Genomic DNA, 57,671 nt, shown 5'->3' with positions numbered 1-57,671 from the left:
ACGGCAAGGAGACGGTTGCCTTTGCCGATGCGGGTTATGTGGGCATCGGCAAGCGGGGCGAAACAGGTGCGGTTGAGTGGCACGTCGCGATGAGGCTGAGCAAGCGGCGAAAGCTGGACAGAAGCCAGCGGCTCGACAGGATTTACGACGAGATCGAGCGGCTCAAGGCGGGCGTGAGAGCGAAGGTGGAGCACCCGTTCCGGGTACTGAAATGTCAGTTTGGATATGTGAAGGCGCGGTATCGGGGACTGGCGAAAAACACGGCGCAAATCGAAACGCAGTTCGCGCTGGTCAATCTCTGGATGGCGCGCAGGAAGCTGACAGCACAATGAACGACGGCAACTCGGCATAGGGGCCAGCAAGCGCGCGGTCGGTAGCGCATCAACCAAGTGTGAAGGATGACGCGATCTTCACGCTGAGCGCACCGGTTAGAAATCCGAAGCAAAAACGGGTTATTCAGACCTTCCTAGGCAAAAGAAAGCGCGTTTACCTCGCGCTCCGTAGCGAGTGGCGTCTATCAATTTTCGGGTAGTGGACCGCGCACGTTTGGAGCGACCGGTCGGTTTGGCGTGGTGGCCCGCATCCGCACATCCCGCCCGCTGCGCGGCGGTAGCCCACTTCAAAACCCCATCTGCGCCTCGTCATTCGCCCGCTTTTTCGACGGCTCCAGCCTCGGCTCAAAACCCGGTTTGGGCCACTCGATTTGCCCGGCCCCACGACGATTCCGGCGTGGGATCAAAGCTCGGTTTCGCCTCTCGAATTGCCCCCCCACGACGGTTCCAGCGTCGGCTCGAAGCCCGGTTTCGCCTCTCGAATTGCCAGCTCTCACGACGGTTCCAGCGTCGGCTCGAAGCCCGGTTTGCGCCACGGCATTCGCCCGCCTTCACGATGGTTTCGACGTTCGAATTGGCTTGGGATTTTGCGCGCGCGACCAGCCCGGCGCATGCCAGAAAAATGGGTTTTGTGACCGACAGAGTGCAGCGCGCGAATGACGCCGAGAGATAAAGACGGGGCTGTGCCCGTCGGCTGTCGCGGAGCGAACAGCCGGAACGAATGACTGCCTTGTCACCAAGGCAAACGCTGCGGCAACTCAAATCGTGCGCGGTCCACTACCCGTTCTGGAAGGACGCCACTCGCTACGGAGTGGCGGTGTAAACGCGCTTTCTTTTGCCTACTTTTCTTTGCGCGAGTGTACAGACTGGAGACATAGCTGACAGGTGTACAGGGACATGGTTGACACTTTCGGGCAATCGAACGCCCGGATCCAACCATGCCCTGGAACGTAAAAGACACCATGAGTCTCCGACAGGAATTCGTTTGCCTCGCTATCCAGCATTCGTTGCCGTTCAGCGAGTTATGCCGGCGCTTCAACATCAGCCGCCAGACCGGCTACAAGTGGCTGGAGCGCCATCGGGCTGAAGGCGGCGACGGTCTTGCCGATCGCTCCCGACGCCCGCATCACAGTCCCTGCGCTTCGCCCGATCAGGCGGTTCAGGCCGTGCTGGCATTGCGCCGTGAGCACGGCTGGGGCGGACGCAAGATCGCGCGACGCCTGCTTGATCTGGGCATGACCGGCGTTCCCGCGGCGGCCACGATCACCGAGATCCTTCGCCGTCACGGGATGATCCATCCACACGCGTCCGCGCAGCGCCAGCACTGGCAGCGCTTCGAACATGCGTATCCGAATTCGCTCTGGCAGATGGATTTCAAGGGCGATTTCGCGACGCTGGAGACGGGGCGCTGCTCCCCGCTCACGGTGCTGGACGATCACTCGCGGTTCAACATCGTGCTGGCGGCCTGTTCGCGAACCACCACCGAGGTCGTGCGCACGGAGCTGGAGCGGGCGTTCCGCTGCTACGGTCTGCCCGTGCGTATCAATACGGACAATGGCGCGCCCTGGGGGGCGCCCAGCGCCCCACGGCAGCTCACCGAGCTCGCGGTATGGCTGATCAGGCTGGGAATCCGCGTGAGCTACAGCCGGCCGTATCACCCGCAGACCAATGGCAAGGATGAGCGGTTTCATCGCACGCTGAAGGCCGAAGTGCTCGAGCGTCATGCGTTCACCACGCACGCCCATGTGCAACGGGAGCTCGAGCGCTGGCGCGGTGTACAACACCGAGCGTCCGCACGAGGCGCTCGATATGGCCACTCCGCTCACGCGTTACAGGCCCAGCGAGCGGGCCATGCCCGAGCGGCTGCTGGAGCCTGAGTACAGCCCCGACGATGAAGTGTTACGGGTCAATGCAAGCGGCGTGGTGCGCTTCCGGGATCGGGTGCTGCGCCTGTCGGTTGCGCTCAAGGGACTGCGCGTGGCTGTGCGCCCGAAGCCCGATACGGACGGCGTGTATGAGTTCTGGTATGCCCATCACCGCGTCGCCAGACTTGACCTGAAGACCACAAAACCGTAACCATCAGGTGTCAACGATGTCCCCGTACATGTGTCAACCATGTCTCCAGTCTGTACACGCGAGCAAAGAAAAGTAGGTGCGGTCCCGCACAGGGACGATCCAGGCAGACCGACGCGAAACCGGGACAAGCGAGCGAAACCGGGACAAGCGAGCAAAACCAGGACAACCACAACAAACCAAAACCAAAAACCTCAAACCACTACAACCCCCTTCCGATGCGCCCGCAACACCAACCCCCTCCCCGCGAGACACAAAACACCCGCCCCCCCCACCACCACCCCCATCCCAAACGGCGACCCATCGGTCCAGATCCCAACCGCCATACTCGACACCGCCCCCAACGACAACTGCACCGCCCCAAACACCGCAGCAGCGGCACCGGCATTCATCGGATACCGATGCATCAACTCAGTCGTGCAATTCGCCGACAACACACCCACAACACCGACCACGAAAAACAGCCCGAAAACGATCGACCACAACCCACCCCACCCGGTCAAACTCACGAGACAAACAAACGCCGACGCCCCAAAACTCACCAGCGAAGCAAACGAAATAATCGGCACGGCCCCAACTCGCCCCACCAGTCGCGTGTTGATGAAATTCCATCCCATGATGCCGATGATATTCAGCGCAAACAGAAACCCGTAATGCTGCGCGGAAACATGGAAGTACTCGATATAGACGAACGGCGTCGCGGTGATATACGCAAACATCGACGCAAATGCCATCCCGCCGCAGAGCAGATGTCCCCACACCACCGGATCGCGCAGCAACGTTCCATACGCGCCGAACGATCGCAGCACCGCGGATTCCGCCCGCTTCTCCTTCGGCCACGTTTCCGGCACCTTCAGATACGCGGTCACCGCACACACCACGCCAAACACGGTCAGCACCGAGAACACCACGCGCCAGCCGCCCAGCAATAACAACTGACCGCCGATCAACGGCGCGAGCAACGGCCCGATCGACGTGACGATCGCCAGCATCGACAACACCTTCGCGGCATCGGACGGTGCATGCGCGTCGCGCGCAATCGCCCGCGCCAGCACCGATGCGGCACCCGCGCCCAACGCCTGCACGAAACGGAACATCACCAGCGAGTCGATCGAGAACGACAGCGCACACGCCACGCTCGCCACCGCATACATCGCAATCCCGCCCAGCAACACCGGACGCCGCCCGAACGAGTCCGACAACGGCCCGTACAGCAACATCCCGATCGAAAAACCAAACATGAAACTGGTCAGCGTCGATTGGGCCGCGCCCGAGGTCACGGCGAACGCCTGCATGATCGACGGCAGACTCGGCAGATACATGTCGATCGAGATCGGGCCGCACGCGGCGAGCGCGCCGAGCAACAGGATCAGCCGGCCATCGGGCCGGCGGGATGTGGCTTGAGACATGGAAATCCAGAAGAGAGACAGCCCAACCGGTCCAGATGCACCGGACGGGGACAGCAGAAACGAAGGGATTCACGCTATTTTTCGCACGAATCCCGCATACTTTGAATTGATTGTACGCGACAGCAGAAAGATCGGCCGGTCGTTTCCGCCCTGTCGGCGCAATCCAATCGCTCTGTCGCAAGCGCCCGCCGCCGCTGCGACCGCGCCTTTCTTTCACCGTTGCATCACCCATCCGACCTGTCACGATGACCGCTTTCCTGCTGATCTGGAGCCCCAAAAAATCGCCCTGGCCGGCGTTGCCCGAGGTCGCGAAGCGCGTCGCGGCGGGCGAAGCGGTCGCCGATGTCTGGGGCTGCGGCTTCGCGCGCAGCATCCTGCCGGGCGACCGCGTGTTTCTGCATCGGGTCGCGAAAGAGCCGAAAGGCGTGTTCGGCTCCGGCTACGTGACCCGCGCGCCGTACGAGGTGCCGGATGCGACAAAAAAACGCGGTTTCCGGCTGTGCATCGACTTCGTCTACGACTGGCTGGTCGATGCGAACGAGGTCGTCACGATCGACCGCGACACGCTGCGCACTTACCCGTTTTCCGTGCAGACCTGGGACGCGCAGACCTCCGGCATCTCGATCAAACCGATCGCCGAGGGCGCACTGGAAAAGCGCTGGAAAGCGTTGACCGGCCCGCGCAAACCGCTCGCACCGCCGTCGATAGCGCCGCTGGCAACGCAGTCGGCGCCTGATTCCGCACCGATCCCGGCCGCTCGACGCAGCCGCGCGCCGCGCGTGCAATCCGGCGAATCCTGACGCGTGCCCGCTGCCCGGCGCGCGGCCGTTGCGAGCCGACTCCGGTACAATTTCGGCAACCCATCCGCTGCTGAAAGCACCGCTGAAATTCCGGCTCGCCGCACGGCAAATCCCCGTCGCGACAGGTCTTGCGGCCCGGCGCGGAACAGGCCGGGACACATCGGCACCCACCCGGCCCCCGATCTACCGACACCCTCAGACAGGTTCAACGTCCATGTCCACCAATCAAGCTCTCTTCGAACGCGCCCAGAAAACCATCCCCGGCGGCGTGAACTCGCCGGTCCGCGCTTTCCGCTCGGTGGGCGGCACGCCGCGCTTTATCGAACGTGCTGAAGGCGCGTATTTCTGGGACGCCGAAGGCAAGCGCTATATCGACTACATCGGCTCGTGGGGACCGATGATCGTCGGTCACGTCCATCCGGAAGTGCTCGAAGCGGTTCAGCGCGTGCTGTCGAAGGGCTTCTCGTTCGGCGCGCCGACCGAATCCGAAATCGAGATCGCCGAGGAAATCTGCAAGCTGGTGCCGTCCATCGAACAGGTACGGATGGTGTCGAGCGGCACCGAAGCCACCATGAGCGCGCTGCGTCTGGCGCGCGGCTTCACGAACCGCAGCCGCATCGTCAAGTTCGAAGGCTGCTATCACGGTCACGCGGACAGCCTGCTCGTCAAGGCCGGTTCCGGTCTGCTGACGTTCGGCAATCCGACGTCGGCGGGCGTCCCGGTGGACATCGCGAAGCACACCACGGTCCTCGAATACAACAACGTCACCGAACTCGAAGAAGCGTTCAAGGCGTTCGGCAACGAGATCGCGTCGGTGATCGTCGAGCCGGTCGCGGGCAATATGAATCTCGTGCGCGCAACGCCTGAATTCCTGAACGCGCTGCGCCGCCTCTGTACCGAATACGGCGCAGTGCTGATTTTCGACGAAGTGATGTGCGGCTTTCGCGTCGCGCTCGGTGGCGCGCAGCAGGTCTACGGCATCTCGCCCGACCTGACGTGCCTGGGCAAGGTGATCGGCGGCGGAATGCCGGCGGCCGCGTTCGGCGGACGGCGCGACATCATGGCGCATCTCGCCCCGCTCGGCGGGGTCTATCAGGCCGGCACGCTGTCGGGCAATCCGATCGCGGTCGCGGCGGGCCTGAAAACGCTGCAACTGATTCAGGCGCCGGGTTTCTACGAAGCGCTCACCGCCCAGACCAAACGTCTCGCGGACGGGCTCGCGAACGCGGCGAAGGAAGCCAAAGTGCCGTTCGCGGCGGATGCGATCGGCGGCATGTTCGGCCTGTATTTCACCGACGCCGTGCCGGGCAGCTTCGCCGAAGTCACGAAGAGCGACGTGCCGCGCTTCAACGCGTTCTTTCACAAGATGCTCGACGCGGGCGTGTATTTCGCGCCGTCGGCGTACGAAGCGGGCTTCGTGTCGAGCATGCACGACGACGCGATCGTCGATGCGACGATCGACGCGGCGCGCGGCGCATTCGCGTCGCTGGCCGCCTGAGCATCGACGCGCCCCGCACACGCCACGGAACAATCAAGGGACCGCCCACGCCGATGTTCTCGCAACCCGATTTCGTCCATATGGAACGCGCGCTCGCTCTGGCGAAGCGCGGCCTGTTCACCACCGATCCCAATCCGCGCGTCGGCTGCGTGCTGGTCAACAGCCACGGCGAGGTGATCGGCGAAGGCTTCACGCAACCGGCCGGTCAGGATCACGCGGAAATCCGCGCGATGAAAGACGCGCGCTCGCGCGGTCACGATCTGCGCGGCGCCACGGCTTACGTGACGCTCGAACCGTGCAGCCATTTCGGCCGCACGCCGCCGTGCGCGAACGCGCTGATCGACGCGCAGGTGTCACGCGTGGTCGCGGCGATGGAAGACCCGAATCCGCAGGTCTCCGGGCGCGGTCTGCGAATCCTGCGCGACGCGGGCATCGAAGTGCGGTGCGGCCTGCTTGCAAACGAGGCGCAAGAGTTGAACATCGGTTTCGTGTCGCGGATGACGCGCGGCCGACCGTGGGTCCGGATGAAAGTGGCGGCGTCGCTCGACGGTCGCACCGGTTTGCCGGACGGCACCAGCCAGTGGATCACCGGCGAACTCGCTCGCGCGGACGGTCACGCATGGCGCGCGCGCGCGTCGGCGATTCTCACCGGCATCGGCACCGTGAAGGAAGACAACCCGCGCATGACCGTGCGCGCCGTCGATACGCCGCGCCAGCCGTTGCGCGTGCTGATCGACAGCCGGCTCGACGTGCCGCCCGAGGCGAACATTCTGGCGGGTGCGCCCACGTTGATCTTCTGCGGCGATCTCGACCAGCGCCATACCGAGCGCGCCGCCGCGTTGCGCGATCGCGGCGCGGAGATCGTGCAGATGGCCAATCCGGCCGGCAAGGTCGATCTGCCGGGCGTGCTGAAAGCGCTCGGCGAGCGCGGCGTCAACGAATTGCATGTCGAGGCAGGCTACAAACTGAATGGCTCGATGCTGCGCGAAGGCTGCGTCGACGAACTGCTGGTGTATCTCGCGCCCAGTTTGCTCGGCACGGATTCGATGGGCATGTTCAATCTCGTCGCGCCCCACACGCTCGACGCCCGCGTGCGTCTGAACTTCCACGCGGTAGACCGTTTCGGCGACGATCTGCGGATTCTGGCGCGGCTCGCGCCGGTCGCCGACGCGCCGTCGAATGCAACGCCCACGCCCGCACCGTCGCAATAACGTGCAACGTGAGCGCAGCGAACTAACCTAGTTTTCAAGGAATCAGCACGATGTTTACCGGAATCGTCGCGGCGGTCGGCCGCATTGCATCAGTGAAGCCGCTCGGCACCGAAGCGGACGCGGGCGTTCGCCTCGACGTCGAAGCCGGCGGCCTCGATCTCGAAGACGTTCAGCTTGGCGACAGCATCACCATCCAGGGCGCCTGCATGACGGTCGTCGCGAAAACCGCGAATTCGTTCGAAGTGGACGTGTCGCGCGAAAGCCTGAACCGCACTGCCGGTCTCGCCGACAAAGGCGAAGTCAATCTGGAAAAGGCGTTGCGCGCGCACGACCGGCTCGGCGGCCATATCGTGTCGGGCCACGTCGATGGGCTCGGCACCGTCACGCGCTTTGCGCCGGTTGGGGAGTCGCATGAATTGCGCGTGCTCGCGCCGCGCGAGATCGGCCGCTTCCTCGCGTACAAAGGCTCGATCACGGTCAACGGCGTGAGCCTGACGGTGAACACGGTCGAAGATCGCGACGACGGCTGCGAATTCTCGATCAACCTGATCCCGCATACGGTCGATGTCACGGCGCTCAAGCATCTGCGCGACGGCACGAAGGTCAATCTCGAAGTCGATCTGATTGCGCGCTACGTCGAACGGATGCTGTCGACGTCCGGTCAACCGGGTTTGAACCTCAAGTAAGTGTCATCGAAGCGCGCTGCCCGCTTCGATTTGCCCCGCTGTTTCCGAACCGCATCCGGTTGCGTCCATCGACGTAACCGGATCGCGTCACCTTCCGCGTCATCTCCGCTTTATCTCCCGTTCAGGTTGGATATTTTGTCGCAGCGTCTTTGATCGACATCAAAGCCTTGATAGATGTCAAAGCGATTCCGTACGCGTGCCGCTACATTCGCTTCGTCTCGAAAATAGGCCGTGAGCATGTCAGATCATTCGCTGGACGTCGAAATTGGAAGCCTGGTTTCCGGGCCAATGCTCGAATGCGCGCCGGACACACCCGTTCGGGTCGCCGCGCAACGGATGGCGCAGCGCCGTTGCAGCGCCATCGTCGTAATGGAACACGGCGTGGCGCTCGGCATCTGGACCGAACGCGACGCGCTGTCCGTCGGTGAGGGTCCGGCCGTGCTCGCCGGACCGATCGACGCGGTGATGAGCCGCCCCGTGGTCGCGCTTCCCGAACGCACCCGGCTCGGCGACGCCGCCGTGCATTTCAAGGAACGCGGGATTCGCCATTGCCTCGTGATCGACGACACCGGGCATTCGGTTGGCATCCTCACGCAAACCGACCTCGTGATGTGCCAGGGGCCGGAATTCTTTTTACGGATGAAGACGATCGAGTCGGTGCGCGCGGCGATGCCGGTGATCGTCGATGCGGCCACGCCGATGCGCGAGGTGCGCCAGTCGATGCGCGAACATCGTGCGAGCGCGATCGCGGTTCGCGATCCGTCGGGCCGCGCCGACGCGTTCGGCATCCTGACCGAGCGGGATATGGTCCGGCTCGTCGCGGCCGGTGCGCTCGACGGCGCGGCGGGCGATCACGCCAGCTTCCCGCTGCGCTCGCTCGCGCAGACGCGCAGCCTGTATGCGGCGCGGCAATCGCTGGTCGAGCATCGAATCCGGCATATCGGTGTCATCGACGATCACGGTCGTCTGACGGGCATGCTCGGACTATCCGACATTCTCAGCAATATCGAATACGAATACGTCCACGAGTTGCGCGCCGCGCTGCGTCAGCGCGACGAAGCGCTGATCACGTCGCGCTATAACCTGCGGCTCGCCGACCGGATCTTCGAATCGACGCTCGACGGCGTGATGGTCACCAATCTCGACGGCACGATCGAGCGCGTCAATCCGGCCTTCACGCGACTGACCGGCTACACCCAGGCCGACGTGCTCGGCCGCAATGCCAGCGTGCTGAGTTCGGGACGGCAATCGCCGGTGTTTTATCGCGAGTTATGGCGCACGCTGACCGATAAAGGTCACTGGCAAGGCGAGATCTGGAATCGCAAGAAAAGCGGCGAACTGTTCCTCGAATATCTGTCGATTTCCGGCATCTACGATCACGACGAGCGCTGCACGCACTACGCCGCACTGTTCTCCGACATCACCCAGCGACGCATCGCCGAAGAAAAGCTGAATCATCTGGCGACGCACGATGCGTTGACCGCGCTGCCGAACCGCGTGCTGTTCATCGAGCGGCTGAACCGTGCGATCGCGCGGGCGCGGCGCGAATCGAAACGCGTCGCGGTGATGTTTATCGACCTCGACCGCTTCAAGCTGATCAACGACACGCTCGGCCACGGTATCGGCGACGAAACGCTGAAGGTGATCGCCGGGCGGCTGAAACGCTCGGTGCGCGAGACCGATACGGTCGCGCGGCTCGGCGGCGACGAATTCACGATCGTGCTCGAAGAGATCGACGATATTCGCCATGTCGGCCAGGTCGCACAGACCTTGCTGACGCTCGCCGCGCAGCCGATCGAGCTGGGCGGCCAGCCGGTCTTCGTCACGCCGAGTATCGGCATCAGCATGTATCCCGACGACGGCATCGATCCGCAACAACTGCTGATGCAAGCCGACCGCGCGATGTACGAGGCGAAAGACGCGGGCAAGAACAATTTCCAGTTTTTCACCGCGCCGATGACCTCGACGGCGATGGAGCGGATCGTCGTCGAAAGCGAGCTGCACCAAGCGCTGGTAGCCGGCGAATTCCGGCTGCACTACCAGCCCGAGTTCGATTTGCGGACCGGCGCGATGTCGGGGGTCGAAGCGCTGATCCGCTGGCAGCATCCGACTCGCGGGCTGATTCCGCCGGATCTTTTTATCCCGCTCGCGGAAGAATCGGCGCTGATCGTGCCGATCGGCGCGTGGGTGTTGCGCGAGGCGGCCCGCCAGGCGCGCACGTGGCTCGACGAAGGCGTCGAATTCGGCCGGATCGCCGTGAATCTGTCAGGGCGGCAATGTCGGCACGACGCGTTCTTACAGGATTTGGCGAATATCCTGAGCGAAACCGGGTTGCCCGCGCATCGCCTGCAATTCGAACTGGTCGAAAGCATGGCGATGACGAACGGCCACGGCGCGATCGAAGACCTGCTCAACGAGCTGGCGCAACGCGGCATCAGTCTCGCCGTCGACGATTTCGGTACCGGTTATTCGTCGTTCCGCTATCTGCAGACGCTGCCGGTGGATACGCTAAAGGTGGACCGCTCGTTTCTGGCGGGCGTCGGCGTTGCTCGCACCGACGAGCCGAACCGCAACGCGGACCGGCCGCCCAGGCCCGATATCAGCGACGGCACGATCGTCCGCGCGATCGTCGCGATGGCGAAATCGCTGGGCATGACGGTGGTGGCCGAAGGCGTCGAACGGATCTCGCAGCTGGATTTCTTGCGGGAGATTGGCTGCGACCGCGCGCAGGGCTTTCTGCTCGGGCGTCCGGCGCCGGGCGCGCTGATGCAGCGCACGCCGCTGCAGTTCTGACGCGCGTTTCGGGCGTCGGGCGACGCGACGAGACCCGCGCCGGCGCTCGCTCGGCCCGTTCCGGCATGCGCCGCGAGACAAGTGCAATGCCGGTGGAAACGCCTATACCGTTCGGCCGAGGGGGACTTGGGCAGCGGCGTGGCGTAAAATACGCGCTTTCCCGAAAATCACGCCACCCGCCACCATGACGCTCGCCTCCACCCTTGAGATCATCGCCGAACTGAAAGCCGGCCGGATGGTGATCCTCGTCGACGAAGAAGACCGTGAAAACGAGGGTGATCTCGTCATCGCCGCCGAATTCGTCACCCCGGAGGCAATCAACTTCATGGCGCGCTACGGTCGTGGCCTGATCTGCCTGACGCTGACGCAGGAACGCTGCAAGCTGCTGAACCTGCCGTTGATGACGTACCGCAACGGCACGCAGTACGGCACGGCGTTCACGGTCAGCATCGAAGCGGCCGAAGGCGTGACCACGGGCATTTCGGCGGCGGATCGCGCGCGCACCATCGCGGCGGCGGTCGCGCCGGACGCGCGTGCCGACCACATCGTGCAGCCGGGCCACGTGTTCCCGATCATGGCCCAGCCGGGCGGTGTGCTGGTGCGTGCCGGCCATACCGAAGCCGGCTGCGACCTGACGGCGCTCGGCGGCCTGCAACCGGCGGCCGTGATCTGCGAAGTGATCAAGGACGACGGCACGATGGCGCGTCTGCCCGATCTGATGGAGTTCGCGGCGGAACACGGCCTGAAAATCGGCACGATCGCCGATCTGATCCACTATCGCAGCCGCACCGAGTCGATCGTCGAACGGATCTGCGAACGCACCATGCAGACCGCACACGGCGCGTTCCGCGCGGTCATGTATCTGGATCAGCCGAGCAACCAGCCGCATATCGCGCTGGTGCGCGGCACGCCCACGCCGGATACCGACACGCTGGTGCGCGTGCACGAGCCGCTGTCGGTGCTGGATCTGCTGGAAACCGGCGTGTCCACGCACTCATGGACGCTCGACGCCGCCATGAAGGAAATCGCCGCGCGCGACAACGGCGTGATCGTGCTGCTCAATTGCGGCGACACGAAAGATCATCTGGTGGACGTCTTCAAGGCGTTCGACTCGAAAGAGAAAGCCGACGCGCTCAAGCGCCGTCCGGTCGATTTCAAGACGTACGGCATCGGCGCGCAGATTCTGCGCGAACTGGGTGTCGGCAAGATGCAGGTGCTGTCGAATCCGCGCAAGCTGGGCAGCATGTCGGGATACGGTCTCGAAGTCACTGGCTTCGTCCCGATGCCCGGCAGCCCGGCGGCGCAAACCAAGGCCTGATCCAGTCACACGCGTATCCAAAAGCACACCCACGCTTCGCGCTCAACCAAACACTACGGACCTCATATGGAAATCGGACAATATCAACCGAACCTCGACGGCGACGGCCTGCGCATCGGCATCGTTCAGTCGCGCTTTAACGAACCGGTCTGCAACGGCCTCGTCGATGCCTGCATCGAAGAACTCGAACGCCTCGGCGTCGTCGGTGAAGACGTGCTGCTCGTCACCGTGCCGGGCGCGCTGGAAATCCCGCTGGCGCTGCAAAAGCTCGCGGAAAGCTCGCATTTCGACGCACTGATCGCGCTGGGCGCCGTGGTGCGCGGCGAAACGTATCACTTCGAACTGGTGTCGAACGAAAGCGGCGCGGGCATCACCCGCATCGGTCTGGACTTCGGCATTCCGGTCGCGAACGCCGTGCTGACCACGGAAAACGACGAGCAGGCCGTCGCTCGCATGACCGAAAAGGGTCGTGATGCAGCGCGCGTCGCGGTCGAAATGGCGAATCTGTCGGTGGCGCTGGACCAGTTGTCCGGCGACGACGAAGAAGACGAAGAGGAAGAGGCATGAAGAGCGCACGCCGACGTTCCCGCGAACTGGCCACGCAGGGTCTGTATCAGTGGCTGCTGTCCGGTGCGCCCGGCGGTGAGATCGACGCGCAACTGCGTGGCGCGCAGGGCTACGACAAGGCCGACCTCGAGCATCTGGAAGCGCTGCTGCACGGCGTGATCCGCGATTCGGCAACGCTGTCCGCCGACCTCACGCCCTGCCTCGACCGCCCGATCGAGCAACTGTCGCCGGTCGAACGCGCGGTGTTGCTGGTCGCCGCGTACGAGCTGAAGAACCACGTCGATATCCCGTATCGCGTCGTCATCAACGAAGCGGTCGAACTGACGAAAACCTTCGGCGGCTCCGACGGCTACAAGTATGTCAACGGCGTACTCGACAAGCTGTCGGCGCAACTGCGCGTCGCTGAAACGCAGGCGGCTCGCAAGCCTTAACACGGTTGTCGGGCGTCCCGGTCTACACGCGTCGCAACGCGCGTTCGCCGCCCGCCGCCCAACCGCCCGCTCACGGACGGCCGCCCTGCCCGCATATCGCCGGCAGAGCGCGCCGTCCGTTTGTTTTTTGACTGGAACATTGCAATGAACACCGTGACCGATCCGATGGTGCGGCTGGCCGCCCGCGTCGATGCCATTCAGCCCTTCTATGTGATGGAACTCGCCAAGCAGGCCGCGCTGCTGGAGCGCGACGGGCGCGACATCATTCACATGGGAATCGGCGAGCCCGACTTTACCGCGCCCGAGCCGGTCATCGAAGCCGCGAGCGCGGCGCTGCGTCGCGGCGTCACCCAATACACCAGCGCGCTCGGTCTGCAACCGCTGCGCGAAGCGATCTCGGCGCACTACGCGAGCGCGTACGGCCTTCAGGTCGATCCGGCGCGGATCGTCGTCACAGCGGGCGCGTCGGCGGCGCTGTTGCTGGCGTGCGCGGCGCTGGTCGATCGCGACGACGAAGTGCTGATGCCCGACCCGTGCTATCCGTGCAACCGCCATTTCGTGGTCGCCGCCGAAGGCAAGCCGGTGCTGGTGCCGAGCGGCCCGGCCGAACGCTTCCAGCTGACCGCGGCGGATGTCGAGCTTCTGTGGAACGAGCGCACGCGCGGCGTGCTGCTGGCGTCGCCGTCGAATCCGACCGGCACGTCGATCGATCCGGACGAGCTGAAACGCATCGTTCAGGCCGTGCGGGCGCGCGGCGGCTTCACCATCGTCGATGAGATCTATCAGGGCTTGAGCTACGACGCGGCGCCGGTGTCGGCGCTGTCGTTCGGCGACGACGTGATCACCGTGAACAGTTTTTCGAAGTACTTCAACATGACCGGCTGGCGACTGGGCTGGCTGGTCGTGCCGCCGTCGATGACCGGCGCGTTCGAGAAACTCGCGCAAAACCTGTTCATCTGCGCGTCGGCGCTCGCGCAGCACGCGGCGCTCGCGTGCTTCGAGCCGGACACGCTGGCGATCTACGAAGCGCGGCGGCTGGAGTTCAAGCGTCGTCGCGATTTCATCGCGCCCGCGCTGGAAACGCTCGGTTTCAAGGTGCCGGTAATGCCCGACGGCGCGTTCTACGTGTACGCCGACTGCAGCAATGTGTCGCACGTCGCAGCGGGCAATAGTGCCGCGCTGACATCGTCGATGCTGCACGATGCGGGCGTCGTGCTGGTGCCGGGCATGGATTTCGGCTCGCATGCGCCGCGTGAATACGTGCGTCTGTCGTACGCGACCGCTTATCCGAAACTCGAAGAAGCGGTCGATCGTCTCGCCAGGTTGTTTGGGCGCTAACGAAAGCGCTAAGAACCGACGAATCACGCCGATTTATTCCGACGGAACAGATCGGCGTTTCAGTTTCAAACAGGCGTTCGGTTGATCGCAAACCGCGTAGAACTTCTGCGTTGCAACAAAAAAAGGGCACCTTGCGGTGCCCTTTTCATTTGCGGCGCGCTTCATCCAAAGCGTGGATGAAGCGGTTTAGCTCACGTCCTGCGCCAGACTTACGCGCCCAGTTCCGGCGTGGCTACGTGCTTGGTCGGCGTCGCGGCCGCGTCGTCCTGTGTCGGCGACTTGACCGTGGTGGCCGCAGCCAGCGGGTGTGCGCCTTCCAGCGTTACCTGCACACGCTTCGGCGTGGTTTGCACGGTCGTGACCGGTGCCGTGGTCGTTGCAGGTGCTTGCGGTGCGTTGATCGGCACCTTGCGGCCCCGTGCGACATCGCGCAGGCGACCGCGCTCGGCCATCACCTTCGCACCGTAACCGCCGTCGTCAGGCGCCGTGGAGCCCACGTACAGACGCAAACCGCCCGGCAGCGAGCCGCCGCGCGCGATGCAATCCTTCAGCACGAGTGCGCCCACCTTGATGTTGGCGACCGGTTCGAGCGCTGCGCTCTGACCACCGAAGTACTGGAACTTGTCCGAGTGAACCTTCGACATCACCTGCATCAGGCCCTGCGCGCCGACGCCGCTTTCCGCGTACGGATTGAAACCCGACTCGATCGCCATCACGGCGAGCAGCAACAGCGGATCGAGACCGACTTCGCGGCCCGTGTCGAAAGCCGCCTTGACGAGTTCGCCGACCGGTTCCTGCGCAACGCGGTAGCGCCGTGCAAGGTAGCTTGCGACGAGCGCCTGCTCACGTGCCGACACCAGCACGCGGTCGTCGCGTGCATCGGCGGCCACGCGTTGTGCGGGGATCAGTCGTGCCAGCGCGCTGACGCTTTGCAGCGTGCGCGGGTCGAGGCCGTTCAGCGCGGCGATGCCCATGCCGGCGTTGCCGCTGCCGTCGAAGGCGCCGTCGTAGCTGGTATTGGCGACCGTCGCAGTGGCGACGGGGGTCGTGCTCGTGATCGTGTCGTTGCCGGAAACGGCATTCGACGAAACCGTATCATCCGACGCAGCGCCGCTGGACGGCGCGAACGAAGGTAGCGGATTGCCCTGTAGCAGACGGGCTGGACCCGCTTGCACCGCAGCCGAGATGACCGGCATCAGCCTGGCGGCCAAAGTGCCGCGCCAGCCGGGCATCAGCCACAGCGTCAGTGCCAGCACCACGGCGAGGCCGCCGACGATGCTGAACAGGTGATGACTCATACGCGTCCCGCGACGTACTGCAGCGCGTAAAACAGGCGCAAGTCGCTGATCGGGACGCCACGATAACCAGGCGTTCATTCAGATCTCCCATGTTGCATGATCCGCGAACTTCGCTGGACGAGCCGGCGTTTAAAACGTCAACGTTCGCAGATCAAGACGCCGCTTGCTCTGGTCAAGGCAGCAGCGACGTCGGGAAACGGCATAAAAACCGTCTGTGGGGAGCCAAAATCTCAAAAAGCGGGGGCGTCATGCCAAAAAAGCATGCACGCAATGGCTCCCACGCGAAAAACCAGCGTCGGAACAACGCTGGCGAGGACTGCAAATAAGGCCGTAAGAAACCGTGCAGGGGTCGGTAAACGGTGACGCGTTGCGTCGATAGGACCGGGGGCAGTGGTAAGAAGTTTCAAGCCCTGCAACCAATGTGACCGGATTCTACCAAGAGTTTATAGATCGTCAACACTATGAACAGGCAAAACTATAACTAATTGTAATAATGAACAGTGTTCAGCGGCCGAAGAACCGCGCACCATGCGCGTCTTCACAAAGTTGACTTTCCCCCAGCGAACGTGCGCTAACCAACACAGGTAAAATCGACAACCGGTTTTGCGCGCCGCCCGCCTGCTGCGCCCCCATTTTTCGCCGCGTTTTGCGGCCCGATCCGCACCGATGAAATACAAAGACCTGCGCGACTTCGCCGCCCGTCTCGAATCCATGGGCGAGCTGCGCCGTATCTCGCAAAAAGTCTCGCCCATCCTGGAAATGACCGAACTGTGCGATCGCGTGTTGCGCGCGAGCGGTCCGGCACTGCTGTTCGAGGACAAAAGCGAGCATGCGTTCCCCGTGCTCGCCAACCTGTTCGGCACGCCGCGACGGGTTGCGCTCGGCATGGGTATCGATGCCGGGAAGGAAGATGGCGACCAGGCCGCGCTCGAATCGCTGCGCGACGTCGGACGGTTGCTGTCCGCGCTGAAAGAGCCGGAGCCGCCGAAGGGTTTGAAGGACGCGGGCAAGCTGTTCACGCTCGCCAAAGCCGTGTGGGACATGGCGCCGAAAACCGTTAGCAGTCCGCCGTGTCAGGAGATCGTCTGGGAAGGCAACGATGTCGATCTCGCGAAGCTGCCCATCCAGACCTGCTGGCCCGGCGACGCCGGTCCGTTGATCACGTGGGGATTGACCGTCACGCGTGGACCGAACAAGACGCGCCAGAATCTCGGCATCTACCGGCAACAGCTGATCGGCCGGAACAAGCTGATCATGCGATGGCTCGCGCATCGCGGCGGCGCGCTCGATTTCCGCGAATTCGCGCTGCAAAACCCCGGCAAGCCGTACCCGGTCGCGGTCGTGCTCGGCGCCGATCCGGCCACCGTGCTCGGCGCAGTCACGCCGGTGCCCGACACCTTGTCCGAGTATCAATTCGCGGGTCTTTTGCGCGGCGGCCGCACCGAACTCGCCAGGTGCATCACGCCCGGCGTCGATACGCTGCAAGTCCCGGCGCGCGCGGAAATTGTCCTCGAAGGCTTTATCTATCCGCAAAGCGGCACGCCCGAACCCGCACCGGCCGGCGCGCCGCCGCGTCCCACCAAAGGCGCGAGCGCAGGCTACGAACACGCGCTCGAAGGCCCGTACGGCGACCACACCGGCTACTACAACGAGCAGGAGTGGTTCCCCGTGTTCACCGTCGAGCGGATCACGATGCGCCGCGACGCGATCTATCACTCCACGTACACCGGCAAACCGCCCGACGAACCGGCCGTGCTCGGCGTCGCGTTAAACGAAGTGTTCGTGCCGCTGTTACAGAAGCAGTTCACCGAGATCACCGACTTCTATCTGCCGCCCGAAGGATGCAGTTACCGGATGGCGATCGTGCAGATGAAGAAGAGCTATCCCGGCCACGCGAAGCGCGTGATGTTCGGCGTGTGGAGCTTCCTGCGGCAGTTCATGTACACGAAGTTCATCATCGTGGTCGATGAAGACGTGAACATCCGCGACTGGAAGGAAGTGATCTGGGCCATCACGACGCGCATCGATCCGTCGCGCGATACGGTGATGGTCGATCGCACGCCGATCGACTACCTCGATTTCGCGTCGCCGGTTGCGGGGCTCGGCTCGAAAATGGGCCTCGACGCGACCAACAAATGGCCCGGCGAAACCGATCGCGAATGGGGCACGCCAATCACAATGGACGATGCGGTCAAAGCGCGTGTGGATCGCTTGTGGGACGAACTCGGTTTGTGACCGCCGCTGCGTTTCGAGCCTGAAAACAGGCTCTTTTTATCTCACTCCCCTTCTTCTGAACGGCCGCGCGGATGCACCCCTTGTCGATGTTGTCGGATGGTTTTTTTCTGTCGCTGTCGTTGTGTCTGGATATCGGCCTGGTCAATGTCGCGATCATTTCGCTAACCTTATCGCATGGCTTCCGTCCGGGTTTCTGGCTCGGACTCGGATCGTGTTTCGGCGATCTGATTTACGCGGCGCTCGCGTTGGCGGGCATGGCCGCGCTGCTGCAATTCGATGCCGTGCGCTGGGTCGTGTGGATCGGCGGCGCGGTGATTCTGCTTTTCCTCACGTGGAAGATGGCGCGCGAGGCGTTGTTCCCCGCGTCCGCGCCGCCCGTCGAAGGTGAAGCGGATGCGTCGACGCCGCATCTGAATCCGTGGCGCGGCTTCTTGCGCGGCGTGTTGCTGGCGGTGTCGTCGCCGTCCGCGATTTTGTGGTTTGCGGCGGTCGGCGGCGCGCTGATTGCAAAAGCCGGCGCCACGTCGATCAGCACCGCGCCGATCTTTCTGGGCGGTTTTTTTCTCGGCGGACTGGTGTGGACGCTCGGCATCTGCAGCCTCGCCAGTCATGGCCGCAAGCGTGCCGGAACCGGCTTGCTGCGGGCGTGTCACGTGATGTCGGCGGTGTTGTTCGCGTACTTTTCGTACAGCGTGATCGTCAACGGATACCGCGATCTGATCGTCGGCGCGGCGCACGCCGCAACGTGAAACACGTGTAAAAACGCAAATACAAAAGCAGAAACGGCGTGACGCGGAAAACTCCGCATCACGCCGTTTTCATTTGATCGGTTATAGACCGCTTTGCGATTCTTTATGAACCGCTTATCCGCCTGACGACACTCGCTTAACGACGTCGCTTAACGACGGTAATAGCCATGGTTGTAATAGCCATGATGACGGTAATAAGGACGGCCATAACCGCCGTAATAGCCGCCAACCACAACCGGCGGCGGACCGTAGATCACCGGTGGCGGCGCATACACGACAGGCGGCGGCGGTGCGTAATACACCGGCGGAGGCGGCGCTGCATAGACCGGATAGGCCGGCACGCCGATGCCGATCCCGACCGACACGTGCGCCTCGGCAGCGGTGGTGAGCCCCGCGGCAAGCGCGGCGGCAACGACGAACGGTACGATCTTTCTCACTTCTTTTCTCCTGGTGCCTCGCCGACTGGCTGGCGCGTATTGCATGGCGACCATGCTGTCATTTCAATGTATCGAAAAAGGATGTGAACGGCTGTGCGCATTTGTTAGCAATTGCAATGCACATTCCGGTAGCCCTTTTTCGTCATTCGTGACACGTATTAAGCAGATGTGGGCATGTGCCTGAAACGCAAGGATTTCAACGGCGTGATTCCCGTGGACGGTCGAACTTACCGTTCAGATCGCTCGACCGGTCAGTCCGGTCGGAAATCTTTGATTACAAATTCGATTCGATCCTGACACGGCGAGTTCCCGTCCTACGCCGATGCACACGTGCACAAAGCAAAATGCCCGACACGGAGGTCGGGCATTTCTCACAGCACAGCGGAATTTACGCCGCCGTCGTGTCGTCGCGACACGCGCGTGAAACGGTCAGGCTACCTTGACGTAGGCGAATTCGCGCGACACGTTGGGCGGCACATACGCGCCACTGATACGCACCCTTGGCGACAGCCGCTTTTTCTGCTCCCACCAACGACGGCGTTGCGAGTGCGTCAGAAACCGCAAATGCTTTCGGTAAGAAAAGATGCTCATCATGACCTCCCCGAATATCGACTGCGAGAACATTAACGTGGCCGACGGTTGCCGGCTGAGCCTACGAATAAATTGTGAGCAGTTTTCGGGCCCGCGAGCATCGCCGATTCAAATGACGGCCGCGTCGGCCTATAAGCGCCGGACACTGGACGCGGACGCCGCTCGAGGTTAGCGCAATCGCGCTGCGATCCTCGGCCGGATGGCCAATCGGCGGGTCGCGGACGCAAGCCGCAAGTAAGGCATGATAATGTGACGACCGGCGCGGCGTGCACGCCACCGCGCGAGCGTACCGCGCTCCGAGACCAACCGACGAGAACGCACAATGATCAAGGTCAGCATCCTTTATCCGTACCGGGAAAACGGCCACTTCGACGTGGATTACTACTGTGACAAGCACATGCCGCTCGCGGCGCAGCGCTTCGGCGCGGCGTTGAAGGGCTGGTCGGTGGACGTCGGCATCAACGCGGGGCCGCCGGGGTCGCCGCCGCCGTATCGGGTGGCCGGGCATTTCCTGTTCGACTCGACCGAAGCCTTCTACGAAGTCTTCATGCCGGCCATGGACGAACTGACCGCCGACATTCCGAACTACACCGACGGCGGCAACGGCGCGATCCTGATCAGCGAGATCAGGATGAGCGTTTAACTGCGCGTGTAGCCGTCGGAGCCGTCGCGCGGCGAGTGCGAGATCGCGGTTTTCTTTTCGTCTGCGCGCGCGGTCACAATAGCGGTTGCCGTCGATACCGTTTGCGGCGACAGGTGACGCTGTCATGAAGCCGCAAACACACCTGCAACGAAAAACCCGTCGGCGAGCCAGCAGTATCAGGCGAGCGCCGACGCCCAGCGTCCGGCACTCACCGTTGCCCGGCCGCCATTGAAGCAAAAGGACACACACGATGTTTGGCGATATCGCCCGTTTTCTCCTGAATACCGTTTTCACGCTGTTCGGCGCCGCGCTGCTGTTGCGCGCCTGGTTGCAGGTCGTGCGCCTGCCGCCGTACAACCCGGTGTCGAACGCCGTGTTTCAGGTCACCAACTGGATCGTGCTGCCGCTGCGCAAGATCCTGCCGAGCACGAAGAATATCGATTGGGCGAGCATTGTCGCGGCATTGATCGCGGCGCTCGTCTACGTGGTGCTGATGGTGCTGCTGACCGGTATCGATCCGCTCAGTCTCGCGCCTACCCTCGCGATCGTCGCGTTGCTGACGGTTATCAAGTGGGCGCTGAACCTGATCATCTGGATGACGATCCTGATGGCGCTGCTGTCGTGGCTGAACCCGCGCTCGCCCGCAATGCCGATCCTGTTCCAGCTGACCGCGCCGTTTCTGAGTCCGCTGCGTCGCGTGGTGCCACAAATCGGCGGCATCGACCTGTCGCCGATCCTGCTGTTCGTGATCGTGCAGGTGCTGCTGATGGTGGTCACCCGGGCTGCCGTGCAACTGACGTATTTCGTGATCTGACGCGGATCGCGGCGTGCAACGCCGCGAGATCATCACGCGGGAAACGGCGCGCGCGATTGCGCGGCCAGCCGTTTCCCGCGTAAAATAGTGCGCTCTGCGGGCGTCGTATAATGGTAATACCCTAGCTTCCCAAGCTAGAGCCGTGGGTTCGATTCCCATCGCCCGCTCCACATTTCTGCTCAACTGCGCGTCGTGTTTTGAACGCAAGAATCACGCAGCCACGCACGATCCAGTTTCTCCGCCTTCCCGTTTTGATTCCGCCACGTTTGCGTTTCGTCGGTGCCTTCATCGGCGCAGTCGGCGTTCGCGTGCGCCGTCCCTGCTAAAATCCGCGTTCGATTGAAAGCCTGCGACGGTTTTTCACCACGCAGCGCGCCACGCCCTCACCCATGCAGTCAGCCACGATGAACCACGATCCGAACGAAGTCACGCCGCCGGACAGCCCGTTAAACGGCACCGAAGACGCCGCGCATACCGCCGGCGAATCCCACGCGGACACCTCCGCCGCCGACACCGAAACCGACGTGCTGCACAAGCGCCGCATTCGCAGCTTTGTGACGCGCGCAGGTCGCGTCTCGACCGGCCAGCGTCGTGCGATGGACGATCTCGGTCCGCGCTTCGTGATTCCGTATGCGCCGCAACAGCCGGACTGGGACACGGTATTTGGCCGCCCGGCGCCTCGCGTGCTGGAGATCGGGTTCGGTATGGGCGCGACAACGGCGGAGATCGCCTCGCATCGTCAGGGCGACGATTTCCTCGGCGTGGAAGTGCATGAGCCAGGCGTCGGCGCATTGCTGAAGCTGATGGGCGAACAGAACCTGTCGAATATCCGGATCATCCAGCACGACGCGGTCGAGGTCCTCGAAAACATGATTGCGCCCGACAGCCTCGACGGCGTGCACATCTATTTCCCGGACCCGTGGCATAAGGCGCGTCATCACAAACGTCGCCTGATCCAACCGAAATTCGTCGCGTTGCTGGTGTCGCGGCTGAAGCCCGGCGCGTATATCCACCTCGCAACCGACTGGCAGAATTACGCCGAACAGATGCTCGAGGTGCTCAGCGCGGATTCCACGCTCGTCAATACCGCCGACGGTTACGCGCCGCGTCCGGATTATCGTCCGGTGACGAAATTCGAACGACGCGGCCTGAAGCTCGGCCACGGCGTGTGGGACCTCGTCTTCAAGCGGCGATAACGCGCGCAACCCCACGCAAGACGCAAAAAAGCCCGTTCGAGCGATGCTCGAACGGGCTTTTTTCATGCTGCGGCGATCAGTCCGCCCAGCTCAATCCGCCGCTATAACCGACCAGCAGAATCAGCAGGCCGAAGCCGATCCGATACCACGCGAACGCCGTGAAATCGTGCCGCGCGATATAGCGCAGCAGCCAGCGCACGCATGCGAACGCGCTGATGAACGCCGCGATGAAACCGATGCTCAGCATGCCGAGCGCGCCGGTGGACAGGCTTTGCCAGCTCTTCATCAGCTCGTAGCCGGTCGCGCCGAACATGATCGGAATGGCGAGGAAAAACGAGAACTCGGTGGCAACGCGCCGGTCGAGCCCGAACAGCATGCCGCCGATGATCGTCGAGCCCGAGCGCGACATGCCCGGAATCAACGCAAAGCATTGCGCCAACCCGACTTTCAGCGCGTCGAGCGGCGTGAGCGCGTCGATGGATTGCACGCGCGCGGTGGAATCGTGTCCGTCCTGCGACGGGTCGGGTGCTTTGCCATCGCGACGGGCACGCTGTCGCGCTTCCGCCCACAAAATCACCACACCGCCGACCACCAGCGCAAACGCAACCGGCACCGGCGCATAGAGCGCCGACTTGATCGCTTTCTCGAACATAAAACCGAGGATGACTGCCGGAATCGTCGCGATGATGACGTTGATCGCGAAGCGCTGTGCATTGGACTGCGACGGCAAACCGGTTATCACGCTGCAGATCCGCCGGCGAAACTCCCAGCACACCGCGAGAATCGCGCCAAGCTGGATCACGACATCGAACGTCTTTGCATCTTCACCGCTGAAATCGAGCAGACTGCCTGCCACGATCAGATGCCCCGTGCTGGACACCGGCAAGAACTCGGTCAAGCCTTCGACGATGCCCAGAATCAGCGCTTTGCACGCCAGTATCCAATCCATCCGTACCCCTCCTGGCTGTTATCGACAATCAGGGCCGACTGGAAAAAGCGCGGCCCCGCGGCCGCGCATCGTCATTTTTCGACGATCTCTACGCGTATGCCGTTTGTAAGGATCTTGATTGTACCGGGTTCGTAATTCACGCCGGCAAATTGAAGCTGTTCCGGCTTGAATGTGTAGATCGGATAGTTGTTCAGTAGCTGTGTCGCGAGCAGCGCGGCGGCGGCGTTGATCTGCTGCGTATACGCCTGCGCGTCGCCGCTGACGGCCACGTTGTCGACACTCGGCGAGCGCAGCACGACCGCGCGACGCGTCGCGTCGTAAGCCAGTTCGCTCGACAGCGTGAACACGCCGGTGACCGGCTGCGGCATGAACGGACTGGCGAGATTCGCATCGAGCCGCACCGACACGCGATTCGCGTCCGGCAGCATGCCGACTTGCGGATTCGTCAGCGCAACCTCGAAAACCTGCGACACCGTGCGCTGATACGGAAACTTGCGCTGCACGGCGTCCTGCACCTGCTGCTGCGTGAACGTGTAGTGCGACGGGATAAACGGAAACGTCGCGGTCGCGCAGGCCGCCAGCGACGCGGTCAGGCTCGCGGTCGCGCACGCTGCGCCGGCGGCCAGCAGAAAGCGGCGCCGGGTCGGCGCAGCGGGTCGAGTCATGCGGAATTCTCCTTCGTTACTGTTCGGGGCGTCGTCACTGAAGCGGCGATGCGGAGTGCGGCCGGGTTTGCGCTTCGAGCACGGTCAGCCACGCGAGCGCGTCGTCGCGCGACTCGCCGCACATATCCGTCTGCGGTTTCAGACCCGAACAGCAGGCCGGACGTTCAGGGCGGCCGAAAATTGCGCAACGCAGATCGTCGCCCAACTGGACGCAGCGCACGCCGGCCGGCTTGCCGTCGGGCATGCCGGGAATCGGGCTGGAAATGGACGGCGCGATACAGCACGCGCCGCAATCGGGGCGGCACGCATGACCGGCTACTTGAAAGGGGGAATCGACTGTCACTACCTTGTTCCTGATACCGATGCCGGACGGCGAAAACGAGCGGTGCGCCCGCCGCGCCAGCGTCTGCTTTTTGCGTCAGACCGCATTGTGCCATTGCCGGCGTGCGACCTTTTTACACAATCGGCACGGCGCGCATCTCACGTTAACTTTCTCTATATCAATATCCATGCACGCGGGCCGGACGGACGGCCGGATCGGCACACCGCACGGGCTTCTGGCGGAGTACGCTGCGTGGCGTCCAGTGAGCTCAATCATGACCGCCGCCAACGCCCTCTTCCGCCCCGACCTGCTCGCCAGGTACAACGCCAACGGTCCGCGCTACACGTCCTATCCGACCGCCCTCCAGTTTCGCGACGACTTCGACGTCCAGCATTATCTCGACGCCGCTCGCGATCCGGGCGCATCGTCCACCGACCTGTCGTTGTACTTCCACATTCCGTTTTGCGACACCGTGTGCTTCTACTGCGGCTGCAACAAGGTCGCGACAAAAAATCGCGCGCACGCCCGTCCTTATCTGGACCGGTTGAAACGCGAAATCGTCTGGCAAGCCGCGCATTTCGATACCGGCCGGCCGGTGTCGCAGTTGCATTGGGGCGGCGGCACACCGACCTTCCTGTCGCACGATGAAATGGCCGAGCTGATGGCCGCGACGCGCCGTCACTTCACGCTGCTGCCCGACTCGCAAGGCGAATATTCGATCGAGGTCGATCCGCGCGAGGCGTCGGCGGACACCATCTCGCATCTGCGCGAGATCGGCTTCAACCGGCTCAGTCTGGGCGTGCAGGACTTCGACCCGGTCGTGCAGAAAGCCATCAACCGGATCCAGCCGTACGACATGACCGCCGACGTGATGTACGCCGCGCGCCGTGCGGGTTTTCATTCGATCGGCGTCGATCTGATTTACGGGCTGCCGCATCAGACCGTCGAAAGCTTCAGCCGTACGCTCGATACGATGATCGCACTTGCGCCCGACCGGCTGTCGGTGTTCGGTTATGCGCACATGCCGCAACTGTTCAAGATGCAGCGTCAGATGGACCCGGCCACGTTGCCGTCGCCCGAGGTGCGCATGGCCTTGCTGGAGCGCGTGATCGAGCGACTGACCGGCGCGGGCTATGTGTATATCGGCATGGACCACTTCGCGCTGCCCGGCGACGAACTGGCCGTCGCGCAGTCGCAGCGCACGCTGCATCGCAATTTCCAGGGCTACAGCACGCGTGCGGAATGCGATCTGATCGGCTTCGGCGCGTCGTCGATCGGCAAGGTCGGCGACGTCTACGTGCAAAACGCGAAAGACCTGCCCGCCTATGCCGACGCAATCGACGCAGGCGGTCTCGCGATCACGCGCGGTGTGCGTCTGAGCGGCGACGACCGGTTGCGCCGCGACGTAATCACGCAACTGATGTGCAACCTCGAACTGCGTTTCGACGAATTCGAAGCAACCTACGGCATCCGTTTCCCGCAGACGTTCGCGTCGGAACTGGCGCGGCTGCGCGACTTCGAAGACGACGGTCTCGTGCGGATCGATCGTGAAGCCCGCAAGCTCGAAGTGCTCACGCCCGGCCGGATGTTGGTGCGCAATATCGCGATGGTGTTCGACCGCTATCTCGGTCAGCAGACGCTCGAACGGTTCTCCAGAACGGTTTAAGCGGCATCGGACCGTGGGCCGTTCGGCCTGGCGGTGGTGACCTCGCTCGTCAGAGGCGCGTCTAGCGCGGGCCGCCAAACGCGCGGAATGCGCGGTTCCGGCATGGTGGATGCCAAAGATGCGCTTCGGCTTGCCCGTCGCGACATTTTCCGCCATAATCTGCGTCTTCGCCGCGTCCAAGCAGCTTCGTACGCGCGCCGCAAGACATGCCCGGGTGGTGAAATTGGTAGACGCAGGGGACTCAAAATCCCCCGCCGCAAGGCGTGCCGGTTCGATTCCGGCCCCGGGCACCAGACATCGCAAAAAAGCCGCCTTCGGGCGGCTTTTTTGTTTCCGGCGACACCGCTTCCGTGTCGCCGCGCGACGTGACTCGCAGGCCACGCCTGCAATAAAAAACCGGCCTTCGCTTCGCAGCAAAGGCCGGTTTTTTTATCGTCAGGGCTAAACGGCTCGGCCGTTCAACCCGTCAAACATCAACCCGCCGCCGACACCGCCGCGCGCCGACGCTTCAGCACATAGCCCGCCCACATCACGACGAGCCACACCGGCACCAGCCACACCGACACCGACAACCCCGGCGTCATCGCGAGAATCACGAGGATCATCGCCATGAACGCGAGGCAGATCCAGTTGCTGACCGGAAACCACAACGAGCGGAACACCAGCGGCGCCGGTTGCGCCTCCATCGCTCGACGCGACTTCAGATGCGTCAGGCTGATCAGCGCCCAGTTCAGCACCAGCGCCGCGACCACCAGCGCCATCAGGATATCGAGCGCTTCGGCCGGAATCAGATAATTGACGATCACGCATGCGAACGTCGCGAGCGCCGACAGGCCGATCGCCATATACGGCACGCCGCGCCGGTCCAGCTTCATCAGCGCGCGCGGCGCGTTGCCCTGCTCCGCGAGGCCGTACAGCATCCGGCTGTTCGCGTACACGCAACTGTTGTAGACCGACAGCGCAGCCGTCAGCACGACCAGATTCAGCACATGCGCGGCCAGCGTCGAGCCGATCTGCGAAAAAATCATCACGAACGGACTGCCGCCCGCCGCCACGTGACTCCACGGATACAGCGACAGCAACACCACCAGCGAGCAGATGTAGAAAATCAGGATCCGGTAGATCACCTGATTCACCGCTTTCGGGATGCTTTTAGCCGGGTCGTCGGCTTCGGCGGCGGTGATCCCGATCAGCTCCAGTCCGCCGAACGAGAACATGATTACCGCGAGCATCATGAACAGGCCGCGAAAGCCGTGCGGAAAGAATCCGCCGTCGCGCCAGAGATTCGTGATCGACGCCTGCGGGCCGCCGTGTCCGCTGATCAGCAGATAGCCGCCGAACACGATCATCCCGATCACCGCGACCACCTTGACGATCGCGAACCAGAATTCGGTTTCGCCGTACGCCTTCACGTTGGACAGATTGATCGCGTTGATCGCGACGAAGCACACCAGCGCCGACAGCCACGACGGCACGCCCGGCCACCAGTAATGCACGTAGGTACCCACTGCCGTCAGTTCGGCCATCGCCACCAGCACGTACAGCACCCAGTAGTTCCAGCCCGACAGGAAGCCCGGAAAGTCGCCCCAGTACTTGTACGCAAAATGGCTGAACGAACCGGCCACCGGCTCCTGCGCGACCATCTCGCCGAGCTGGCGCATGATCAGAAAAGCGATGAACCCGCCGATCGCATAGCCGAGAATCATCGACGGACCGGCCGCCTTCAATACGCTTGCCGACCCCAGAAACAGTCCCGTGCCGATCGCGCCGCCAAGCGCGATCAACTGGATATGACGGTTTTTCAGCCCTCGCTTCAAACCGTCGTGCTGCTCGTTATTCAACGTTGCCCCCAAATTGTAAATTTCAGTCGTCCCGACCGATGCGCGCCGCCGCTTTGACCGCCGTTCGGTCACGCGCAGCCCGCCGTTCGCGGACGAGGCCGGGATTTTACCCTGCTCGCCGTCGCGTTTTAACGCGTCCGCGATGCGTGCGCCAATGTGCGCCGCCCCGCGAACGTGACCGGTTTCGCGTTGTCACTGGCGCGCCGCCTGGGTATGTTGGCTGTCCAACACCGATCTTCTGGAGACTCCCATGATGCGAACCGGTCTGCGCCTTGCCGTGAGCCTTTGTCTCGCCGTCGCGGCAGCCGTCGCTCATGCGCAGACAGCCGGCACGCCGGAAGCCCCTCAGGTGCCCGATATGCAGATCGGCGCATCGGAAGCCGCCGCGCCGGACGCGCCCACGCCCGCAGCCGACGCCGCGCCGCCGCCGCAAGCCGGACCCGCGCCGCACGTCGCGCCGCCGCTGGTCGCCGGGCCGGTGCGCAATGTCGTGCTGGTGCACGGCGCCTTCGTCGACGGATCGAGCTGGAACGGGGTGGTCGCGTTGTTGCAGAAAAAGGGCTTTCGCGTGAGCGCGGTGCAAAATCCGCTGACGTCGCTGGAAGACGACGTCGCCGCGACGCGCCGCGTGCTGGCGCGCCAGGACGGCCCGACCATCCTCGTCGGTCATTCGTGGGGCGGCGTGGTGATCACCGAACTCGGCGACGAGCCGAAGGTCGTCGGTCTGGTCTACGTGGCGGCGATCGCGCCGAACACCGGCGAATCGACGATGGCGCTCCTCAAGCGCGGCGGACCGATGCCCGCCGGCGCCGGCATCAAGCCGGACGACTCAGGCTTCCTGTGGCTCGATCCGTCGAACTACCGGACCGATTTCGCCGGCGATATTCCCGAACGTCTCGCGCGCGTGCTGGCCGCCGCGCAGCAACCGGTTTCCGCGCACGCGTTCGACGAAACCGTCACGCACGTCGGCTGGAAGAGCAAGCCGTCGTGGTACATCGTCACCAGCAAGGATCGCGCGGTCGCGCCGGATTTACAGCGCTACATGGCGAACCGCGCGGGCGCGAATATCATCGAGATTTCGTCGAGCCATCTGGCGCCCGTGTCGCACGCGGCAGCGGTCGCGGCCGTAATCGAACAGGCCGCGAAGATGATCGAGAAACACTGACGTACGCGATAACCCGTTCAGCGCAACATGAACGACATCGCGGACAGACTGTTCAGCACGCGCACCGCGTATTCGACGCAACGCGCGTCGAAGCGCAGCGTCACGCCATCGACACGCGTCAGCGTCGGCCACTGACAGAACAGATCGGCAAGTGCGGTGGTTTGCACGCGTAATTCACATTCGAGCGCGCGTGGCGCAGGCAACCCGGTCGCCGCTTCATCCGCGCCGCCGTTCGCACGATGCGACTCGACCACCTCGCGCGCCGCCGCGGCAATCGCCGCGCAGGCGCGTTCCGGCGTCTGCGTGACACCGCTCGCCTGACCGGTCGCAGTTTTTGTCACGACAAAACGCGCATCCGCAAAGCGCGGCGCTGTTTCTTCGGCGAACACATCGTCGCCGCTCAGCAATGCAACTCGCGCGCCGCGTTCTTCGGCCAGCGCGCCATACAGCCCCGCCTCACCGACGGCCTCGCCGTTCAGCTTCAGTTGCGTGAACGCAAAGCTGTTGATCGTGTGCGAGAGGATGCCGCGACTTTGCGACATCGCGTGATAGCCGATCATGAACACCAGCGCCGGCGCGAATTCCAGCCCCGCCATCATGCCGAGCGTGCGCGGTTTGCCGAGCACGACCTGCACGCGTGAATCGAGTTGATCGGGCAGCAGGTTGCGGAATCCGCCGTGCGAATCGTTGACCCAGACCTCGGTGGCGCCGCCCGCGAACGCGCCTTCGATCGCGGCGTTCGCCTCGTTCGCCATCCAGCGTCGCGCGCGTTCGTATTCGCCGTTGCCCGCGCGCGTCTGCTCGGGATGGAACACGCCTGCGACGCCTTCGATATCGGCGGAAATCAGGATTTTCATGGTGTGGTGGAGCGAAGAATCCGACGAAGAATCAGGCCAGCAGCCGGGCGAGATCCGGTGCGGCGTCGAGTAAGGAAATGCGCCGATGGCCGTCGCGTCCTTCGACGGCCGTGGCGTTCCACAGCGCATCGAGAATCGCCTGTTCGACGCTGTCGGCGCAGGCGTGAAACAGCGGATCGAGCCGCGAATCGGCGAGCAGCGACGGCAGGTTCACGAAGTCGGCGTCGTGCGGCACGGTGTAGGCGGTGCTGAACGCGAGCGCAAGATCGCCGCTGCCGTGGCCGTACGCCGAACCGGTGCGCGCCAGACCGGCGGCCGCACGCATCGACAGACGCTTCAACTGACGTGCGTCGAGCGGCGCATCGGTGGCGACGATCATGATGATCGAACCTTTCTCCGGGTCGTGTTGCGTGACGGCTGACGCCGCCGCCGACACCGCCCCGCGATCGGCCAGCACGCGGCCCACCCGCGTGCCGGCCAGCGTCAGCGTCGGGAGCCGGCCGAAATTCGCCAGCACCAGCGCGCCGACCGTGAACGCGCGTCCCGCCGACGTCGCGATCCGCGACGCCGAGCCGATCCCGCCTTTCAGATCGAAGCACGACATCCCGCGCCCCGCCCCCACCGATCCACGCGTCACGTCGGCGCTCGCCGCCTGCGACGCAAGCCGGTAGTGATCGCCGGTCACGGCCATCGCCTGAAGGTCGTTCAGATAGCCGTCGTTGCATTCGAACACGAGCGGATTCACTGTCGACCAGTCGCGCCCGACCTGCGGATTCGCGTCGGTTGCCGCGCGAATCTGCGCCTGCGCGACAGCGCCGACGCCAAACGTGTTGGTCAGCGCGATCGGCGTATCGAACACGCCGAGTTCCTCGACCTGCACGAGGCCGATGCTCTTGCCGAAGCCGTTGATCACCGTTGCGGCCGCCGGCGTGCGATGCCGGTACGGATCGCGCGCATGCGGATGAATCACGGTCACGCCGGTTTGCACGGCGCCACCGGCGTCCGCGCCGAGCGTGCAATGCCCGACCGTCACGCCGTCGACATCGGCAATCGTGCCGCGCGCGCCGGCCGGAAAATCGCCGATGTGCGGCGGCGGCGTCGAGGGCGTGCTCATGGCCGGTCGAGCTTCGGATCGAGCGCGTCGCGCAAGCCGTCGCCGAGCAGGTTGAACGCCAGCACGGTCAGGAAGATCGCGAGACTCGGGAACAGCGCGATATGCGGCGCCGTCACCATGTCGGCGCGCGCTTCGTTGAGCATCGCGCCCCACTCCGGCGTCGGCGGTTGCGCGCCCAGACCGAGGAACGACAGACTCGCCGCGGTGATGATCGACGTGCCGATGCGCATCGTGAAGTACACGACCACCGACGAAATCGTCCCCGGCAAAATATGACGGACGATGATGGTCCAGTCCGACGCGCCGATGCTGCGCGCCGCTTCGATATACGTCAGTTGCTTGAGCATCAGCGTATTGCCGCGCACGAGCCGCGCAAAGGCCGGAATGCTGAAGATCGCCACCGCGCAGACCACGTTGACCATGCCGTTACCGAGAATCGCCACCACGCCGATCGCGAGCAGAATGCCGGGGAACGCGAACAGCACGTCGGCGACCCGCATCGTGATGCGGTCCCACCAGCCTTCGTAGTAGCCGGCCAGCAAACCGAAGAACGTGCCGATCACCGCGCCCAATGCAACCGACAGGAAACCCGCCGCCAGCGAGATCCGCGTACCGGCCATGATGCGGCTGAAAATATCGCGTCCGAGCGAATCGACGCCGAACCAGTGCGCCGCCGACGGCGCGGCATTCAGCGCGTCGTAGTCGAAGTAGTTTTCCGGATCGTACGGAACGACATGCGGGGCGATCACGGCGATCACCACCAGCAGCAGCACGAAGATGCCCGCGGCCAGCGCGACGTGCTGCTTGCGGAACTTGCGCCAGAACTCGCTCCACGGCGTGCGGATCGCGCGTTCGGCGGCGGGTGCGGGACTGGCGGACGGCGCCGCATTCGCCTGTGGATTGGTCGTGCTCATGCGGGCCTCACTTGAAACGGATGGTCGGGTTGATCACGGCGTACAGCACGTCCACGATCAGGTTGATAACGATGAATTCCAGCGAAAACAGCAGCACTTCGGCCTGAATCACCGGATAGTCGCGCATCGCCACGGCATCGACCAGCAGGCGTCCGAGGCCCGGCCAGTTGAACACCACCTCGACGACGATCGAGCCGCCGAGCAGAAAACCGAATTGCAGTCCCATCATCGTGACGACGGGAATCATTGCGTTGCGCAGGCAGTGTTTGACCACCACCCATTGCTCGGGCACGCCCTTCGCGCGCGCGGTGCGCACGAAGTCTTCGCCGAGCACTTCGACGAACGACGCCCGCGTGAAGCGCGCCATCACCGCCGCGACTGCCGCGCCGAGCGTGATCGACGGCAGCACGTAGCTCTTCCACGTACCGTCGCCGACGATCGGCAGCCAGCCGAGCTTCACCGAGAACACTTCCATCAGCAGCATGCCGAGCGCGAACGCCGGAAACGAAATGCCCGACACGGCGATGGTCATGCCCAGCCGGTCGGGCCACTGATTGCGCCACACCGCCGACACGATGCCGATCGCCATCCCGAACACCACCGCCCACGCCATGCTCACCAGCGTGAGCAGCAGCGTCGGCATGAAGCGTTCGCCGATCTCGACGCTGACCGGCCGCTTGCTGCGCGTCGAAGTGCCGAAATCGCCGTGCGCGATCCGCACGAAGAAGTGGCCGAACTGCTGCGGCAGCGGCTTGTCGAGACCGAGATCGGCGCGCACCAGCGCGACCGTCGCTTCGTCGGCTTCGGGGCCGGCGGCGAGTCGCGCGGGATCGCCCGGCAACAGATGGACGAACAGGAACACCAGCACGGCGACGATCAACAGCGTCGGCAGCAGGCCCATCAGACGTTTGACGAGAAAATTCAGCATGGAAACCAGTCAGGCGGTGAGGCAAGCGCGGCAGCGTCCCGTCGAAGGGCCGCCGCCGCGCCACGCATTGCTTGGGTACGTGAAACGCGACGAAGAACAGCAGACGCCGTGAATTACTTGACCGCGATCTCGTCGAAATTGAACGAGCCGTCCGGCGCGACATACGCACCCGACAGACGCTTGCTGCGCGCATACACGACCTTTTCCTTCACGAGGAAAATCCACGGCGCATCGGTCCAGATGCGCTTTTGCGCGTCGGCGTACAGCGCGGCCTTTTGCGTGCGGTCGGTGGTTTCGAGCGCCTTCGACAGATCGGCATCGACCGTGTCGTTCTTGTAGTACGCGGTGTTGACCATCTTCGGCGGGAACGACGCCGACGCGAGCAGCGGCGAGATTGCCCAATCCGCTTCGCCGGTCGACGACGACCAGCCGATGTAGTACATCCGCACCGGCGCGGTCGCCGGATCCTGCGCGCTCTCGACCTTCGCGACACGCTGACCGGCTTCGAGCGCTTCGACCTGCGCCTTGATGCCGACCTGCGCGAGCTGCTGCTGGACGAACTGGATCACCTTCTGCGCGGTCGAGTAGTTATAGGCCGACCACAGCGTCGTTTCGAAACCGTCCGGATAGCCCGCTTCCTTCAGCAGTGCGCGCGCCTTGGCCGGGTCGTACGGCCACGGGCCGAGCTTCGTCGCGAAATCGACGCCTTCGGGCACCACGCCGTCGGCCGGGGTCGCATAACCGGAGAACGCGACCTTCGCGAGCGCTTCCTTGTTGATCGCGTAGTTCAGCGCCTCGCGCACCTTCGGGTTGTCGAACGGCTTCTTCGTGGTGTTCAGGCTGATATAGCGTTCGATGATCGACGGCGCGGCGATCAGATCGACCTTCGGCGCGCTCTTCAGCAAAGAGGCCTGTTCATACGGCACCTGGAAGGCGAAGTCGGCCTCGCCGGTGTTCATCAGCGCGGCGCGGGTGTTGTTGTCCACCACCGGCTTCCAGTCGATCGCATCGACCTTCGGATAGCCCTTCTTCCAGTAGCCCGCGAACTTCTTCACGGTCAGGTCGCCCGCCGGGTCCCACTTGACGAGTTCGAACGGGCCGGTGCCGACCGGATGAAACGCAATGTCCTTGCCGTACTTCTTCATCGCAGCGGGCGAGATCATCACCGCCGACGGATGCGCGAGCACGTTGACGAATGCGGAGAACGGCGTCTTCAGCGTCACCTTGACCGTGTACGGATCGACCACTTCGGTCTTCTCGATACGGCTGAACATGTTGTAGCGCTTGAGCTTGTTCGCCGGGTCCGTGACGCGGTCGAAGTTCGCCTTCACGGCCGCCGCGTTGAAGTCGGTGCCGTCGTGGAACTTCACGCCCTGGCGCAGCTTGAACGTGTAAATGCGCGCATCGGCGCTGGCTTCGAAGCTGGTGGCCAGCACGTTCGTCAACTTCATGTCCTTGTCGAAGCCGAACAGGCCTTGATAAAACGATTTGGACACAGCTTGCGACAGCGTGTCGTTCGCGTCGTACGGATCGAGCGTCGTGAACGTCGATGCGACCGCCATCACGACATTCGAGTCGGCGACAGCCGCGCCGCTCGCGAGCATCGAGAAGGCGAGCGCGCCGCTGGCCAGCAGCGTGCGCAAACGGAACGGGGAAGACAGGACATGCAGATTCATCTGACGGTGCTCCAGGCTACGGGTAAATGAGAGGCGTGTTGCTTCGGGTCTGATCGTTGTATTGCGTGACGGTGTTGGCGCGGCGCGGTTCAGTACGCGCCGCCGATCCGATGTTGCGCGACGAAGTGATCCGGTCCGACCGCGATCAGCGGCGCGACGACCGGTTCGTCGTCGAGCGCGCGGATCGGGCTGGGGATTTCGTCGGCGGCGAGCATCCGTTTCGCGTGACGGCGCGACGGATCGGCGACCGGCACCGCGCCCATCAGCTTCTTCGTGTACGGGTGTTGCGGCGCTTCGAACACCGCGCGACGCGGCCCGATCTCGACGATCTGACCGAGGTACATCACCGCGACGCGATGGCTGACGCGTTCGACCACGGCCATATCGTGCGAGATGAACAGATACGCGACGCCGAGTTCGCGTTGCAGATCGAGCATCAGGTTGACGATCTGCGCCTGCACCGACACGTCGAGCGCGGACACGGATTCGTCGGCGATCACGACCTTCGGATTCAGTGCGAGCGCGCGCGCGATTGCGATCCGCTGACGCTGGCCGCCGGAAAACTCGTGCGGATAGCGACGCGCCGCTTCGGGCGGCAAGCCGACCTTATCGAGCAGCCACGCAACCCGCCGCTGCGCCTCTTCGCCTTGCGCGACGCCGTGCACCAGCAGCGGCTCCATGATCGAGAAGCCCACCGTCAGACGCGGATTGAGCGACGCGAACGGGTCCTGAAAAACAAACTGGATATCGCGACGCAGCGTTTGCAGCGCCGGACCGGTCAGCGCGCTGATGTCCTTGCCGTCGAATTCGATCGAGCCGCTCTGGCTTTCGACCAGTCGCAGTAACGAGCGGCCGGTGGTGGATTTGCCGCAACCCGATTCGCCGACCAGCGCCAGCGTCTCGCCCGGACGCAAATCGAAACTGACGCGTTCGACCGCGTGCACGCGGCCCGTCACACGGCCGAACAGACCGCTCTTGACCGGGAAGCGCGTGACCAGATCGCGCACGCGCAGGATCGGCGGCGTGCTGTCGGCAATCGACGGTTGCGGTTCGTGCGCGACCGCTTCGGCGGGACGCACGGGCGCGTCGGTGCCGTCGGTGCCGGCGGTTTCGGCATCCCTGCCTGCGTCGCTATTGGCGGCGGCCTGTTCGACGGTCAGGATCGGAAACCTGGCAGGCGCATCGGTGCCTTGCATCGCGCCCAGACGCGGCACCGCCGCCAGCAGCGCTTTGGTGTACGGATGCGACGGCGCGGCGAACAGCGTGTCGGATGCGCCCTCCTCGACCTTCTCGCCGCGATACATTACCAGCACGCGATCCGCCACTTCCGCGACCACGCCCATGTCGTGCGTGATGAAGATCACGCCCATGTTCATCTCGTCCTGCAAGCCGCGAATCAGTTGCAGAATCTGCGCCTGAATCGTCACGTCGAGCGCGGTGGTGGGTTCGTCGGCGATCAGCAGCGCGGGCTTGCACGACAGCGCCATCGCGATCATCACGCGTTGACGCATGCCGCCCGACAGTTGATGCGGAAACCGCGCCGCGACCCGGCGCGCTTCCGGAATCCGCACCAGTTCGAGCAGACGCAAGGTCTCCGCGCGCGCGGCCGACCGACTCTTGTTCTGATGCAACGCGATCGCCTCGCTGATCTGGTCGCCGACCGTGAAGACCGGATTGAGCGACGTCATCGGCTCCTGAAAGATCATCGCGATATCGGCGCCGCGAATCGAGCGCATCGTGCCCGACGACGCGCGCGCGAGATCGAGCACGTTGCCGTCGCGACGACGGAACGCGATGGTGCCGCCCGCGACGCGGCCGCCGCCGTGTTCGATCAGCCGCATCAACGCGAGCGACGTCACCGATTTGCCCGAACCGGATTCGCCGACGATCGCCAGCGTCTCGCCGCGATCGACGGTCAACGACAGGTTTCGGACCGCGTTGAACGACGCGTCGCCGCGGCGAAACGCGATCGACAGATCGTCCACCGCCAGCACGCGTTGCGGCGGCAAGCTTTCGATGAGTGAGGTGTTCGCGCTTTTCGAGCGGTTGTGCGATGAAATCGGCACGATCAATTCCTTTAAATCAGACACGGTGATGCGTTCGTTTCCGGCGCGTGTGGCGATGCGCTTCGTTGACCTGCGACGCGTTAGCGATAGATCGCCGTGACCGGCGCTTCGCCCACGCGAGCGAAGCCGCGATACATCCCTTCGGTGTTGAACGGCAGCGTGACGTTGCCTTTCGCATCGACGGCGATCAGGCCGCCCCGTCCGTCGATACGCGGCAGGCGGTTCATCACGACATCGGCGGCGGCCTCTTCGACCGACACGCCGCGATACGCCATTTGCGCGGCGACGTCGTACGCCGCGACCATGCGCATGAACATTTCGCCCGATCCGGTTGCGGACACCGCGCAGGTTGCGTCGTCCGCGTAGCAGCCCGCGCCGATCAACGGCGTATCGCCGACCCGGCCGACCTGCTTGTTGGTGACGCCGCCCGTCGAGGTGGCGGCGGCGAGATGGCCGTGCGCATCGAGCGCAACCGCGCCGACCGTGCCGAACTTGCGGTTCGGATCGATCGGCTCGTGCGGCGTCGGATCGTCGGTTTTTCCGGCTTCGAGCGCCGCGCCGTCGTGATCGAGCATCGCGCGTTGCTGGCCGCGCGCGAGCAGCCATTGACGATGGCGCGCGTCGGTATGGAAGTACGACGGATCGACGAACGCGAGCCCTTGCGCGGCGGCGAACGCCTCGGCGCCTTCGCCGGTGAACATCACGTGTTCGCTGGCTTCGAGCACGCGTCGCGCGGCGAGGATCGGGTTCTTCACGCGCTTCACGCAGCAGATCGCGCCGGCGTCGAGCGTGCGGCCGTCCATGATCGACGCGTCGAGTTCGTGCGTGCCTTCAGCGGTGAACACCGCGCCGTGTCCTGCGTTGAAGAGCGGGCAATTTTCGAGCAGGCGCACAGCTTCGCTGACCGCGTCGAGTGCGCTGCCGCCGTCGGCGAGCACGCGTTGTCCGGCGGCGAGCACGTCATGCAGCGCCCGGTGATAGTTGGCTTCGGCATCGGGCGTCATCGACGCGCGCAGGATCGTGCCGGCGCCGCCGTGAATTGCGATGACGGCGGAAGGCGACGCGTTGGGTACGGCTGAGGAATTCATCGTTTGGCTTTGCTGGTTTTCGGAGTGCGCGGCGCACGGACGGCGGGCGCGTTCGACGCGGAATGGGGAGCGGACGAGGGATCGGTGAGCCACGGCAACACGAAGGCCGTCATCTCGGCGGCGGCCTTGACCGAGCGCGTCGTGCGAAACGCGACGGCGTCGCACAGCGCTTCGATCACGGCGAGCACCGCCGCATCCGAGTTGGCCGCGAGGCGGCGTTCGGCGCGCACGCACAGCGTGAGGTCGGCGAACTGCGCGAGCGGCGAGTTGACGCTGTCGGTAAGCGCGAGGACGCGTGCGCCGAGACTGGCCGCGCGGCGCGCGAGTTCGATGGTGTCGTCGACATAGCGGGGAAACGCGATGCCGATCACGAGGTCGTCCTGTCCGGCGCTGAACAGGCGTCGCGCCGCGTGGGTCGGACCGCCGATCAACGCGAGCGACTGCACGTTGGCGTGATACGGCGTCAGTCCGTGTTCCATCAGACCGGCGAGAAACGCGCTTGCGCCCGCGCCCAGCACAAACACGCGACGCGCGGCGACGATGGCATCGACCGCGGCTTCGGCGGCGGCGCTATCGATCGCCGCGCGGGTCGAGCGCAGGTTGACGGCCGCCTGTTCGAGCGACGCGCCGAGCAGTTCGTCGCCGCTGGCTGGCGATTCCTGCGCGGTACGCAGGCGTTCGACCGGCGCGAGGGTCGCCTCGAAGCCGCGGACGAGCGCATCGCGAAACGCCGGATAGCCGTCGAAGCCGAGCGCGCGGGCGAAGCGGTTCGCCGTTGCAACCGACGCGCCGACCGCCGACGCGAGCTCATCGATACGCATCGTGGCAGCACGGAACAGGTTTGCCTGGACGTACTCGCCCATCCGACGATGGATCGGGGTGAGGGTTGGCATGGCGGCAGCGAGGCGCGCTGCGATGGCCTGTTCGGCGGGTGTTTTGGACATGTCGGTTGGGCGCTGGCTGGGGCCGGGGTTTGGGTTTTTTGCCTTCGGCTGGTTTGCGGTTTGGGTGAAAGTATATTTACATGGAAAGAATGTTTGACCAATTTGTTTTCATTGGGGGTAGGGTTTGTACTAGGGGTTTGGGGTTGGGTTGGATGGTGTTCGTTGGTTGTCCCGGGTTCGCGGTGGTTTGCCTGGTTTTGCTCGCTTTGTCCCGGGTTCGCGACGGTATGCCTGGTTTTGCTCGCTTTGTCCCGTTTTCGCGTCAGTCTGCCTGGATCGTCCCTGTGCGGGACCGCACCTACTTTTCTTTGCTCGCGCAAAGAAAAGTAGGCAAAAGAAAGCGCGTTTACACCGCCTCTTCGTAGCGAGTGGCGTCTACTGACTTTCGGGTAGTGGACCGCGCACGTTTGGAGTTGCCGGTCCGTTTTTCCCGGTGGTCCGCGCCGGCACATCCCGCCCGCTCCGCGGCGGTAGCCCAGTTCAAAAACCCATTTTCGCCACGTCGTTTGCCCGCCGCTTCGACGGTTCCGACGCCCAACTCAGAACCCGGTTTGCGTCGCACCGTTTGCACGCCGTTTCGACGGTTCCAGCGCCCCGACCAAAGCGCGGTTTGCATCAGACTATTCGTCCGTTTTCACGATGGTTGCTACGGCCTGATTGGCCTGGAATCTTGCGCGCGAGAACAGACCGGCGCATGCCAGGAAAATGGGTGTTGGGACCGACGGAGTGCAGCGCGCGGATGGCGCCAAGAGATAAAGACGGGGCTGTGCCCGTCGGCTGTCGCGGAGCGGACAGCCGGAACGAATGACTGCCTTGTCACCAAGACATGTGGCGCGGCAACTCAAATCGTGCGCGGACCACTACCCGAAAGTCAGTAGACGCCACTCGCTACGGAGTGGCGGTGTAAACGCGCTTTCTTTTGCCTACTTTTCTTTGCGCGAGCAAAGAAAAGTAGGTGCGGTCCCGCACAGGGACGATCCAGGCAGACCGACGCGAAACCGGGACAACCACCCCGCCGCATCAAATCAAAAACCCACAAATGAAAAAAACAAAAAACCAAAAAACCAAACCTATTCACTTCCCACTCAAAGCCTTCTCCAACGCCGCCACCCCGGCAGGCAACTCCACCGCCACGCCAAGATCCACCATCGTCCGCCCAAACGCATGCAACGTCCTGAACAGATTATGAGCACGACACTGCTCCCCCATCTGCCCAATCCGGACAATCGGCAACCCAAACGAACCTGAAATCTCCACCTGATGATGCCGCGAAATATGCCCGCACACGTCCGCGGGACTCAACCCATCAGGCACCTCGATCCCAACCACCGAATTCAACCGGCACGCCGCAGGCGAATACAACTTCAACCCCATCGCCGAAATCCCCGCCTGCAACGCTACCGAACATTTCAAATGCCGCGCGAAACGCTTCTCCAGCGTCTCCGCACACACCAGCCGCAGCGCCTCGTGCAACGCCAGCACGCCCGACACCGGCGCGGTGTAGTGATACCCGGCGTTGTGCCAGAAATTCTCCGCGAGCGATGCGTCCAGGCACCAGTGCGCATTCGACGCGGTCCGCCCTTTCACACGCGCCCACGCTTCGTCCGAAAACGCGATCAGCGACACGCCCGGGATCGACGACAAACCCTTCTGCCCGCCGGTAATCACCGCGTCGATGCCCCATGCGTCCATCTCCAGCGGCATCGTGCTCAACGTACACACCGCATCGACGATCACCAGCGCGCCCGCGGCCTTCGCCAGCTCGGCAATCTCCTTCAACTGGTAATTCCAGACGGTGTTCGAGGTCTCGCCCTGCACGATCGTCACGATCTCCGGACGCTCGCGACGAATCGCGGCGGCGACCTGCTCAAGACTTGCGACGGTGCCGTCCGGCACGTCCAGCACCGATACCTCGGCACCGACCCGCCGTCCCATCTCCGCCATCCGCGCACTGAAAAACCCGTTCTGGATGCTCAGCACACGCGTGCCCTGCCATGCCAGATTGCTGATCGCCATTTCCATCGCGGCGGAACCGGGACCGGCCACGCCCAGCACCCATTTCGAGCGCGTCTGGAATACGTACCGCGCCATCGTCTTGACCTGGCCGATCACCTTCACCATCGTCTCGCCCAGATGGTTGATCACGATCGCGTTCGCCTTGGCCACCGCGGCCGGAATCGGCACCGGACCCGCGCCCATCATCAGCAACGGCTCTTCGGGAAGAATGGCGTCGAGCGAATCGACTTCAGGACAAGGCACAGCGGTAAATGCGGTCGTAGTGATCAACATGGTGGGTACGGTGGATCGTTGTTCAGCCGCCCGCGTCACCCCAACGGTGAGGCACCGGCTAAACGATCATTCACCGGAATGGCGCATTTGTGCAAGCGATTCGTGCACACCAATGCGCGGTGAACGACGCACGGATCGAATCGATGCGGCATTATCAGGGCACCAGAGATAATCCCGAATACGTCACTTTCCGCTATAAAAAGTTAAGAGCCAGCGTATCGCGATGACGCATGGCATGACTCTACAAGAATTAACCAACGCGACCGTCTGACGAATAAAAACCGCAGATAAACGCGAACTATCGCCACGCAAATATGTTTGTAAAATATATGAGGGGAGGCTTGCAATTTGCGGCGCTCAAGTCTGCGGCACGAGTGTATGATCGGCTCGACCAGCAATAAAACGGCCTGCTGCGACTCCAGTTCAAACCAGCCATGTTTTTATTGGTTTTGTTAATCCTTATTTTAAGGTTAATCTCGCTTTCATCACAAGAATATGTTTGGCAACTGGAGAAATCGCCGCAATCAGGAATCAGATTGCGCATCTGCGCCGGCTATCATCGCAACCCGGCCGCTATCTCATCCAATTAAAGTTTTCCGCTGACATCGTTTCATGCGGCCTATTCAGTCGCCCATCGCGCAAGTCGGCTCCGCCGTCCGCATCAGGCAATCTGAATAGGTCTCTTTATTGACGACGAGGCAAGCTTCACGCTTGCCTCGCCACGGTGCTGCGCCCCGCGTCTACTTCACCTTCGTCTTGTCCAGCGACTTGCCCGTCGCGGCATTGAACCGCTCCACGTACTCCTCGATCAGCTTGCGCATCGCGCGGCCAATCTGCCGGTAATCCGCTTCGTTCAGGTTCGCCAGCGATACGCGTCCCGACGGGTGCGCGGTGCCGAATCCGCGCCCAGGCAGCAACACCACCCGCGCTTCCCGTGCGAGCCTGAACAGCAGTTCGGTCGGCTCCGTGTTCTTGAACAGCCAGTCGACGAACTCACGGCCGAACATCCGCTCGCCAAGAAACTCCATATCCAGAATCGTGTAGTAATCGACCTGATTAGGATCGTCGTCTTCGAAGGTAATGCCCACTTCTTCGTATAGCGCCTGCTTGCGCTTGCGAATCAGCCGCTTCAATGCGCTCTTGTATGCGTCCGGCGTATCCATTAGCGAGAAAAGCGAAAACAGCACCATTTGAACCTGTTGCGGCGTCGATAAACCCGCCGTGTGATTCAATGCGACTGTACGGCTATCCGCCACCAGACGATCGATAAACTTCAGACTATCGGGATCTGTCGTAATCGATTCATAACGCGCATGCAGTTGCTTTTTCGCCTCTTTTGGCAAATCGGCAATCAGTTTATCGAGCACGTTATCGCGATGCGTCGCAATTGCGCCAAGCCGCCAGCCGGTCGCACCAAAATACTTCGAATACGAATAAACCAGAATGGTGTTATGCGGCGCCAGCGCAAACAGTGAAACGAAGTCGTCGGCGAACGTGCCATATACGTCGTCGGTCAGCAGAATCAGATCGGGTCGTTCCTTGACGATATCCGCAATGTATTGAAGGCTCTCGTCGTCCATCTTCACCGAAGGCGGATTGCTCGGATTCACGAGGAAAAATGCTTTCACCTTCGGATCGCGCAACTTGTCGAGCTCGGCCTTCGAATACTGCCAGCCGTTCGCCACGTCGGCATCGAGATTCACGACTTTCAACTGGTAGTCGTTGAGCGTCGGAATCTCGATATACGGCGTGAAAATCGGGCGGCCGAGCGCGATCGTGTCGCCCGGCTTGATGAGATGATTTTCGCGCATCGTGTTGAAGATGTACGTCATCGCGGCCGTGCCGCCTTCCACCGCGAACACGTCGAACTCGCCGACAAACGGATGCTTGCCGACCATCTCGCGCCGCAAATATTGCCCGACGATCAGCTCCGACAGCTTCAGCATCCGGTCCGGCACCGGATAGTTCGACGCCAGAATGCCTTCGCACATTTCGTAGAGGAAATCGCCGGCGGAATAGCCGAGCTGATCGCGCACATACGACACCGCGCCGCGCAGAAAGTCGATGCCCGGGGACGCCTTTGTTCTCGCGCAGGAACAGATCGAAGCGCTCTTCGAGACCGTCGCGGCGCGGAAAGCCGCCGACGCCTTCGGGCATGAACGCAAACGAGCGCTCCGACTCGCGCATCGCAAACAGGCCGAGTTGCCAGAAACCGTGACGGGGAATCGTCGCGAGAAAGTTCGGGTTGCCACGTCCGGCGTTCAGCATCGCCGCATTGGCCGGGCGCTCGATCGCGCCGCCGCCCGCTGCCTTGATCAACTCGTCCTTCAGTTCGAACGGGCTCAGTGCAGCCAGTTTCGCCTGTTCGTTGTCGCTCTTCGCTTTTGACATGTCACGCTCTCCAGAGGCAGGGGTGAAAATCGCCGGGACGACGCGCATCGATGGCGTGTCACCGGCGTCAACGCAAGAAAACGCAAATCGGAAAATGCAGAGTCAGGAGGTAGATCCCGTTTTCGAACGACGCATCACACGAGGCCGACGACCAGCGGCCCGAGCAGCGTCAACAACACATTGGCTAGTGCATAGGTGATCGCGAACGGCGCGGTCGGCACCGCGCTTTCGGCCTTGTCGAGAACGCCGCCAAAGGCCGGATTCGCGCTGCGCGAGCCGCTCAGCGCGCCCGCGAGCAGCGCGGCATTCTTGTAGCCGAGCACCCAGCGTCCGAACGCCATCGTCAGCAGCAGCGGAAACAGCGTGACGAACACGCCGAGCAGGAAGATCGTGATACCGAGTTTTTCGACCGTCACGACCGCCTGAAGCCCGGAGTTCAGCCCGACCACCGCGACGAATGCGGCCAGCCCGAAGTCCTGCAGGAGCCGCGACGCGGCGGACGGCATCACGCCGTACATCGGATGCTTGCCGCGCATCCAGCCGAACACCAGCCCGGCCAGCAGGCAACCGCCGCCCGAACCGAGCGTCAGCGGAATGCCGGCGACATTGATCACGATCAGCCCGATCAGCAGCCCGATCACCATCCCGACGCCCATGTAGATGAAGTCGGTCTTGATGGTGTACGGAAGCTCGTAACCGGCGGCATCGACGGCGCGTTTGGTGTCTTTCGGCGCGCCGTAGAAGGTGATCACGTCGCCGTGCTGCAACTCGGTTTCGGGCAGGATCGGTAACGGCTGGCCGGCGCGCGTCGCGCTCTGGATATACACGCCGTGACGCATATCGCGATCCACCAGTTCGCGCGCGGCGGCGATGGTCGTGTGGTTCATGCCCTTGCGGGTGAACACGCCTTGCCGGGTCTGCATGACGACGCCCATGTCCTCGACATCCGCGACTTCGCTGCCGTTCGCGCCGAACGCAACCACGCCGTCGCGTCGACCCACCACCAGCACGATGTCGTCGTGATTCAGCACGAGATCGGGCGTCGGTTCGAGCGGTTTGCCGTCACGCTTGACCCGCTCGATCGTCAGCAGATCCTGATGCTGGGTTTCGATCGCCTTCACGGTTTTGCCCGCGCTGACGTCGATCCTGTACGCGCGCCCGACCAGTTCGGGCATCGCCGCAAGTTGTCCCGGCGCGTGCGACGGCGCGCCCGAAGTCAGGTCGCGCTCGGCGTCCACCGCCGCTTCGCGCAAGCCCTGTCCCATGAACTTCGGCAAGATGTTCACGCAGACGATGATCGCGCCCAGCGAGCCGAACACGTAGGTCACCGCATACGCAATCGCCACGTCCGATTGCAACGACTTCATTTCCGCGTCGGGCAAACCGAGCCGCGCGATCGCGTCGCCGGCCGTGCCGATGATCGCCGACTGCGTCATCGCGCCGCCGGCCAGTCCGGCTGCCAGACCCTTGTTCAGGCCGAACACCTTCGCGCAGATCACCACGGTGATCAGTGCCGTGACCGCCATGAACACCGCCATCGCGATCTCGCGCAGCGTCTTGCGATTGAGCGAGTTGAAGAAGCCCGGCCCCGAGTCGTAGCCGACCGCGTAGATGAACACGGCAAACATCACGGCCTTGACGCCGTTGTCGATCGTGACGCCGGCCTGGCTGATCACCACGGCCGCCAGCAGCGAGCCGCCCACGCCGCCGAGCTGAAATTTGCCGAAGTTGATCTGGCCGATGAAATACCCCACCGCCAACGATAAAAACAACGCGATTTCCGGTGACTTGTGAAAGATGCCGTGTATCCAGTCCATCATGCCCTCGCTGAGAGTGGTGATTGCTGTACGGGAAGCGCCTGCGTAATCCGGTTGAAATAGCTCGACGATGCGGACTGGCCGCTCAACCGCCCGTCCCGACGAGTCCGACGACCACCGGTCCGAGTAGCGGCAACAGCACGTTCGAGAGCGCATAGGTGATCGTGTAGCCGATCACCGGCGTGGAATTGCCCGCGACGCCGACCAGCGCGCTGATCGCGGGCGTGCTGCATTGCTGACCGGCAATCGCGCCGAGCAGCATCGGGGTTTCGAGTTTGAGCACGCGCCGGCCGACCCACAGTGACAGCAGGCCCGGCACCAACACCATCAGCACACCGACCAGCGGCAGCGCCAGCCCGTATTGCTCCACCAGCCGGATCGCGTCCGGGCCGGCCGAGAAGCCGACTGCCGCGATAAACGTGGCGAGGCCGAAGTCCTTGAGAATTTGCGCCGCCGCCGACGGCAACGAGCCGATCGCCGGATGACGCGAGCGGATCCAGCCGAACAGCAGTCCCGACAGCAGGCAACCGCCGCCCGTGCCGAGCGCGATCGACACCCCGCCGACGGTCACGCCGAGCCGCCCGATCGCCATGCCGAGCAGCACGCCGAGTCCGAGATAGACGAAGTCGGTTTTTTCGGTGGCGGCGACGGCGTAGCCGAGACGCCGCGCGCCGCGCGTCACATCGGCTTTCGCGCCGACCAGCGTCAGCACGTCGCCGCGATTGAGTTCGGTGTGGGGCAATGCGGGGACCGTCGTTTCGAGCCGTGTGACAGCGGCGATATAGATGCCGCGGCCGTTTTCCGGCGTCGCCTGGTCGCGCAACTGCGATACGGTCATCCCGTGTGCGTCGCGACGCGTCAACACCACGTCGAGACGCTCGACCATCATCGCGTCGAACCGCTCGCCGCGCACTTCGGTGCCGAGTGACGCCGCCGCCTCGACCATCGCGGCGCGGCGGCCCATCACCAGCACGAGGTCGTCGGGTGCGAGCACGCATTGCGGATCGGCGGGTAACAGTCGGTTGTCGCGTTCGATCTGGTCGATGGTCAGATTGCCGCCGTGCGCGGCCTCGAACGCACCGATCGACATGCCCGCCGCCGCGCCGACCCGGAACGCTCGACCGACCAGCGCGGGCGCCGCGAGCGCCTGGCCTTCGTCGAGCGCGCCGTCGCCGCCGAGCGTGCGCCACACGCGCAGCGCTTCGTCACGCAGATTGACGCGCAGCAGCAACGGCGCGAACTGACTGGTGAAGAGCACGATCGTGATCAGCCCGAACAGGTAGCTGACGCTGTAGGCAGTCACGATATTGGCTTGCAGCCGAACCGTCTCGGCATGCGCGAGGCCGAGCCGTCCGATCGATTCCGACGCCGTGCCGATCACCGCCGATTCCGTCGCCGCGCCGGCCAGCAGTCCGGCCGCCGTGCCCGCGTCGAGATGAAGCAGCGTCACCGCCGTCATCACGAGCGCCATCACCGACACGATCTCGACCACCGACAGCACGCCGTAGCGCCAGCCGCGCCCGATGTTCGCAAAGAACTGGGGACCGCCCGTGAACCCGAGCGCGAAGATGAACAGCGCGAACGCGATGTTCTTCAGGTCCGGCGACAGACGTGCGCCGGTTTGTCCGAGCAGCAACGCGACGATCAACGTGCCGCATACGCCGCCGAGCTGGATCGGGCCGATTTTGATCGATCCAATCAGATAACCCAGCGCAAGACTTGCAAACAGCGCTATCTCGGGCTGTGCCCGGATCAATTCAACGATCATGTTGATTGAACCTGATTGGTTGCGATGTCATTTGATTGAGCCTTTAATTCAATTAGCGATGAATTATCAGGACCATTGATTACGCATTTACGTTTGAAACGCCGCACGATGCCGCACGACTAATCAATACCACACCGGCATTCCGAAAATGGCATGAAAATGACCGCGAAATGACGACGCCAGGCGGCCCTCCGATCGAATAAAAACATCGACCGTGCGACCTCGATCGCAACACGCATCCTGGCACGAAAACCGCCTGCTGTGCTGCGTTCCGAGCCGACATCGGGGTTTCCTCATCAACGGATTCAACACACGTTGCGAATATGCTTGCCCAGCAAACGCTTAAAAAGTTATAGGCGTTTTTCTGGAGAATGTCACTGATCTAATTGGCAACGTTTTTATAAAAAAAGTTGTCATGTCAAACGCGAAGAAATATTGTAATTTCAAGTAATTGTCAATATTCTGCGAATACGGTGTTCGGAGCGCTTGCTGATTGATGCACCGCGGCACGTTGCGTTTTGAATACCGTCGATCAACCTGCGTGGCGGATGCCACGCGCCTTAAAGGCGACTTTCCATGAACCAGATTCACGCAATGCGGGTATTCGTCAGGGTTGCCGAGAACGAAAGTTTTCGTCGCGCTGCTCAACAACTCGATGTGTCGAATGCGCTCGTCACCCGTTCCATCGCTACGCTCGAGGCGCATCTCCAGACGCGCCTCATCAACCGCACGACACGCAACCTGTCGCTGACGGAAGCCGGCGTGCATTTCCTGGAAGGGTGCCGGGGTTTGCTGGAAGAACTCGAACATCTGGAGAGCACCGTTACGCACAGCGAGCGCGAGCCGGGCGGCACGTTGCGCGTGGTCGCATTCGGGGCGCTGCCGCTGATGGCGTTGACACCGCTGCTCGACGGCTACCGGAAGCTGTATCCGAAGGTCAAGATTCGCCTCACGCTCTCGGAACGCCATATCGACCTGCTCGAAGACGGCTACGACGTCGGGATCGTGCCTGCTTCGACGGTGGCGAGCCGCGAACTGGTGGAACGGCCGCTGACCACCAACGCGATGGTCGCGTGTGCGTCGCCGGCCTATCTGGAAGACAACGGCACGCCGACTACGCCGACCGAACTCGCGGAACATGGCTTCGTGGGCTTGCCGCAGGAACAGCGCAGCAGCCTGTGGCACTTCAACGCGCCGGACGGCGAAAGCTCGCAGGTCGCGCTGGTGCCGGTCTACACGGTCAACAACACGATGATGGTCCGGCTTGCCGCGCTGGCCGGCATGGGCGTGGCCATGCTGCCGCTGACGATGGTCGCCGACGACTTTGCCGAAGGCACGTTAACGCGCATCATGACGAACTATCAGGCAGACGACCCGGAATCGAAGGTATCGATCGTCTATCCGAGCCGGCAATATCTGCCTTCGAAGACACGTTCGTTCATCGACTACACCGTCGAATACTTCGGGCAAGACGTCGTGCCCGAAATCAAGCCGCAGCCGTCGATCCCGACGCCCGCGGTCTTCACCAGAACGTTCGCGGCACACGGCCGATAAACCCGGCGTCATCCAGGCGGCGTGCGTCCAGCGCACGCCGCATTCGCCGGAGAGCCCAATGCGCATGATCCTGTTCAGCAGCCGTCAATACGATATCGATACGTTCAACGAGGCCAACACCACGTATCGCTACGATCTTCAGTTTCAGGAATCCCATCTCGACGCCGACACCGCGATCCTCGCGCAAGGCTTCGATGCGGTCTGCCCATTCGTCAACGACAGCGTCGATGCGACCGTGCTCGAACGCTTGCGCGACGGCGGCACCAAACTGATCGCGCTGCGTTCGGCAGGTTTCAATCACGTCGATCTCGCCGCCGCCGAACGGCTCGGTATCGCCGTCGTGCGCGTGCCGGCGTATTCGCCGCATGCCGTCGCCGAACATGCGGTCGGCCTGATCCTCGCGCTCAACCGGCGCTTGCCGCGCGCGGTCGCCCGCACTCGTGAAGGCGATTTTTCGCTCAACGGTCTGCTCGGTTTCGACCTGCATGGCAAGACGGTCGGCGTGATCGGCACGGGGATGATCGGTCGGGTGTTCGGCCGGATCATGGCCGGCTTCGGCATGCAGGTGCTCGCCTACGATCCCGGCACGCCCGCCGACGACCTGCTCGCGCTCGGCGCCCGCTATGTGACGCTCGACACCCTGCTCAGCGAGTCCGACGTGGTCAGCCTGCATTGCCCGTTATTGCCCGCCACGCATCATCTGATCAACGACGCGGCGCTCGCCAGCATGAAGCGCGGCGCGATGCTGATCAACACCGGGCGCGGCGGCCTCGTCGAAAGCAATGCGCTGATCGGCGCGCTGAAGACCGGCCAGTTGGGCAACCTCGGACTGGACGTGTACGAAGAAGAAGGCGGCCTGTTCTTCGAGGATCACTCGAACCATCCGCTACAGGACGACGTGCTCGCGCGGCTGTTGATGTTCCCGAATGTGATCGTCACCGCGCATCAGGCGTTTTTCACCCGCGAGGCGATGAACGAGATCGCGCAGACCACGCTCGGCAATGTCAACGCGTGGCTCGACGGCGCGCCCCGCAACCTCGTACAGACGCGCGCCGACTAAACCCGGCTTATTGCGCTCGGCGCTTCGGCGCATGTCAGCGCGTCGGCGCATCCGGTGCGACCTGGCGGATCGCGGTGCGCGCATCGTCGGATGCGCCGCACACTTCCCGCAGCAACGCCGCTTCGCGTTCATGGACTTCGACCGGAAACCAGCGGGCGCCCGCGTCGGCGAGATAGCGCGCGCGATGCTGGCCGTTGCGGAACGCCACCACCCCTTCCCGTTCGATCCCGATCCAGCCCAGCACACCCGGCGCACGACGCTTCGACACCGTCACGTAGGGCATTTGCGGCACCCGCGGATTCGATGGATCGAGGAACTCGCGAATCCCGCGCACCTTGCCCGGATGCCATTCGACGACGGGACGCAGCACGTAGTCGGTGTCGTCGCGGTCGGCGCATGCGATCAGCTTGCGCGCGTCCACCAGCACGACCTGATGGCGCGTGCCGTCGGTGACGAACACGCGCTTCAGCCGCACGTGGTCGTACCACGGATGGCTGGTGAGCGGCACCAGCCAGACCGGTTCGACCGGCGGTGCGGCGGGAACGACGGGCGCGGCATCGGACGACGGCGCATCGAGCGTTGAGGACGGCGACAGCGACGGCAAGGGTGACGACGGGGGAGATGCGGACAAGGGCGGGCTCGCTTCATGCCGCAACGCAGATGCGCCGGCAGGTTAAAGGATCGCCTACGCTAATAGTCGATTGTGAAAACCAGATGACAGCCGATCATCGCGTGTCATAACGGACCTAAGTTGCGTTGTATCAACAAATACAACACTTGGACAGCTTCCCTATCCTAAGCTTTTGGCTTAGGTACAATCCCTTATCACTCTCGCACTGCCCTGTATTCACGGCTTTAGCGCTCGCTTCACGCGACCCACGGCAGTCCGGCGACTTCCTGCTCCACCCCGTTCTATCACGCGTCCCATCATGCCTTTGCCGCTGCTTGCTCTTGCCGTTGCCGCCTTCGGAATCGGCACCTCGGAATTTGTCATCATGGGGCTGCTGCCCGACGTCGCACGCGATCTCGCCGTGTCGATTCCGGCGGCCGGCATGCTGGTCTCGGCCTATGCGCTCGGTGTCACGATCGGCGCGCCGATCGTCGCCATCGCGGTCGCGAACATGCCGCGCAAGAAAGCGTTGATGAGCCTGATCGGCGTGTTTATCGCCGGCAATCTGCTGTGCGCGGTCGCGCCCGGCTACACCGTCCTGATGATCGCGCGCATCCTGACCGCGTTCTGCCACGGCGCGTTCTTCGGTATCGGCTCGGTGGTCGCCGCCGGGCTGGTCGCGCCGAACCGCCGCGCGCAGGCCATCGCGCTGATGTTCACCGGACTGACGCTGGCCAATGTGCTCGGCGTGCCGCTCGGCACCGCGCTCGGCCAGGCGGTCGGCTGGCGTTCGACGTTCTGGGCCGTCACCGGTATCGGCATCGTCGCGGCGGCGGCGCTGGCCGTCTGCCTGCCCGCGAAGATCGAGATGCAGAAGGCGAGCCTCGTCCACGAATTCAGCGTGATGAAGAACCCGCAGGTGCTGATGGTGCTCGGCATCAGCGTGCTGGCGTCGGCCAGCCTGTTCTCGACCTTCACCTACATCACGCCGATCCTCGAAGACGTGACCGGCTTCACGCCGCACGCGGTGACGATGGTGCTGCTGCTGTTCGGTCTCGGCCTGACGGTCGGCAGCACGCTCGGCGGCAAGCTGGCGGACTGGCGGCTGATGCCGTCGCTGGTGGCGTTCCTGTTTGCGATCATCGTGATCCTGGCCGTGTTCGCGGGCACGATGCACGCCGAAGTCCCGGCGATGATCACGATCTTCCTGTGGGGCGTGCTGGCGTTCGCGATCGTGCCGCCGTTGCAGATGCTGATCGTCGATCGCGCGAGTCATGCGCCGAATCTCGCGTCGACGCTGAATCAAGGCGCGTTCAACCTCGGCAATGCGACGGGCGCGTGGCTCGGCGGCATGGCGATCGGCGCGGGCGCACCGCTGACAACCTTGCCGTGGGTCGGCGTGGCGACGGCAATCGGCGCGCTGGCGATGACGCTGTGGTCGGTTTCGATCGATCGTCGCGCGCAGCGGATGGCCGTCGCGGGCTGATCTCCGCTGGCTGCGTCACCGCTTGAACGGCGCCTGCCGTACAGGTGCGCGGCCGGATCGGGCGTAGTAGCATTCGGCCCGATGAAAGTCATATTCACACGCGATTTCCTCGCGCTCATTCTGAGCGTCGCCGTCGTCGGACTCGGCAGCGGCGCCACCCTTCCCCTCACCGCGCTTGCGCTGACCCAGGCCGGTCACGGCACCGACGTCGTCGGACTGCTGACGGCCGCGCAAGCGGGCGGCGGACTCGTGATCGTGCCGCTGGCGAGCTGGATCGCGTCGCGTGCGGGCGGACGCCGCGCGATCGTCGCGTCGGTGCTGGTGGTCGCGATTGCAACGGCGCTGGTCCAGTTCACCACGAACCTGTGGCTGTGGGCGATGCTGCGCGTGCTGTGCGGCGCGGCCTTGATGCTGTTGTTCACGATCGGCGAGGCATGGGTCAACCAGCTTGCCGACGACGCGTCGCGCGGTCGCGTGGTCGCGATTTACGCCACCCATTTCACGCTGTTCCAGATGGCCGGACCCGTGCTCGTCAACCAGATTGCCGGTCTCGATCATCTGCGATTCCTGCTGTGCGGTGCGATCTTCCTGCTCGCGCTGCCGCTGCTCGCGACGATCCGCACCGCGCCGCCCGCGCACGGCGACGCCGAGACCCACGACAGCTGGCTTCACGTGTTGCCGCGCATGCCCGCACTGGTGATCGGCACCGGCTTTTTCGCGCTGTTCGATACGCTGGCGCTGTCGCTGCTGCCGTTGTTCGCGATGGCGCACGGCATCGATAGCGGCGTTGCGGTGCTGTTCGCATCGGCGATCCTGCTCGGCGATACGACGATGCAGTTTCCGATCGGCTGGCTCGCCGACCGGCTCGGCCGTGAACGCGTGCATACCGGCTGCGGTGTGGTCGTGGTCGCGCTGCTGCCGCTCGTGCCGCTCGCGATCGGCTCGCCCTGGCTGATCTGGCCGCTGCTGTACGTGCTCGGCGCGGCAGCGGGCGCGATCTACACGCTGTCGATCGTCGCGTGCGGCGAGCGCTTTCGCGGCGCGGCGCTGGTGTCGGCGAGCTCGCTGGTCGGCGCGTCGTGGAGCGCGGCGAGCTTCGGCGGTCCGTTGATCGCGGGCGCGCTGATGAAAGGCGTCGGCAACGATGCGCTGATCGGCGTGCTGCTGGTGTGTGCGCTGGCGTTTCTGGTCGCGGTTCGCTGGGAACGGCGTCGCACGGTGAACGCGGCGGTCTAACGCGCAGCCCGGCGTCGCGAGGCCAAGGCGAGCACAAAAAAAAGGGAGACCGTCACGGTCTCCCTTTTTGCTTTCGACGCTTGAACGCCGGGTTATTTCACATCCCACGCCGGCAGGATTTCGCCCACGCACGCGCCGAAGCCGACGCGATAGCCGTCGCCCTGACACCAACCCGTCAGCGTCAGTTCGTCGCCGTCTTCGATAAACGTACGCGTGCCGCCGCCGTTCAGCTCGACCGGCTGCTTGCCGTTCCACGTCAGTTCGAGCAGGCTGCCGTACGAATCCGCGGTCGGTCCGCTGATAGTCCCTGAGCCCATCAGGTCGCCGATCCGCGTATTGCAACCGGACACCGTGTGATGCGCGAGTTGCTGCGCCATCGTCCAGTACATGTGACGGAAGTTGGTGCGCGCGAGGGTCGTCGCGGTGGTCGCGTGCGCCGGACGCATCGTCACTTCGAGCGCGATATCGAACGCATGCGCGCCGTCGTGACGCAGATACGCAAGCGGCTGCGGTTCCTGGACAGGCTGCGCGACACGAAACGGTTCGAGCGCGTCGAGCGTGACGATCCACGGCGAGATCGTGGTCGCGAAGGTCTTCGCGTTGAACGGCCCGAGCGGCACGTATTCCCATTGCTGGATGTCGCGCGCGCTCCAGTCGTTCAGCAGCACCATGCCGAAAATGTGATCTTCGGCCTGATCGCTGGACACCGGTTCACCGAGCGCGTTGCCGCGTCCGATCACAAAACCCGTCTCCAGTTCGATATCCAGCTTGCGACACGCGCCGAACACCGGCCGATCCTGATCCGGCGACTTCAGTTGCCCGTTCGGACGACGCACCGGCGTGCCGCTCACCACCACCGACGACGCGCGTCCGTTGTAGCCGATCGGCATTTCCGACCAGTTCGGCAGCAACGCATTCTTCGGATCGCGGAACATCGATCCGACATTCGTCGCGTGCTCTTTCGACGAATAAAAATCCGTATAGCCCGGAATCTGGACCGGCAGATGCAAGGTCGCGCCGGCCTGGGACACGAGCGCGCGATCGCGCAGCGCGGCGTTATCGCGCAAGGTCGCCGTGTCGCGCGCCAGCAGATTGCTCAGCTGGACCCGCACACTGCGCCAGACGTCGCGACCCAACGCGATAAACGCGTTCAGCGAGCCGCTCGCGAACACGTCCTGCGACGCCGCGCCCGGCAACGTCAGCACGCCCGCCGCCCGCAACGCATGCAGATCGGCAATCGCATCGCCGATCGCGACGCCCACGCGCGGCGTGCCGTCACGCCCGTCGCTGAACACGCCGAACGGCAGATTCTGGATTGGGAAATCGCTGGTCGGCAGGTTCGCCGATTCGATCCAGCTTTTACGCGACGCGTCGAGCGTCGCCTGAAGATCGCTTGTCGCGCTCATCGTGGCTCCGGATTGAAGTGTTTCTTGAGACCTTGCCAGCACTCGTAGTAATGCGCCTGAAGCTGCGCGGTTTCGAGCGCGAAACGGGTCGGTTTGATCAGCGTGCGGGTTTCGAACATGAACGCCATCGTGTCGCCGACTTTCTTCGGCTGCGCGGTGTCGCCATTCGACGCTTTCTCGAAGGTATCGGCATCGGGTCCATGACCCGACATGCAGTTATGCAGACTCGCGCCGCCCGGCAGGAAACCCTCGGCCTTCGCGTCGTAGACGCCGTGCACGAGGCCCATGAATTCGCTCGCGACATTGCGATGGAACCACGGCGGACGGAAGGTATCTTCGGCAGCCAGCCAGCGCGGCGGAAAAATCACGAAGTCGATCGAATCGACGCCCGGCGAGTCGCTTTGCGATTGCAGCACGAGAAAGATCGACGGGTCCGGATGATCGAAGCTGATCGAGCCGATGGTGTTGAAGCGGCGCAGATCGTACTTGTACGGCGCGTAATTGCCGTGCCACGCGACCACGTCGAGCGGCGAATGCCCGATCGACGCGCGCCACAGCGTGCCGTTGAGCTTGGCGACCAGTTCGAAGTCGCCTTCGCGATCTTCGTACGCGGCGTGCGGCGTCAGGAAATCGCGCGGATTGGCGAGGCCGTTCGAGCCGATCGGTCCGAGATCCGGCAGACGCAGCAGTGCTCCGAAGTTCTCGCAGATATAGCCGCGCGCATCGCCGTCCGGCAGCGTCACCGAAAAGCGCACGCCGCGCGGAATCACCGCGATCTCGAACGGCGCGACATCGACCACGCCCATTTCGGTCGCGATATGCAGGCGGCCTTGTTGCGGCACGATCAGCAATTCGCCGTCGGCGCTGTAGAAGAAGCGGCCGTCCATCGAACGGTTGGCCGCGTACAGATGAATCGCGCAACCGCTCATGCTCTCGGCCGCGCCGTTGCCGGCCATCGTCACCCAGCCGTCGATGAAATCGGTCGGCTCGGTGGGCATCGGCAGCGGGTCCCAGCGCAACTGGTTCGGCGGCGTCGGGGGCACCTCGGCGAAGTTCGCGACGAGGCGCGTCGGCGGCATCTGCGTGAACGGCAGATGAACCGCCGCCGGACGAATCCGGTACAGCCACGACCGACGATTGTGGCCGCGCGGCGCGGTGAACGCGGTGCCCGAAATCTGCTCGGCGTAAAGGCCGTAAGCCACCCGCTGCGGCGAGTTGCGGCCTTGCGGCAACGCGCCCGGCACGGCTTCGGTGGCGAATTCGTTACCGAAACCGGATTGATAACCCGGGTCGATCTCCTGACTCAACTGACGCTGCAAACTGTGCGTGCTCATCGATATGTCTCCGTCAATACTGACTGGCGCTTGATTTACGAATTGTAGAATCGATTACGTTTAGTGAAATCTCTCGTAAACCCTGAGCGTGTTGGCGCACGTGGATATGGTTATCAGTATTCTGTCCAAAGCGGTCTGGTGCACACTGCTAAGATCGAACGATCCCAACACGAGACACCGTCCATCACCGATGCGCCGCTCCAGCCGCCCCGTTCATCCATGATTCCGCTCAGCATCCCCGACCTCGTCACGCGCGCCGCCAGCCACCCGTTTCTCCGCGAGCATCTGGCGCTGTCCGTGGACGGCGCGCAAGCCATCGCGCATCTGGCCGACATCGAGTTGGGCAGCGCGTACGAGCCGATCTTCGACATCAGCGTGCATGCGCTGGCGCAGTCGCTGTCGGCGGATCCGGAGAATGTCGAGCGCTTCGGCGACGAGCTGGGCATTCAGGCGTTGACGTTGCGCATCGACGGCGCGTCGCCGGACGCGTTCGATCCCTTCGACCGGATCGACGACGATCAGGAACTGGTCGCGCTCGACCGGATGTCGCGCGCGATGCACGCGATCAACTTCTTCGGCGCGCAGCGTCACGGCTTGCTGTTTCTGCGGGTCCACGAACGCTTGCTGAAAAGCGTGAAGTACGACCACGGACGGCATTTTTCCGCGGTGCTGATGTCGTTCGGTCTGAATCCGGCGCGGGTCGTGATCGAGTTGCCGGCGGCGGCGGTCGCGCACCGGACCTTTCTCGGTTATCTGACCAAGAGTTATCAGCGATACGGGTTCAAGGTCGCGGGCAATCTGCCCAACGCCGGCCAGATCATGTCGGTGTCGGATATGGCGCGGCTCGATTTCATCAAGATGGATGCGCCGGCCGCGTTGCGCGACGGCATGGTGAAGCCGCTGGTCGGTTATGCGAACCGCTTGCGGATTCCGCTGATTTTCAGCCGCGTGCTGGACGAAGCGCAGTTCGACCTGTTGCAGCAATACGATGTGCGCTTCGTGCAAGGGCCGGTGTTTGCGGTGACGAAGCCTCAGGGCCGCGCGGTTTGAACTAGCGCGGCTGGCCGGCTCGAACGGATCAGTTGGATCAGCCGGTGTCGCCGAGTCTGCGGGCCAACGCTTTCAGCCGGGGCGCAACGCTTTCGCGAAACACCGCTTCGCCCATCGACGACGCCGGGCCGCTGCAACTCAACACCAGCCACCGCCCTTCGCGCGGCTCCCGAAACGGCACGGCAACTGCGTTCACATCGTCGTGCCACGCACGAAACGAAAAGCAGCACCGCTCGCGCCCAAACCCGTCGATCTCCCGCTGCGCTTCGTCGACGAGGCGCGCGCCGCCCTTGGTCTTTTCCCTGTTCGCCGCCTTCTTCAGATCGGCCAGCAACGCGTCGCGAACCTCCGGCGTCTGCACCGCGAGATACGCGCGGCCCATCGAACTCGTCAGCATCGACAGGCGCGAACCCGACGCGAGACCCAGGGTCAACGCGGTCTCGCTGCGGATCGTCTCCAGATAGATCATGTCCAGCCCGTCGCGACAGCCGAGCGACACCGCCGCGCCCACTTCACGCGCGAAATTGCGCATATGCGGGCGAGCGAGTTCGAGCGTGTCGGTGCCCGCGAGCAGCGAAAAACCGAGCGACAACACGCCGGCGTCGAGCGCATATTTGCCGAGCGTCGCATCGAGCCGCAGATAGCCGAGCACCGTCAACGTGTACGCAAGCCGATTGACGGTCGCCTTCGGCAAACCCGTGCGCTCGACGAAATCCCGATTGCCGAGCATCGTTTCGCCCGGCCGGAATGCGCGCAGCAAGTCGAGTCCGCGAGCCAGCGCAACGACGAATTTGCGTTCGTCGATGGCTTCGGTGGAGTTGGAGGCGGTTGTCATCGAATGCTACACTCAAGGCTGATTTTCAAAACATTGTTTCGCATAGCGGAACTTGAGTCAAGCACCGAGTCTCGTCATCCGTTACGGATTCACGCCTTTGCGTCAGGTCGCGAAGGACGAAAAATCAGGAGATACGCATCATGGCCGACGCCGCGCAGTTTCACTGGGAAGATCCGCTGTTGCTCGATCAGCAGCTCGAAGAAGACGAACGGATGGTGCGC

General features: G+C 63.5%; 45 protein-coding genes, 2 tRNA genes and 2 pseudogenes (2 of these 49 cut by a window edge). 26 read left to right on the top strand and 23 right to left on the bottom strand.

Annotated elements, in window-relative coordinates; all coding sequences use genetic code 11:
* Positions 1-332 (top strand): IS5 family transposase gene (locus tag PW947_RS23920; RefSeq protein WP_299634880.1) (it extends 621 nt beyond the left edge of the window). Within the gene, positions 1-332 belong to an annotated coding region that runs on past the window's edge; the region does not span the whole gene.
* A 938-nt stretch (positions 333-1,270) separates the two neighbouring features.
* Positions 1,271-2,408, top strand: a pseudogene (locus PW947_RS23915) (IS481 family transposase).
* A 191-nt stretch (positions 2,409-2,599) separates the two neighbouring features.
* On the opposite strand, the gene PW947_RS23910 reads toward PW947_RS23915, so the two are convergent.
* A complete protein-coding gene (locus PW947_RS23910) occupies positions 2,600-3,814 on the bottom strand; it encodes a Bcr/CflA family multidrug efflux MFS transporter (protein ID WP_299634879.1) in 1,215 nt (404 codons plus the stop codon).
* Positions 3,815-4,059: 245 nt separating this feature from the next.
* On the opposite strand from PW947_RS23910, the gene PW947_RS23905 reads away from it, so the two are divergent.
* The 9 genes from PW947_RS23905 (at position 4,060) to PW947_RS23865 (ending at position 14,456) form a co-directional block, all read left to right on the top strand.
* Entirely contained in the window at positions 4,060-4,614 is a 555-nt protein-coding gene (locus PW947_RS23905; protein WP_299634878.1) for a hypothetical protein, read from the top strand.
* 214 nt (positions 4,615-4,828) lie between these two features.
* Positions 4,829-6,112, top strand: coding sequence for a glutamate-1-semialdehyde 2,1-aminomutase (gene hemL / locus PW947_RS23900; protein ID WP_299634877.1), 1,284 nt, complete (start codon positions 4,829-4,831; stop codon positions 6,110-6,112).
* 53 nt (positions 6,113-6,165) lie between these two features.
* On the top strand, positions 6,166-7,323 hold the full coding sequence (ribD, locus tag PW947_RS23895; protein WP_299634876.1) for a bifunctional diaminohydroxyphosphoribosylaminopyrimidine deaminase/5-amino-6-(5-phosphoribosylamino)uracil reductase RibD: 1,158 nt from the start codon (positions 6,166-6,168) through the stop codon (positions 7,321-7,323).
* Between the two features lie 50 nt (positions 7,324-7,373).
* Positions 7,374-8,009 carry a riboflavin synthase gene (locus PW947_RS23890; protein ID WP_299634875.1) on the top strand — a complete coding sequence of 212 codons (636 nt, stop codon included), beginning with the start codon at positions 7,374-7,376 and terminating at the stop codon, positions 8,007-8,009.
* Between the two features lie 237 nt (positions 8,010-8,246).
* Positions 8,247-10,802, top strand: coding sequence for an EAL domain-containing protein (locus PW947_RS23885; protein WP_299634874.1), 2,556 nt, complete (start codon positions 8,247-8,249; stop codon positions 10,800-10,802).
* A 184-nt stretch (positions 10,803-10,986) separates the two neighbouring features.
* Entirely contained in the window at positions 10,987-12,120 is a 1,134-nt protein-coding gene (gene ribBA / locus PW947_RS23880; RefSeq protein WP_299634873.1) for a bifunctional 3,4-dihydroxy-2-butanone-4-phosphate synthase/GTP cyclohydrolase II, read from the top strand.
* Positions 12,121-12,186: 66 nt separating this feature from the next.
* Positions 12,187-12,687, top strand: coding sequence for a 6,7-dimethyl-8-ribityllumazine synthase (gene ribH, locus PW947_RS23875; protein ID WP_299634872.1), 501 nt, complete (start codon positions 12,187-12,189; stop codon positions 12,685-12,687).
* Positions 12,684-13,118, top strand: a complete 435-nt coding sequence (gene nusB / locus PW947_RS23870) for a transcription antitermination factor NusB (protein ID WP_299634871.1) — start codon at positions 12,684-12,686, stop codon at positions 13,116-13,118. The genes ribH and nusB overlap by 4 nt, the downstream gene beginning before the upstream one ends.
* A 144-nt stretch (positions 13,119-13,262) precedes the next feature.
* Positions 13,263-14,456: a pyridoxal phosphate-dependent aminotransferase gene (locus tag PW947_RS23865; protein ID WP_299634870.1), complete on the top strand. Its 1,194-nt coding sequence runs from the start codon at positions 13,263-13,265 to the stop codon at positions 14,454-14,456.
* Between the two features lie 209 nt (positions 14,457-14,665).
* Here PW947_RS23865 and PW947_RS23860 read toward each other — a convergent pair whose 3' ends face one another.
* Positions 14,666-15,832: a lytic transglycosylase domain-containing protein gene (locus PW947_RS23860; RefSeq protein WP_299634869.1), complete on the bottom strand. Its 1,167-nt coding sequence runs from the start codon at positions 15,830-15,832 to the stop codon at positions 14,666-14,668.
* 588 nt (positions 15,833-16,420) lie between these two features.
* On the opposite strand from PW947_RS23860, the gene PW947_RS23855 reads away from it, so the two are divergent.
* Positions 16,421-17,989, top strand: coding sequence for a UbiD family decarboxylase (locus PW947_RS23855; protein WP_299634868.1), 1,569 nt, complete (start codon positions 16,421-16,423; stop codon positions 17,987-17,989).
* Between the two features lie 71 nt (positions 17,990-18,060).
* Positions 18,061-18,738: a LysE family transporter gene (locus PW947_RS23850; RefSeq protein WP_299634867.1), complete on the top strand. Its 678-nt coding sequence runs from the start codon at positions 18,061-18,063 to the stop codon at positions 18,736-18,738.
* A 149-nt stretch (positions 18,739-18,887) separates the two neighbouring features.
* Here the strand turns inward: PW947_RS23850 and PW947_RS23845 are convergent, their stop codons facing one another.
* Positions 18,888-19,175, bottom strand: coding sequence for a hypothetical protein (locus PW947_RS23845; protein ID WP_299634866.1), 288 nt, complete (start codon positions 19,173-19,175; stop codon positions 18,888-18,890).
* 913 nt (positions 19,176-20,088) lie between these two features.
* Between PW947_RS23845 and PW947_RS23840 the strand changes: the two genes are divergently transcribed.
* The 4 genes from PW947_RS23840 to trmB all read left to right on the top strand — a co-directional run bounded on the left by PW947_RS23840 (position 20,089) and on the right by trmB (position 22,419).
* Positions 20,089-20,409 carry an EthD family reductase gene (locus PW947_RS23840; protein ID WP_299634865.1) on the top strand — a complete coding sequence of 107 codons (321 nt, stop codon included), beginning with the start codon at positions 20,089-20,091 and terminating at the stop codon, positions 20,407-20,409.
* Between the two features lie 250 nt (positions 20,410-20,659).
* Positions 20,660-21,223: a YggT family protein gene (locus PW947_RS23835; protein WP_299634864.1), complete on the top strand. Its 564-nt coding sequence runs from the start codon at positions 20,660-20,662 to the stop codon at positions 21,221-21,223.
* A gap of 96 nt (positions 21,224-21,319) precedes the next feature.
* A tRNA-Gly gene (locus PW947_RS23830) sits at positions 21,320-21,393 on the top strand.
* 234 nt (positions 21,394-21,627) lie between these two features.
* A complete protein-coding gene (gene trmB / locus PW947_RS23825) occupies positions 21,628-22,419 on the top strand; it encodes a tRNA (guanosine(46)-N7)-methyltransferase TrmB (protein ID WP_299634863.1) in 792 nt (263 codons plus the stop codon).
* Between the two features lie 76 nt (positions 22,420-22,495).
* Here the strand turns inward: trmB and PW947_RS23820 are convergent, their stop codons facing one another.
* The 3 genes from PW947_RS23820 to PW947_RS23810 all read right to left on the bottom strand — a co-directional run bounded on the left by PW947_RS23820 (position 22,496) and on the right by PW947_RS23810 (position 24,376).
* The gene (locus tag PW947_RS23820) at positions 22,496-23,368 is read right to left on the bottom strand and encodes an undecaprenyl-diphosphate phosphatase (protein WP_299634862.1); all 873 of its coding nucleotides are present in this window, start codon (positions 23,366-23,368) and stop codon (positions 22,496-22,498) included.
* Positions 23,369-23,439: 71 nt separating this feature from the next.
* Positions 23,440-24,033 carry a DUF1439 domain-containing protein gene (locus PW947_RS23815; protein ID WP_299634861.1) on the bottom strand — a complete coding sequence of 198 codons (594 nt, stop codon included), beginning with the start codon at positions 24,031-24,033 and terminating at the stop codon, positions 23,440-23,442.
* A gap of 34 nt (positions 24,034-24,067) precedes the next feature.
* On the bottom strand, positions 24,068-24,376 hold the full coding sequence (locus PW947_RS23810; protein ID WP_299634860.1) for a YkgJ family cysteine cluster protein: 309 nt from the start codon (positions 24,374-24,376) through the stop codon (positions 24,068-24,070).
* A 253-nt stretch (positions 24,377-24,629) separates the two neighbouring features.
* Here PW947_RS23810 and hemN point away from each other — a divergent pair, with 253 nt between their 5' ends.
* Complete coding sequence (hemN, locus tag PW947_RS23805) at positions 24,630-26,021, top strand: oxygen-independent coproporphyrinogen III oxidase (protein WP_299634859.1); 1,392 nt, start codon at positions 24,630-24,632, stop codon at positions 26,019-26,021.
* 208 nt (positions 26,022-26,229) lie between these two features.
* Positions 26,230-26,314: transfer RNA gene (locus tag PW947_RS23800), tRNA-Leu, on the top strand.
* Between the two features lie 180 nt (positions 26,315-26,494).
* Here PW947_RS23800 and PW947_RS23795 read toward each other — a convergent pair.
* Positions 26,495-27,862 carry an amino acid permease gene (locus PW947_RS23795; protein ID WP_299634858.1) on the bottom strand — a complete coding sequence of 456 codons (1,368 nt, stop codon included), beginning with the start codon at positions 27,860-27,862 and terminating at the stop codon, positions 26,495-26,497.
* 250 nt (positions 27,863-28,112) lie between these two features.
* Here PW947_RS23795 and PW947_RS23790 point away from each other — a divergent pair, with 250 nt between their 5' ends.
* Positions 28,113-29,027: an alpha/beta hydrolase gene (locus PW947_RS23790; RefSeq protein WP_299634857.1), complete on the top strand. Its 915-nt coding sequence runs from the start codon at positions 28,113-28,115 to the stop codon at positions 29,025-29,027.
* A gap of 17 nt (positions 29,028-29,044) precedes the next feature.
* On the opposite strand, the gene PW947_RS23785 is transcribed toward PW947_RS23790, so the two are convergent.
* The 12 genes and pseudogenes from PW947_RS23785 to aspT (PW947_RS23730) all read right to left on the bottom strand — a co-directional run bounded on the left by PW947_RS23785 (position 29,045) and on the right by aspT (PW947_RS23730) (position 46,879).
* Positions 29,045-29,884, bottom strand: coding sequence for a M55 family metallopeptidase (locus PW947_RS23785; protein WP_299634856.1), 840 nt, complete (start codon positions 29,882-29,884; stop codon positions 29,045-29,047).
* Between the two features lie 31 nt (positions 29,885-29,915).
* The gene (locus PW947_RS23780; protein ID WP_299634855.1) at positions 29,916-30,998 is read right to left on the bottom strand and encodes a P1 family peptidase; all 1,083 of its coding nucleotides are present in this window, start codon (positions 30,996-30,998) and stop codon (positions 29,916-29,918) included.
* The gene (gsiD, locus tag PW947_RS23775) at positions 30,995-31,912 is read right to left on the bottom strand and encodes a glutathione ABC transporter permease GsiD (RefSeq protein ID WP_299634854.1); all 918 of its coding nucleotides are present in this window, start codon (positions 31,910-31,912) and stop codon (positions 30,995-30,997) included. Before gsiD ends, PW947_RS23780 begins: the two co-directional genes overlap by 4 nt.
* Positions 31,913-31,919: 7 nt before the next feature.
* Complete coding sequence (gene gsiC, locus PW947_RS23770) at positions 31,920-32,840, bottom strand: glutathione ABC transporter permease GsiC (RefSeq protein WP_299634853.1); 921 nt, start codon at positions 32,838-32,840, stop codon at positions 31,920-31,922.
* Positions 32,841-32,953: 113 nt separating this feature from the next.
* Positions 32,954-34,516 carry a glutathione ABC transporter substrate-binding protein GsiB gene (gsiB, locus tag PW947_RS23765; RefSeq protein WP_299634852.1) on the bottom strand — a complete coding sequence of 521 codons (1,563 nt, stop codon included), beginning with the start codon at positions 34,514-34,516 and terminating at the stop codon, positions 32,954-32,956.
* 89 nt (positions 34,517-34,605) lie between these two features.
* Positions 34,606-36,582 (bottom strand): dipeptide ABC transporter ATP-binding protein, encoded by a 1,977-nt coding sequence (locus tag PW947_RS23760; RefSeq protein WP_299634851.1) that lies wholly within the window; start codon positions 36,580-36,582, stop codon positions 34,606-34,608.
* An 80-nt stretch (positions 36,583-36,662) separates the two neighbouring features.
* Positions 36,663-37,670 carry an isoaspartyl peptidase/L-asparaginase family protein gene (locus PW947_RS23755; protein WP_299634850.1) on the bottom strand — a complete coding sequence of 336 codons (1,008 nt, stop codon included), beginning with the start codon at positions 37,668-37,670 and terminating at the stop codon, positions 36,663-36,665.
* A complete protein-coding gene (locus PW947_RS23750; protein ID WP_299634848.1) occupies positions 37,667-38,563 on the bottom strand; it encodes a MurR/RpiR family transcriptional regulator in 897 nt (298 codons plus the stop codon). Before PW947_RS23750 ends, PW947_RS23755 begins: the two co-directional genes overlap by 4 nt.
* Before the next feature lie 1,125 nt (positions 38,564-39,688).
* Complete coding sequence (locus tag PW947_RS23745; RefSeq protein ID WP_299635979.1) at positions 39,689-40,897, bottom strand: alanine--glyoxylate aminotransferase family protein; 1,209 nt, start codon at positions 40,895-40,897, stop codon at positions 39,689-39,691.
* A 746-nt stretch (positions 40,898-41,643) separates the two neighbouring features.
* Positions 41,644-43,294: pseudogene (locus PW947_RS23740) on the bottom strand (bifunctional aspartate transaminase/aspartate 4-decarboxylase).
* A gap of 134 nt (positions 43,295-43,428) precedes the next feature.
* Complete coding sequence (aspT, locus tag PW947_RS23735; RefSeq protein ID WP_299635977.1) at positions 43,429-45,111, bottom strand: aspartate-alanine antiporter; 1,683 nt, start codon at positions 45,109-45,111, stop codon at positions 43,429-43,431.
* A gap of 85 nt (positions 45,112-45,196) precedes the next feature.
* A complete protein-coding gene (aspT, locus tag PW947_RS23730) occupies positions 45,197-46,879 on the bottom strand; it encodes an aspartate-alanine antiporter (protein WP_299634847.1) in 1,683 nt (560 codons plus the stop codon).
* A 576-nt stretch (positions 46,880-47,455) separates the two neighbouring features.
* Between aspT (PW947_RS23730) and PW947_RS23725 the strand changes: the two genes are divergently transcribed.
* Both PW947_RS23725 and PW947_RS23720 read left to right on the top strand, forming a co-directional pair.
* Positions 47,456-48,433 carry a LysR family transcriptional regulator gene (locus tag PW947_RS23725; protein ID WP_299634846.1) on the top strand — a complete coding sequence of 326 codons (978 nt, stop codon included), beginning with the start codon at positions 47,456-47,458 and terminating at the stop codon, positions 48,431-48,433.
* Positions 48,434-48,491: 58 nt separating this feature from the next.
* The gene (locus tag PW947_RS23720) at positions 48,492-49,493 is read left to right on the top strand and encodes a 2-hydroxyacid dehydrogenase (protein WP_299634845.1); all 1,002 of its coding nucleotides are present in this window, start codon (positions 48,492-48,494) and stop codon (positions 49,491-49,493) included.
* 34 nt (positions 49,494-49,527) lie between these two features.
* On the opposite strand, the gene PW947_RS23715 is transcribed toward PW947_RS23720, so the two are convergent.
* A complete protein-coding gene (locus tag PW947_RS23715) occupies positions 49,528-50,124 on the bottom strand; it encodes a hypothetical protein (RefSeq protein ID WP_299634844.1) in 597 nt (198 codons plus the stop codon).
* A 298-nt stretch (positions 50,125-50,422) separates the two neighbouring features.
* Between PW947_RS23715 and PW947_RS23710 the strand changes: the two genes are divergently transcribed.
* Together PW947_RS23710 and PW947_RS23705 are read left to right on the top strand one after the other, a co-directional pair.
* Complete coding sequence (locus PW947_RS23710) at positions 50,423-51,589, top strand: MFS transporter (protein ID WP_299634843.1); 1,167 nt, start codon at positions 50,423-50,425, stop codon at positions 51,587-51,589.
* An 81-nt stretch (positions 51,590-51,670) separates the two neighbouring features.
* Positions 51,671-52,825, top strand: a complete 1,155-nt coding sequence (locus PW947_RS23705) for an MFS transporter (protein WP_299634842.1) — start codon at positions 51,671-51,673, stop codon at positions 52,823-52,825.
* A gap of 92 nt (positions 52,826-52,917) precedes the next feature.
* Here PW947_RS23705 and fahA read toward each other — a convergent pair whose 3' ends face one another.
* On the bottom strand, positions 52,918-54,231 hold the full coding sequence (fahA, locus tag PW947_RS23700; RefSeq protein ID WP_299634841.1) for a fumarylacetoacetase: 1,314 nt from the start codon (positions 54,229-54,231) through the stop codon (positions 52,918-52,920).
* A complete protein-coding gene (gene hmgA, locus PW947_RS23695) occupies positions 54,228-55,565 on the bottom strand; it encodes a homogentisate 1,2-dioxygenase (RefSeq protein ID WP_299634840.1) in 1,338 nt (445 codons plus the stop codon). The genes fahA and hmgA overlap by 4 nt, the downstream gene beginning before the upstream one ends.
* Positions 55,566-55,784: 219 nt before the next feature.
* On the opposite strand from hmgA, the gene PW947_RS23690 reads away from it, so the two are divergent.
* Positions 55,785-56,615, top strand: a complete 831-nt coding sequence (locus tag PW947_RS23690) for a diguanylate phosphodiesterase (protein WP_299634839.1) — start codon at positions 55,785-55,787, stop codon at positions 56,613-56,615.
* Between the two features lie 37 nt (positions 56,616-56,652).
* Here the strand turns inward: PW947_RS23690 and PW947_RS23685 are convergent, their stop codons facing one another.
* Positions 56,653-57,450, bottom strand: a complete 798-nt coding sequence (locus tag PW947_RS23685; protein ID WP_299634838.1) for an IclR family transcriptional regulator — start codon at positions 57,448-57,450, stop codon at positions 56,653-56,655.
* Positions 57,451-57,590: 140 nt separating this feature from the next.
* Here PW947_RS23685 and PW947_RS23680 point away from each other — a divergent pair, with 140 nt between their 5' ends.
* A protein-coding gene (locus PW947_RS23680) for an acyl-CoA dehydrogenase (protein WP_299634837.1) crosses the window boundary here: on the top strand, positions 57,591-57,671 show its start. Its footprint extends 1,110 nt past the window's final position; 81 of the gene's 1,191 nt are visible here — the first part of the coding sequence; its start codon is at positions 57,591-57,593; the stop codon falls past the right edge of the window.

Source organism: Paraburkholderia sp. (assembly GCF_028283785.1).
Classification (GTDB): domain Bacteria; phylum Pseudomonadota; class Gammaproteobacteria; order Burkholderiales; family Burkholderiaceae; genus Paraburkholderia.
This window is presented reverse-complemented; position numbering and strand designations above follow the sequence as displayed.

Excerpts from the sequence above, each read along its gene's own strand:
- PW947_RS23910 (WP_299634879.1), bottom strand. The coding sequence starts at position 3,814 with ATGTCTCAAGCCACATCCCGCCGGCCCGATGGCCGGCTGATCCTGTTG.
- PW947_RS23905 (WP_299634878.1), top strand. The coding sequence starts at position 4,060 with ATGACCGCTTTCCTGCTGATCTGGAGCCCCAAAAAATCGCCCTGGCCG.
- hemL (WP_299634877.1), top strand. The coding sequence starts at position 4,829 with ATGTCCACCAATCAAGCTCTCTTCGAACGCGCCCAGAAAACCATCCCC.
- ribD (WP_299634876.1), top strand. The coding sequence starts at position 6,166 with ATGTTCTCGCAACCCGATTTCGTCCATATGGAACGCGCGCTCGCTCTG.
- PW947_RS23890 (WP_299634875.1), top strand. The coding sequence starts at position 7,374 with ATGTTTACCGGAATCGTCGCGGCGGTCGGCCGCATTGCATCAGTGAAG.
- PW947_RS23885 (WP_299634874.1), top strand. The coding sequence starts at position 8,247 with ATGTCAGATCATTCGCTGGACGTCGAAATTGGAAGCCTGGTTTCCGGG.
- ribBA (WP_299634873.1), top strand. The coding sequence starts at position 10,987 with ATGACGCTCGCCTCCACCCTTGAGATCATCGCCGAACTGAAAGCCGGC.
- ribH (WP_299634872.1), top strand. The coding sequence starts at position 12,187 with ATGGAAATCGGACAATATCAACCGAACCTCGACGGCGACGGCCTGCGC.
- nusB (WP_299634871.1), top strand. The coding sequence starts at position 12,684 with ATGAAGAGCGCACGCCGACGTTCCCGCGAACTGGCCACGCAGGGTCTG.
- PW947_RS23865 (WP_299634870.1), top strand. The coding sequence starts at position 13,263 with ATGAACACCGTGACCGATCCGATGGTGCGGCTGGCCGCCCGCGTCGAT.
- PW947_RS23860 (WP_299634869.1), bottom strand. The coding sequence starts at position 15,832 with ATGAACGCCTGGTTATCGTGGCGTCCCGATCAGCGACTTGCGCCTGTT.
- PW947_RS23855 (WP_299634868.1), top strand. The coding sequence starts at position 16,421 with ATGAAATACAAAGACCTGCGCGACTTCGCCGCCCGTCTCGAATCCATG.
- PW947_RS23850 (WP_299634867.1), top strand. The coding sequence starts at position 18,061 with ATGCACCCCTTGTCGATGTTGTCGGATGGTTTTTTTCTGTCGCTGTCG.
- PW947_RS23840 (WP_299634865.1), top strand. The coding sequence starts at position 20,089 with ATGATCAAGGTCAGCATCCTTTATCCGTACCGGGAAAACGGCCACTTC.
- PW947_RS23835 (WP_299634864.1), top strand. The coding sequence starts at position 20,660 with ATGTTTGGCGATATCGCCCGTTTTCTCCTGAATACCGTTTTCACGCTG.
- trmB (WP_299634863.1), top strand. The coding sequence starts at position 21,628 with ATGAACCACGATCCGAACGAAGTCACGCCGCCGGACAGCCCGTTAAAC.
- PW947_RS23820 (WP_299634862.1), bottom strand. The coding sequence starts at position 23,368 with ATGGATTGGATACTGGCGTGCAAAGCGCTGATTCTGGGCATCGTCGAA.
- PW947_RS23815 (WP_299634861.1), bottom strand. The coding sequence starts at position 24,033 with ATGACTCGACCCGCTGCGCCGACCCGGCGCCGCTTTCTGCTGGCCGCC.
- hemN (WP_299634859.1), top strand. The coding sequence starts at position 24,630 with ATGACCGCCGCCAACGCCCTCTTCCGCCCCGACCTGCTCGCCAGGTAC.
- PW947_RS23790 (WP_299634857.1), top strand. The coding sequence starts at position 28,113 with ATGATGCGAACCGGTCTGCGCCTTGCCGTGAGCCTTTGTCTCGCCGTC.
- PW947_RS23785 (WP_299634856.1), bottom strand. The coding sequence starts at position 29,884 with ATGAAAATCCTGATTTCCGCCGATATCGAAGGCGTCGCAGGCGTGTTC.
- PW947_RS23780 (WP_299634855.1), bottom strand. The coding sequence starts at position 30,998 with ATGAGCACGCCCTCGACGCCGCCGCCGCACATCGGCGATTTTCCGGCC.
- gsiD (WP_299634854.1), bottom strand. The coding sequence starts at position 31,912 with ATGAGCACGACCAATCCACAGGCGAATGCGGCGCCGTCCGCCAGTCCC.
- gsiC (WP_299634853.1), bottom strand. The coding sequence starts at position 32,840 with ATGCTGAATTTTCTCGTCAAACGTCTGATGGGCCTGCTGCCGACGCTG.
- gsiB (WP_299634852.1), bottom strand. The coding sequence starts at position 34,516 with ATGAATCTGCATGTCCTGTCTTCCCCGTTCCGTTTGCGCACGCTGCTG.
- PW947_RS23755 (WP_299634850.1), bottom strand. The coding sequence starts at position 37,670 with ATGAATTCCTCAGCCGTACCCAACGCGTCGCCTTCCGCCGTCATCGCA.
- PW947_RS23750 (WP_299634848.1), bottom strand. The coding sequence starts at position 38,563 with ATGCCAACCCTCACCCCGATCCATCGTCGGATGGGCGAGTACGTCCAG.
- aspT (WP_299635977.1), bottom strand. The coding sequence starts at position 45,111 with ATGGACTGGATACACGGCATCTTTCACAAGTCACCGGAAATCGCGTTG.
- aspT (WP_299634847.1), bottom strand. The coding sequence starts at position 46,879 with ATGATCGTTGAATTGATCCGGGCACAGCCCGAGATAGCGCTGTTTGCA.
- PW947_RS23725 (WP_299634846.1), top strand. The coding sequence starts at position 47,456 with ATGAACCAGATTCACGCAATGCGGGTATTCGTCAGGGTTGCCGAGAAC.
- PW947_RS23720 (WP_299634845.1), top strand. The coding sequence starts at position 48,492 with ATGCGCATGATCCTGTTCAGCAGCCGTCAATACGATATCGATACGTTC.
- PW947_RS23710 (WP_299634843.1), top strand. The coding sequence starts at position 50,423 with ATGCCTTTGCCGCTGCTTGCTCTTGCCGTTGCCGCCTTCGGAATCGGC.
- PW947_RS23705 (WP_299634842.1), top strand. The coding sequence starts at position 51,671 with ATGAAAGTCATATTCACACGCGATTTCCTCGCGCTCATTCTGAGCGTC.
- fahA (WP_299634841.1), bottom strand. The coding sequence starts at position 54,231 with ATGAGCGCGACAAGCGATCTTCAGGCGACGCTCGACGCGTCGCGTAAA.
- hmgA (WP_299634840.1), bottom strand. The coding sequence starts at position 55,565 with ATGAGCACGCACAGTTTGCAGCGTCAGTTGAGTCAGGAGATCGACCCG.
- PW947_RS23690 (WP_299634839.1), top strand. The coding sequence starts at position 55,785 with ATGATTCCGCTCAGCATCCCCGACCTCGTCACGCGCGCCGCCAGCCAC.
- PW947_RS23685 (WP_299634838.1), bottom strand. The coding sequence starts at position 57,450 with ATGACAACCGCCTCCAACTCCACCGAAGCCATCGACGAACGCAAATTC.